At 67.1% G+C, this 51,566-nt stretch carries 40 protein-coding genes and 2 pseudogenes; 12 read left to right on the forward strand and 30 right to left on the reverse strand.

All coding sequences use genetic code 11. The annotated features are described in order from the left end of the window. Together IRX98_RS20030 and IRX98_RS20035 are read left to right on the forward strand one after the other, a co-directional pair. A partial coding sequence (locus tag IRX98_RS20030; protein WP_224279792.1) for a TA system antitoxin ParD family protein occupies positions 1–464 on the forward strand: 464 nt, incomplete at its 5' end. Beyond that, on the forward strand, positions 461–1,039 hold the full coding sequence (locus IRX98_RS20035; RefSeq protein ID WP_224279793.1) for an ATPase: 579 nt from the start codon (positions 461–463) through the stop codon (positions 1,037–1,039). The genes IRX98_RS20030 and IRX98_RS20035, both read left to right, overlap by 4 nt. Positions 1,040–1,121: 82 nt before the next feature. Here the strand turns inward: IRX98_RS20035 and IRX98_RS20040 are convergent, their stop codons facing one another. Both IRX98_RS20040 and IRX98_RS20045 read right to left on the reverse strand, forming a co-directional pair. After that, complete coding sequence (locus IRX98_RS20040) at positions 1,122–1,469, reverse strand: hypothetical protein (RefSeq protein ID WP_224279794.1); 348 nt, start codon at positions 1,467–1,469, stop codon at positions 1,122–1,124. A 276-nt stretch (positions 1,470–1,745) separates the two neighbouring features. Next, the gene (locus IRX98_RS20045; protein ID WP_224279795.1) at positions 1,746–2,045 is read right to left on the reverse strand and encodes a hypothetical protein; all 300 of its coding nucleotides are present in this window, start codon (positions 2,043–2,045) and stop codon (positions 1,746–1,748) included. 278 nt (positions 2,046–2,323) lie between these two features. On the opposite strand from IRX98_RS20045, the gene IRX98_RS20050 reads away from it, so the two are divergent. The 3 genes from IRX98_RS20050 (at position 2,324) to IRX98_RS20060 (ending at position 6,043) form a co-directional block, all read left to right on the forward strand. Beyond that, positions 2,324–3,604, forward strand: a complete 1,281-nt coding sequence (locus tag IRX98_RS20050) for a YqcI/YcgG family protein (protein ID WP_224279796.1) — start codon at positions 2,324–2,326, stop codon at positions 3,602–3,604. 121 nt (positions 3,605–3,725) lie between these two features. After that, the gene (locus tag IRX98_RS20055) at positions 3,726–5,186 is read left to right on the forward strand and encodes a hypothetical protein (protein ID WP_224279798.1); all 1,461 of its coding nucleotides are present in this window, start codon (positions 3,726–3,728) and stop codon (positions 5,184–5,186) included. 239 nt (positions 5,187–5,425) lie between these two features. Continuing rightward, positions 5,426–6,043: an HD domain-containing protein gene (locus tag IRX98_RS20060; RefSeq protein WP_224279800.1), complete on the forward strand. Its 618-nt coding sequence runs from the start codon at positions 5,426–5,428 to the stop codon at positions 6,041–6,043. A 676-nt stretch (positions 6,044–6,719) separates the two neighbouring features. Here IRX98_RS20060 and IRX98_RS23220 read toward each other — a convergent pair. From IRX98_RS23220 to IRX98_RS20075, 3 genes are read right to left on the reverse strand one after another with little or no spacing between them, the layout of a single operon-like run. Next, positions 6,720–8,807, reverse strand: a complete 2,088-nt coding sequence (locus tag IRX98_RS23220) for a CHAT domain-containing protein (protein ID WP_224279801.1) — start codon at positions 8,805–8,807, stop codon at positions 6,720–6,722. A gap of 2 nt (positions 8,808–8,809) precedes the next feature. Then, entirely contained in the window at positions 8,810–10,189 is a 1,380-nt protein-coding gene (locus tag IRX98_RS20070; RefSeq protein WP_224279802.1) for a hypothetical protein, read from the reverse strand. After that, the gene (locus IRX98_RS20075; RefSeq protein ID WP_224279803.1) at positions 10,186–10,917 is read right to left on the reverse strand and encodes a S1 family peptidase; all 732 of its coding nucleotides are present in this window, start codon (positions 10,915–10,917) and stop codon (positions 10,186–10,188) included. Before IRX98_RS20075 ends, IRX98_RS20070 begins: the two co-directional genes overlap by 4 nt. 588 nt (positions 10,918–11,505) lie before the next feature. Between IRX98_RS20075 and IRX98_RS20080 the strand changes: the two are divergent. Next, positions 11,506–12,665 (forward strand): annotated as a pseudogene (locus IRX98_RS20080) (IS3 family transposase). A gap of 122 nt (positions 12,666–12,787) precedes the next feature. On the opposite strand, the gene IRX98_RS20085 reads toward IRX98_RS20080, so the two are convergent. From IRX98_RS20085 to IRX98_RS20100, 4 genes are all read right to left on the reverse strand, one after another. Beyond that, entirely contained in the window at positions 12,788–13,441 is a 654-nt protein-coding gene (locus tag IRX98_RS20085; protein ID WP_224279804.1) for a hypothetical protein, read from the reverse strand. A 64-nt stretch (positions 13,442–13,505) separates the two neighbouring features. After that, positions 13,506–15,164, reverse strand: a complete 1,659-nt coding sequence (locus tag IRX98_RS20090) for an N-6 DNA methylase (protein WP_224279805.1) — start codon at positions 15,162–15,164, stop codon at positions 13,506–13,508. Next, positions 15,161–16,207, reverse strand: coding sequence for a hypothetical protein (locus tag IRX98_RS20095; protein ID WP_224279806.1), 1,047 nt, complete (start codon positions 16,205–16,207; stop codon positions 15,161–15,163). Before IRX98_RS20095 ends, IRX98_RS20090 begins: the two co-directional genes overlap by 4 nt. After that, positions 16,207–16,575, reverse strand: coding sequence for a hypothetical protein (locus IRX98_RS20100; protein WP_224279807.1), 369 nt, complete (start codon positions 16,573–16,575; stop codon positions 16,207–16,209). The genes IRX98_RS20095 and IRX98_RS20100 overlap by 1 nt, the downstream gene beginning before the upstream one ends. 254 nt (positions 16,576–16,829) lie before the next feature. Between IRX98_RS20100 and mobF the strand changes: the two genes are divergently transcribed. After that, positions 16,830–22,754 carry a MobF family relaxase gene (gene mobF, locus IRX98_RS20105; protein ID WP_224279809.1) on the forward strand — a complete coding sequence of 1,975 codons (5,925 nt, stop codon included), beginning with the start codon at positions 16,830–16,832 and terminating at the stop codon, positions 22,752–22,754. A gap of 437 nt (positions 22,755–23,191) precedes the next feature. Here mobF and IRX98_RS20110 read toward each other — a convergent pair whose 3' ends face one another. The 7 genes from IRX98_RS20110 to IRX98_RS20140 all read right to left on the reverse strand — a co-directional run bounded on the left by IRX98_RS20110 (position 23,192) and on the right by IRX98_RS20140 (position 29,514). Further along, positions 23,192–23,935, reverse strand: coding sequence for a hypothetical protein (locus IRX98_RS20110; RefSeq protein ID WP_224279811.1), 744 nt, complete (start codon positions 23,933–23,935; stop codon positions 23,192–23,194). 712 nt (positions 23,936–24,647) lie between these two features. Beyond that, positions 24,648–25,715 carry a YihY/virulence factor BrkB family protein gene (locus IRX98_RS20115; RefSeq protein WP_224279814.1) on the reverse strand — a complete coding sequence of 356 codons (1,068 nt, stop codon included), beginning with the start codon at positions 25,713–25,715 and terminating at the stop codon, positions 24,648–24,650. 106 nt (positions 25,716–25,821) lie between these two features. Continuing rightward, complete coding sequence (locus tag IRX98_RS20120; protein WP_224279815.1) at positions 25,822–26,070, reverse strand: hypothetical protein; 249 nt, start codon at positions 26,068–26,070, stop codon at positions 25,822–25,824. After that, on the reverse strand, positions 26,067–26,300 hold the full coding sequence (locus IRX98_RS20125; RefSeq protein WP_224279817.1) for a hypothetical protein: 234 nt from the start codon (positions 26,298–26,300) through the stop codon (positions 26,067–26,069). Before IRX98_RS20125 ends, IRX98_RS20120 begins: the two co-directional genes overlap by 4 nt. Before the next feature lie 151 nt (positions 26,301–26,451). Next, the gene (locus IRX98_RS20130) at positions 26,452–27,186 is read right to left on the reverse strand and encodes a TetR/AcrR family transcriptional regulator (protein ID WP_207208455.1); all 735 of its coding nucleotides are present in this window, start codon (positions 27,184–27,186) and stop codon (positions 26,452–26,454) included. 463 nt (positions 27,187–27,649) lie between these two features. Next, positions 27,650–28,501, reverse strand: a complete 852-nt coding sequence (locus IRX98_RS20135; protein WP_224279819.1) for a PRC and DUF2382 domain-containing protein — start codon at positions 28,499–28,501, stop codon at positions 27,650–27,652. Between the two features lie 179 nt (positions 28,502–28,680). Next, positions 28,681–29,514 carry a mechanosensitive ion channel family protein gene (locus tag IRX98_RS20140; RefSeq protein WP_211730878.1) on the reverse strand — a complete coding sequence of 278 codons (834 nt, stop codon included), beginning with the start codon at positions 29,512–29,514 and terminating at the stop codon, positions 28,681–28,683. A 715-nt stretch (positions 29,515–30,229) separates the two neighbouring features. Between IRX98_RS20140 and IRX98_RS23665 the strand changes: the two genes are divergently transcribed. Then, on the forward strand, positions 30,230–30,397 hold the full coding sequence (locus IRX98_RS23665) for a helix-turn-helix transcriptional regulator (protein WP_308045604.1): 168 nt from the start codon (positions 30,230–30,232) through the stop codon (positions 30,395–30,397). A 376-nt stretch (positions 30,398–30,773) separates the two neighbouring features. On the opposite strand, the gene IRX98_RS20150 is transcribed toward IRX98_RS23665, so the two are convergent. From IRX98_RS20150 to IRX98_RS20165, 4 genes are all read right to left on the reverse strand, one after another. Further along, a complete protein-coding gene (locus IRX98_RS20150) occupies positions 30,774–31,904 on the reverse strand; it encodes an NAD(P)/FAD-dependent oxidoreductase (RefSeq protein WP_224279823.1) in 1,131 nt (376 codons plus the stop codon). Positions 31,905–32,045: 141 nt separating this feature from the next. Next, positions 32,046–32,348, reverse strand: coding sequence for a putative quinol monooxygenase (locus IRX98_RS20155; RefSeq protein WP_091530037.1), 303 nt, complete (start codon positions 32,346–32,348; stop codon positions 32,046–32,048). Beyond that, positions 32,345–32,914 (reverse strand): type 1 glutamine amidotransferase domain-containing protein, encoded by a 570-nt coding sequence (locus tag IRX98_RS20160; protein ID WP_224279825.1) that lies wholly within the window; start codon positions 32,912–32,914, stop codon positions 32,345–32,347. Before IRX98_RS20160 ends, IRX98_RS20155 begins: the two co-directional genes overlap by 4 nt. Before the next feature lies 1 nt (position 32,915). Continuing rightward, complete coding sequence (locus IRX98_RS20165; RefSeq protein ID WP_224279827.1) at positions 32,916–34,082, reverse strand: glutathione-independent formaldehyde dehydrogenase; 1,167 nt, start codon at positions 34,080–34,082, stop codon at positions 32,916–32,918. 330 nt (positions 34,083–34,412) lie between these two features. On the opposite strand from IRX98_RS20165, the gene IRX98_RS20170 reads away from it, so the two are divergent. Beyond that, on the forward strand, positions 34,413–36,062 hold the full coding sequence (locus tag IRX98_RS20170) for a PucR family transcriptional regulator (RefSeq protein ID WP_224279829.1): 1,650 nt from the start codon (positions 34,413–34,415) through the stop codon (positions 36,060–36,062). A gap of 52 nt (positions 36,063–36,114) precedes the next feature. Here IRX98_RS20170 and IRX98_RS20175 read toward each other — a convergent pair whose 3' ends face one another. After that, positions 36,115–37,281 (reverse strand): low temperature requirement protein A, encoded by a 1,167-nt coding sequence (locus IRX98_RS20175; protein ID WP_224279831.1) that lies wholly within the window; start codon positions 37,279–37,281, stop codon positions 36,115–36,117. 233 nt (positions 37,282–37,514) lie between these two features. Between IRX98_RS20175 and IRX98_RS20180 the strand changes: the two genes are divergently transcribed. After that, entirely contained in the window at positions 37,515–39,809 is a 2,295-nt protein-coding gene (locus IRX98_RS20180) for an ATP-binding cassette domain-containing protein (RefSeq protein ID WP_224279833.1), read from the forward strand. Between the two features lie 711 nt (positions 39,810–40,520). Here the strand turns inward: IRX98_RS20180 and IRX98_RS20185 are convergent. The 6 genes from IRX98_RS20185 to IRX98_RS20210 form a co-directional block, all read right to left on the reverse strand. Beyond that, positions 40,521–41,174, reverse strand: coding sequence for an enoyl-CoA hydratase/isomerase family protein (locus IRX98_RS20185; RefSeq protein ID WP_224279835.1), 654 nt, complete (start codon positions 41,172–41,174; stop codon positions 40,521–40,523). Between the two features lie 48 nt (positions 41,175–41,222). Further along, on the reverse strand, positions 41,223–41,840 hold the full coding sequence (locus IRX98_RS20190) for a TetR/AcrR family transcriptional regulator (RefSeq protein WP_224279837.1): 618 nt from the start codon (positions 41,838–41,840) through the stop codon (positions 41,223–41,225). Positions 41,841–41,842: 2 nt separating this feature from the next. Next, entirely contained in the window at positions 41,843–43,219 is a 1,377-nt protein-coding gene (locus IRX98_RS20195) for an MFS transporter (protein WP_224279839.1), read from the reverse strand. Beyond that, a complete protein-coding gene (locus IRX98_RS20200; RefSeq protein WP_224279841.1) occupies positions 43,216–43,665 on the reverse strand; it encodes a PaaI family thioesterase in 450 nt (149 codons plus the stop codon). The genes IRX98_RS20195 and IRX98_RS20200 overlap by 4 nt, the downstream gene beginning before the upstream one ends. A 47-nt stretch (positions 43,666–43,712) precedes the next feature. Next, positions 43,713–44,927 (reverse strand): alkene reductase, encoded by a 1,215-nt coding sequence (locus IRX98_RS20205; RefSeq protein ID WP_224279843.1) that lies wholly within the window; start codon positions 44,925–44,927, stop codon positions 43,713–43,715. A gap of 202 nt (positions 44,928–45,129) precedes the next feature. Then, positions 45,130–45,909 (reverse strand): SDR family oxidoreductase, encoded by a 780-nt coding sequence (locus IRX98_RS20210; RefSeq protein WP_224279845.1) that lies wholly within the window; start codon positions 45,907–45,909, stop codon positions 45,130–45,132. Positions 45,910–46,128: 219 nt separating this feature from the next. On the opposite strand from IRX98_RS20210, the gene IRX98_RS20215 reads away from it, so the two are divergent. Continuing rightward, the gene (locus tag IRX98_RS20215; protein WP_224279847.1) at positions 46,129–46,428 is read left to right on the forward strand and encodes an SWIM zinc finger family protein; all 300 of its coding nucleotides are present in this window, start codon (positions 46,129–46,131) and stop codon (positions 46,426–46,428) included. A gap of 14 nt (positions 46,429–46,442) precedes the next feature. On the opposite strand, the pseudogene IRX98_RS23790 reads toward IRX98_RS20215, so the two are convergent. Beyond that, positions 46,443–46,646, reverse strand: a pseudogene (locus IRX98_RS23790) (VOC family protein); the annotation flags it as partial. A 234-nt stretch (positions 46,647–46,880) separates the two neighbouring features. Further along, positions 46,881–48,191, reverse strand: a complete 1,311-nt coding sequence (locus IRX98_RS22875) for a reverse transcriptase family protein (RefSeq protein WP_224279849.1) — start codon at positions 48,189–48,191, stop codon at positions 46,881–46,883. A 503-nt stretch (positions 48,192–48,694) separates the two neighbouring features. On the opposite strand from IRX98_RS22875, the gene IRX98_RS20230 reads away from it, so the two are divergent. After that, entirely contained in the window at positions 48,695–49,261 is a 567-nt protein-coding gene (locus IRX98_RS20230) for a hypothetical protein (protein WP_224279851.1), read from the forward strand. 248 nt (positions 49,262–49,509) lie between these two features. On the opposite strand, the gene IRX98_RS20235 is transcribed toward IRX98_RS20230, so the two are convergent. After that, positions 49,510–51,566 (reverse strand): cutinase family protein (locus IRX98_RS20235; protein WP_224279853.1); only part of this gene is annotated, 2,057 nt, incomplete at its 5' end.

A 51,566-nucleotide genomic window follows, 5' to 3' on the forward strand; every position in this document is an offset into this window, starting at 1 on the left:
CGATCGGCTTGTTGGTCTCTTCGACGATCCGGACAGCTCCCTCACGGAACTCCCGGTCGTACTTCTTCCGCTTCTCTGGCATCTCGATCCTCATTGTCGATGCCTCTACGGTCCGGGGGGAACCTCAAAGTGCCGCGCAGCAACTCGCACATTGGGCGCGTCTTGGGCGGGAGCTTGAGGCTTCGGCCGGCCTTTCCCAGCGTGACATAGACCGGGTGCTGGCTGGTCAGCTGTCCTACGACGAACTGGGCGATCCGGAGCAGGCCGCGCTTCGAACGGCTTGGCGCGAGGGTTTCGACGAGGACCTGGCAGCACTTGACCTGCGTGGGCGGTTTGCCGCAGAGGGACGCACGCGGTGGTCCGAGGCCGACAGCGACGGCGCCGTCACAGTGCACGAGACCGACGAGGCGAAGCGTGACTCGGGGCGCTTCGCGCCTCGCAGATCGCGCACCGCCCGCAGTTGAGCACACCAGTTCTGCACCTGCTCGCCGGCTCGAACGGGGCGGGCAAGTCCACGCTGGCGGAGTCGATCCTCATGCCGCGCACGCATCTGCCGTTCGTGAACGCAGACCTCATCGCCGAGGAGATGTGGCCCGGAGACAGGGACGAGCAGGCCAGACGGGCGCGCGAGGTGTCCATACTGGCGGCACAGGAGCGAACCGGACTCCTTGCGGGGCGACGGTCATTCATCACCGAGACGGTGTTCAGCCATCACAGCAAGCTGGAACTGATCCGCGACGCGCAACGTGAGGGCTACGGCATCTCGTTGCACGTGGTGATGATTCCAGAGGACCTGGCAGTCGAGCGTGTCTTCGACCGAGTCGTCGCTGGCGGGCACATGGTGCCGGAGGAGAAGGTGCGTGCCCGGTACCGCCGTCTGTGGGAGCTGGTGACCCAGGCGCGCAGCATGGTGGACCGGGCGGACTTCTACGACAACTCCACCCTGGATGCCCCCTTCACGCGCGTGGCCGTCTACGAATATGGACAACCGGTGGGCCGTCCGATCTGGCCGGCTTGGACTCCGGAGGCTCTGACCTAGGCTCGGTGACGGAGTGACCTGACCGCGAGGGCCGTCGCGCGGCGAGCCGGCCGCTGTTCAGCACCTGTGGTGCTGCGCCAGGTCAGTCCTTGTACTCGTAGGCAGCCCCGAGGAGCGCACTGAACGCCAACAGGCCCGCGTGGTCCTCGAACAGACTCGGCTTGGGATCCAAGAACTCGCAGGTGGCCAAGTTCCATGCCGGCGTCCATCCGTGAACTCGCATGCCGAGCCGGGTCGTGGCCCACGCCACTCCTCGGCGAGTCGGTTCCGACCAAGGCGCGTTCTCGAGCACGGCCACGGCCAGCGCCGCCTGGCGAAGCGGGTAGTTGCGCTCCTCGGACTCACCCCACCCGCGCATGACCTCTCGCTGGTGCAAGAAGTGTTCCTCGAGCCAGGGCTGGCTCACGGGGTGTGCGACGGCCTCAGCCACAGACCATTGGTGCGGCATCCGCACGGTCGCGACCAGAACGACGCTGGAGTCGAGACGACCAGCATCGTAGGAGTGGTCGCAGCACGGGCAGCCGTCGTCCTCGGATGACGCACACTGCCCGAGAACAATTGGCACGTTGCAGTCTCCGGGTGTTCGTGACTCAGGGTCCGAACCCTACAAGGTGATGTGGGAGCGTGCGCGCAGCTTGGGCAAGGCACTTTCAGGCCTTTGACTGGCGATACGCCCGGTCGAGCGCGCCGGGTTGTCGTGCGAGTTTTAGGTGGTCGCGAGGCTTGCGATGTCGCGCTCGAGCTCCTCGCGCGCGATACGAGCTCGTCGCTCCTCTTCCTCGAACTCGCGCTTCAGGATCTCCTGCTCGCGCTCGACCTCGGCCAGCACCAAGCGATCGAAGAACTCCTGCATGCTCTCGCCACGGCTGGCGGCCAGCCGCCGCGCCTGGTGAGCGCGGCGAACCTTGAAGCGCACGTTCAGCTGCTGACCGAAGACGTCGTTTTCGTCGCTGATGTCCTCGTCGTTGACATTTGGTCGTCCGGGCGCACTTTTCTGCAGTGGCATCAGAAGTGGTCTCCACGTTGAGGCTGCTGGTTGAGGGAGGTCCCCGGTGAGAGGTCGGGGACCGCGGGTGTCACGCCGGCAATCCGGGTGACCCCTACATGCTAGGTATCCGAGATGCGCTTAAGCATACCCATTGTCAAGCACTTTCATGCAACAACCGGGATCCCTTCGGTAAAGAAAATGACGCTTGCTCGATTTATAGCATCTAGGTGCTAGCATTTTGACGATGCCATCTCGGGGCGGCGCAGACCACTCAGTCCCAGCGGAAGGCGTGTGCGATGTCCACCTCGTTCAACACCCCAGCGGTGTCCCCGCCCCGACCACGACTCGAGCACGCTGAGCACGACGCTGACTTGGCCGCATCCCCTCCCTTCGCAAGGGGGCGCGGCTCAAGCCCCTACGAGGACTTCACGTTCGAGCAGCAGTACGTCGCCAACACCATCAACCGCCTAGGCGGCTACTGGCCGCCGGCGGCAGCGGTGATGCGTCTCCTGGAGGAGTTCGGCGAGGCGAGCCTGGCGCTCGAGGGGGTGGGTGACCTGGGCGAGGAACTTGCCGACATCAAGATCATCTCCACCTGTCTGGCCAACCAGTTCAAGATCGGGCTTCGCCAGCCGTCGACGCTGCGCGCCGTCGCAGCGGGACGCGCACCCAGTCTGGGCCAGCTCGTCCAGAACGCGGGACGCATCGCGCGGATCGTCAACTACTACGACGGTCCCAAGGCTCCACGCCCCACCCAGCAGCTCGAACACCTGGGCTCGCCGATCCTCGATCTGCACCGCGGCTTGCAGCTGCTCGCTGAGGAGCACGGGCTCGACCTCGCCGTGGAGGTCGCGCGGAAGCTGGAGCACACCCTCGCGCGCGACGGCCAGCGCTTCTCAGTCACCTTCGACCCGGCGACCTCGGACGTCCTGGCTGCCTTCGCCCCCACCATCGAGTCCACCGCGTGCACCTTCGCCCGCGCAGCCAAGCTGTGGGGCGGCCCACGATGGAACGCCGACCGCAACGTCGGCTACAACTGCGAGATCACGGTGCCCTACCTCACCCGGTTCGCACGCGCGGCCATCGCCGAGGGCCTCGACGGCTTCATCATCTCGCCCGTCGTGCGACGCAAGCCTCACACGGTGGCCGAGGTCGGTGACGTCCTTCGCGAGACCCTCCAAAGCCTGTCGACCCTGGACCCCGACGGCAACGGTGCACCGTCTCGTGTCTTCGCCACGCCCGGATGGCAGTTCACCTACGCGGGTCAGCGGCTGTTCGTCACCGTCTTCTCCGACGTCTACTCCCCCGACCACGTGCGCCACAGCCCGCGCGGCACCTACTTCATGCTGCAGCCCGAGGAGTCCTTCTCCCACCACGGCATCGGCGGCTCCCACAAGGACAGCGACAAAATCAAGACCAAGGTGCGTGAGAACTTCGCCAGCCGCGGCATGTCCTACCCCCACGACCTAATCGCGAGCCGGATCGAGGCACACCTGTACCTGCTCCCCGAGACGGGCGAGGAGCCCGTCGTCTGGTGGGACCCGACCCGCGACCCGGACCAGAGCACCCTCTGGTAGCCGCTCGCCGGTAGCTCACCGCGACCGTCGATCGTGCCGGGGACACAACCAGAACACAGCCAGCATCCAAGTCGTACTTCCGCCCACGCGAGCCACTCACCCCGGACAAGGAGGAGCCCACATGGCGACAGTCGCCCCGACCCTAGTACCGCTGCCGCGGCTGGGCACCTTGGCACGCATCGAGGTCGACATGCTCTCGGCGGACCCTCGAGTGGCCAAGGGCGGCATTCAGGCCGCCTGCGAGCACCTGGAGACACGGACGCCCAAGGCCAGCACTCGCAAGCGCATCTCATCCGCCCTCTCCTACCAGCTCACCGCGACCGACCCCCAGGTCCGTCGCTGGGGGTACAAGGCCATCGCCCTGCTCCAGTCCAACGAGCACCAGCCCTACCTGCGCAACCAACTCGCCGGCGGCGACCTCACACCGGAGAACAGGACCTGGGCGGTCGCCGCGCTTGCCGGGATGGTCGAGGACTACCGCGAGGTCGTCTACGCCGTCGGAGATCAGCAAACACTCGCCTACGACTTGTCATCCGGCATGTACGGGTCAACGCGGGACGTCGGCCGCGCAGTCGACCGCGCCATCGGCACTGACAACCCGCTGAGCCACCAGTGGCTGGGACTGCTGTACGGCGACGGCCGGATCGAGTTGCCAGCGTCGGTTCTCTACGAACTCACCGCATGCCCCTACCCCGAGGTGGTGGAGTACACGATCTGGGGCATCCGCAAGCGCCACATCCACGGCGCCAGCGTCGTCGCCTTCGACCCGGTGTCACTGGCGAACCAGCCAGCGAACGTCCGACGTTGGTACTGCCGCCTCGTCGCCCAGAGCCCGCCGGATCGCAACGCCTACGAAGCTCAGGTCATCGACTGGATCGAGTACGAGAAGGACCCGCTCGTGCTGGAGGGGCTAGCTCGTGGCCTTCACGAGTCCCCGAAGGACAAGCACTGGAGGTACGTCTGGCGTCAGTGGCGTAGCACCGCCACCGATCCCTTCGTTCGCCGAGCGCTGGGTTGCCGAGTGTCGGCCCAAGAGCTGGCGAGGGCCGAACGTGATCGTGCCGCTGGGCTGCGGCCCACCCACAACGTCACCACTCCCCTCGATGTCGACCGGTCTCTTCCGTTCCTTGAGTCAGACCCCATGCCGTTCCGCCCCGGGCGCATCGTCCCTGCCGCCATGACCATCCACCACCTCGAACGACTGGAGTACAACGTGAACACCACGCACAACAACTTCTACATCTCCGGCGGCTCGATCAACTCCCTCCAGGGATCCGGAAACCAGGTCAACACCGGCTCCACCCACAACTCCACTGCGGACGCTGCCGCGGCCCTCAACGCTCTGGCCGACCTGTTGCGCGCACAGAGCCGACTCTCCAGTGAGGCGGCCGAGGCGGAAGCGCTCGCCGCCGAAGCAGCGAACGATGGTGGCACGCCGGATGCAGCCAAGACGCCCTTCTGGGTGCGCGTGCGTGGTCTGACTCAGGCACTTCGCGCCGGCAACGCCGCCATCGACGTCTCACAGGACCTGATCGACAACCTCGACCAGATCGTCCACATGCTGCCGCCCCAGCTGCGCTGAGGCAGATCAGCCAGCGTGTCCGATGGCCGCATCACGCACGCCTCTCATGTATCCGCAATGAGTCGCCGCCACCGGGCAGCACCACCTGACTGCGACCCGCCTCGCCATCGCCTTTCCACCTCTCGTCCGGCCCCAACCCAGCAAGGAGTCTTGTGATGAACGACCGACCGACGCCCCACACACGTGATGAGCTCACTAACGGAACGCCCCCAGTCTCGCGGGAGAACGTGACTAGTCCGGTGACGATCGAGCGGGATGCCGATGCCGCAGCCACCGAGGACCGTGACCGTGACCTTTTCTTCGAGCTCGGCTCCCTGCGGCATGTCGATCGGACGTGGCGCCACTTCGGCGGCTTCCCCTTCGCGAACGTTGCCGAGCACTCCTTCCGAGTGGCGTGGCTGTCATGGGTCATTGCCGTGCGCGAAGGAGCTGACCCCTCCAGGGCAGTGCTGATGGCTTTGGTGCATGACACTCCCGAGACGCGAACAGGTGATGTGAACTACCTGTCCCGGATGTACACCGACCGTCACGAGCAGCTCGCCTTCGACGACCAGTTTGCAGGAACATCAGTGCACAGCGACGCTGCTGCGCTCTGGGTTGAGTACGGACAACGTCAGACGCTAGAGGCACGCATCGTGAAGGATGCAGACACCCTTGACTGCGACTTCGAGCTTCGTGAAGCGACGTCGTCGGGGTGCAACTTGGAGGATCGGCTCAGCTCGACCCGACAGGCCGCCTTTGCCAAGCTGCACACGGAATCCGCCCGACGAATGTTCATGTCCTTGGCGAACAGTGACCCTCACTCGTGGCACGTCAATGGCCGCAACCGCCACACCCACGGCGACTGGCGTGGGTAGAGGTTGCACCTCCACTCAGATCAAGAGGAGAGCAGCGGCACAGGGTGCGCAACAGCGGCACCTGCGAAACCAAGATGGAGCGGTTTGCCGCCAGCGTTCCTCACCCCGAAGGATCGTTTGGGCCCGGATCCGGCGTGTCACCGTCCCCGACCCTCGCCTCGGGTGAGGCGAAGACGGCATAAGCCAACGAGGTGGGATCGCCGGGTTTGCGGATCTCGAGTCGCGCTCGACGCACCGCAGCACCGATCGAAGCACGCGAATCGCCCTCGGTGAGAAGTGCGGCAAAGACCGCATCTGCGAATGCTTGCTCGTGTCGTCAAGGCTTTTGCACTTTTCCGATGAATGAAGAGGGGCCTTCTATCCGTGATCAGCGACACCTTGGCTGCGTCGGGTGCCGCCAGTCGCCAACGTGATCCGCCGATCCCCAACATCGGGAGGGTGCACGTCCCCGCTCAAAGCGGCCCTGTCGAGGTCGCCGCCCAACGTTCAAAGGGAGAGTGCAACCACCTTCGCCGCGCAGTGAGTGGTCAGCTCTTGGCCAGATCATGCAGCAGACGCCGCCGTCGCGGTTTTGACCGTGGCGGCGCCCGCCATCCCGTAAGTGCCGATCAGCCCTCGATGGCGATGACGAAGAGAAGGCGGCTGGGCGCAGATAAATCCGTCGCTGAATGCGGAGTCAAGCCCCAAAGTACGTGAACGAGGCCCAGTCGACCGGCTGGGCGAACGGTCTCGCGCTTCCACCTGATGGGAACAGCCCCGTCAGTGAGGAGGCCAGGTTGGTATCGGGGAGCCTCGGCGCCAACGTGGTAGCCCAGCTCACGAGGTCTGAGTAGGTGCTGTCACGCAGCCAGAGCTGTGCACAACGGAGGGCTTGCGCTGCTCCGTCTGCGGGAGCATCGAGCAGCAGCTCGTGGAACTTCAAGGAGAGCACCATGGACGCGCGGTCGCCGACAGCCCAGAGGGTGGCAGCCACGCCACTGACACCCGCGTGCAGGAGGCCTCCGGCCAGGCTGTGCATCTCCTCGGGTATGCCAACGTCTGCCATGGCCGTCTCGCAGGCGGACGCGACGAAGAGACTGACGCCGGACAGGTCGAGTGCGAGGATCCGAGTGAGGTCCAACTTGTCGTCGGAGAGTTGGATGTAGCTGGCCATCGCTTGGTTGGGGTCGAAGCGGGCGTGGGAGGCGACATGCACGAGGTTGTAGGTCGCCATCTCTCGGATTACGCGGGCCGCTGTCGCGTCTGGCCCGGCCGCGCATACCGCGTTGCCGCATAGCCTCGCGACCGCATGACTTTCCAAGGTGGCGTAAGGGAGGTGGGGCAGGCCGGGGGTGTCAGCGGTGTCGGAGGCGGCGACGGTGAGGGTTCGGACAGGGCGTGGCGGGGCGTGAGTGCGGGCGGCGGCGAGCATCCTGAGGTTCGGTGAGGACGAGACAGCGAACCGGTCGAGAAGTGGGGTGCCATCGACTGGCCCGGCGGCCAGAGGCAGCAGGCTGAGGTGTCCGTCGGTGACGAGCATCAACGCCGAGCAGTCGTCGTCGACGAGCGGGACCGCGAGTTCCAGGACCGCCGCACCCACCCAGTCCAGGATGCCGGTCAGCTCGGTGACCCACTCGCGTCGTCGTAAGGGAGAACGGTCCCTCAGCCACATCCCATAGGCGGTCACGTAGGGAAGCAGCCGCTCGGCCAGGGCCGAGCGAGATGCCTGCGGCAGCTCGACGGCGTCGAGCTGCCGCGCTGGTGATACGCGGAGTGCAGCGCCGCCATGCTGGTCGAAGGCGAGGAGTAGGAAGTTCTCTGCGGTCCGCGGTGCCGGCCTGGGCCTCACGGGGGTGCCCACCACCGTGGGGAGCTCGAGCCGGTCGCTCAGGTTGAGGGCCAACCCGGCATCGAGGACGTCGAGGGCCATGTCGAGCTCACCGGACCGCACGAAAGAGCAGAACGCTTGGGAGGGGATCGCTCCGGACTCACTGAGCCAGGCCCTGGCCGAGAGGTGGCTGTCTTGGGCGCCTCGCACACGGGTGCGGACAGACAGGGCCTGGGTGTAGGCCCGGCCCGCTTCGCCCCATGCCTGGCGTTGCTGGGCCCAGAAGCCGTGGAAGCGAGCGGCTTCGAAGGCGTCGCGTGGTGTTGAGACCGCGAAGGCGTCGGCAATGGCGGATAGGATCCACGCTGCTTCACCGCCGGTGTCCGGGGTGAGCGAGGCCAAGCCGGTCGCTAGTGCGAGCCAGGCTGACGCGTTCGTAGGGTCGGAGGCGACTGCTGCTCGCAGCACAGGAATCGCGTCTGCCATCATCCCGAGCTGGGAGTAGGTAGCGCCAAGCGCAGCCAGTCCCTCGGCGTGGCCAGGTTGGCCTGGCGGGTCAAGCCGACAGGCCCAGCGTGCCGCCACGATGGCCGTCCGGTTGAGCAGGCCGACCGCGTTCTGCGCTGCGGTCGATTCTTCGGGTGCTGCGCGGACTTGGAGTTGGATCCCTACCTGGAGCAGAACGTCTGCGTACTGTGCCAGCAGTTCCGCTGCCCCACCCTCACGTACGCGGATGGGATCGCGGATCAGGACCTGCAGCGCGCTCGTCAGCAGCGACAGGTCGTAGGTCGTTCGGTATTGCGCCGAGAGTGCCCGCGCAAGGTGAAGCCGCAGCTCAGGGCTGACCGCTCCTTGAGACCATTCGGCCAGTCCGAGCCGAATTCCGCTCTGGCGTTGCGAGAGGTTGCCGGAGGCCTCCGACCTGCGGAGGGTCGACAGGGCCTGCGTTGCGGACACTCCTAGTCAGTCGCGAAAGCGGTCCCGGGCCGCCATGGGGCTAAGAGACCGAGCACTGTAGCGGCGACTCCGGACGCGACGGCCGATGAGAACAGCTTGAAGCCGTCCTGCCAGGACCCGAAGGTGGGGTTTGCGTCGTATCCGGCGACGTACACCGTCACCGCGGCAAATGCGAGTGTCACGGCAATAGCGAGTGCGGTCAGGGCGGCAAGACCCAGGGCTGCGAACAGCCACGCCGCGGGCGGCAACGACGAGTCGACGTCCAGACCCGTCTCGGCGCTGCGCAATCCCTGCAGCCCCACCTTATCCATGTTCGAGTTGGCTCTGGCATCGTCAAGGGCCTCTCTCGCCTCGCCCAGTGCGTCCTTGAGCGCCTTCAGGTCATCTAGGGTACGGACCCGCGAGAGCACGAACCGCGCCACCTGCAGCTTTCGAGGGTGGGGATTCCCCGGGAGGCTTTGCGCTTCCTTTTCCAAATCATCGAGGTACTTGTAGTACTCCGCCAGGGTCTTGATTGCATCTGCCATCACTAATGCTGGATGGACGGCCTCCGTGCCGTCGACCGTGTAGAAGTCCGCCATCTGATGGTCGGTTCGCCTCGCCTCACGCTGGGCCGCGGTCACCAGTTCGACGTCTGGGAGCGCGCTCTCCGGCTCTTCCAGCAGCTGGGTCAGGTCGGCCCGAGCGTCAGCGGCCTTCTTGGGGCCGTTCTGCACGGCCTTGCTCACCGGGTCGACCAGCTCGGCCGCAGTGGCGGACTTAGCCCGTCGCTGCTGGACCCATGCAGCCACGCCGTCAACCCGTTCGGCCACGGGACGACTCGCGTTGAGCGCCACCAGAAGCCGCAGACGAGTGCCTGCGATACCCGTCCAGAGAAGGGCGAGCATTGAGGTCGAAAGCAGTGCGACGAGAAGCCCGCACACCAGCACCCAGAACGGCCACGTCCGGAATAAGGGTGTGAAGGCAGCGCGGCGCTGCACCTTGAGAGCCAGCTTGGTACGGTCCCCCTCCCCCGCGCCGGTCATCGTCCCGGCGACCGTCCCGTGCGACGGGAGGCTCGTGACGCTCAGGCACCACGACGTCGTGGCGACCTCGGTGGCGGAGAGGTATAGCTTCGTCACCTCAGCACAACTGGTTTCGGGCTCAGAGGTGACTATCGCCGTGTCCTTGCCGTCCTCGCTCGCTAGGAGCGACGTGGTCTCCTCCTCCGGCGCCGTCCCTGGGGCCTCCACCCGGATCCTGGTGGTGTCGGTGGACACCGAGACGGTGAGCGCACCAGGAGTCGGGTCCTTCGCCTCAGGCGCCGACGAGGTCAGCGCAAGCAGCGCGGGAATACCGACAAGTGCCGAGATCGAGCCGGCGATACCAAGTGACTTGTTCATGATTGCAACGACCCGATCCAATCGAGGTAGGGGTACACGAGGGTGTAGACGCCGCCGTCGCCGCACTCGCGTGAGGCGTATGTGCCAGGGGTTGCCCGGGAGGTGATCCCGGCAAGCGACCAGCCGCTGTCGTTCTGGATGTAGGCCGGGCCGCCGCTGTCACCGGGGCAGCTGTCCCTGTCGAGGTGAGGACGGCCAGCGACGAACTCGGTCTCGACATCGATGCCGTAGCGCGGGTCACGGTCGGCTAGCGGCAGATCTGCGTACCTCTTCTTGCCGAAGCCCGACTGTCCGTCGGTGGTGTCCGCACCGAAGCCGACTGCGCGTACGGCCACATTCTCTTGCTTGACCTCCGCGGCAACCGGGTCGGGGACGTGTCCACGGACCGCCTTCGCGAGCCTGAGCACTGCGAGGTCGTGTGCGGTGTGAGACAAGGAGTACGCCGGGTGGACCGTAGCGCTGCTGACCTGTACCACGAGCCCGTCTTGAGGGCGATGGAGGTCGTTGCCCACAAACACCTGTCTGTCGATCCCGCGCGCGACACAGTGGGCGGCAGTCAGCACCGTCCTGGCGTCGATGAGCACACCCGAGCACTTCCACTTGGTGCGCGAAGCGATCGCCACACAGTTGGGGAACGACTGAGTCAACTGACCCCCAGTGATCCTCGACTCGTCGTTGACCACCCACTGCGCGTTGTCCAGGTAGACCAGGTCTGCATCGACCGTCATACCGGCTGGCTGCACCACGACGTGTTGGGCAGGCCTCATCGCGCTGCCTGCCCGGCCACGGCGGCCGGGTCTCTCGCTCGAGTCACGACGTTCCCCGCTCGTTTCCACTCGTCCCGAGTCCGTGAGCGTCAATGACACCCCTACACCCCCACCGCGTCAATAGTCAGAGCGGACCGTACGTCGACCGGAAGCGAGGCGATCGGGGCGTGCACTGGGGCCGCGCCTGGTTCCCAATGTCGATCGGCAAAGCCAAGGTCGCACCCGGCCGACGGGGCACCACGGTCGTGCCGAGCAACGCCACGGAAATCTCGACTACGACTCGACGTGTGCGGTGGCTCTAGAGTTCGTAGACCTCGCCGCGGTGAGCGATTGCGACTCGCGGCATCAACGAGCGGGCGAACATGCTGGCCCACTCCCCTCCGACGGCAAAGTGCTGAACTGTGCGGCAATGAACGTTTCGACGACGGCCGTGCCGAGGCTGCTGTCGACGCGGTCTGCCGCGCCAAGATGTGACATCGTGACCTGCTCCACCGGAAAGGTTCCACTATCGGTGGCTAAGTGACTGCCTTCACCGGAAGGCTGAACACCGTGCCCCGTGCCTACCCGCCCGAGTTCCGCGCTCGAGCCATCGCGCTCGTCCGCGCGGGCAAACCGCAGAAGCAAACGGCCCACGAGCTCGACATCCATCCCGTCACGCTCTCCAAGTGGGTCAAGCAGGACCGCATCGACCGCGGTGAGATCCCTGGAGTCAGCACGACCGAGTCCGCCGAGCTTCGTGCGGCTCGTCGTCGCGTTCGCGAGCTTGAGACCGAGTTGGTGATCGTGCGCCAGGCTGCGAAGTTCCTCGGCGAGGACAAGCCTCGCCCAAAAGGCTCTACCCGGTGATCGACCGACTCGTCGACGCCGGGATCCCGGCCGATCGCTGCTGCCGGGTCCTCGGCGTAGCGAGACAGAACTACTACAAGCAGAAGCGGAAGCCAACCACCCCGACCCAGCTGCGCCGCCAGTGGCTCACCGGACTGATCCGCGAGATCCACGTCGCCTCGCGCGGCACCTACGGCTACCGGCGCGTGCACGCCGAACTCACCATGGGCATGGGGATCACTGTGTGCGAGCGCACCGTGTGGCTGCTGATGAACCAGGCCGGTGTCTATGGCCTACCGGGGCCGACCAGGGTCAAGCGTCTACGAGGCGTCGTCACCGCCGACGACCTGGTGAACCGGAAGTTCCATCGGCTCCGTCCCAACGAGCTGTGGGTCACCGACATCACCCAACACCGCACGCGGGAAGGGTGGATCTACTGTGCCGCGGTCCTCGATGCCTACAGCCGGCGGATCGTGGGATGGTCGATCGACTCCAAACAAGACGCCACCCTCGTGGTCAACGCCCTCGACATGGCCATCCGCAACCGACAACCCGAGCCGGGCGGGATCGTCCATGCCGACCACGGGACCCAGTTCACCTCCTGGGTCTTCGGCGAGAAGATCCGCTCCGCCGGCCTCCTGTCATCCTTCGGCACCGTCGGCGATGGCCTCGACAACGCCATGATGGAAAGCTTCTGGTCCTCGATGCAGATCGAACTTCTCAATCGCAAGAAGTGGAAGACCCGAGTCGAGCTCGCCAACGCGATCTTCGAGTACATCGAGATCTTCCACAACCGCCGTCGACGCCACTCCGCACTCGGCTACCGCACCCCCATCGAGTACGAACTACTCTCCGAGAACGACCCCATCACCGCAGTCAGTTAGCCACCTGAACTGGAACCCAAACGGTGGGGCAGGTCAAGTTGTCACCTATACCTGCATCACGCCCGTTCGGCGGCGAGCAGCGGTTGGTCCTGCTCCCTCTGTCCGGTTGTGATCGAGTCGGACTACGCCTTAACGACAGTTCCGTCGAGGCCCTCGTAGAGGTCGAAGTTGCGCTCCCCGATCAGGGCGACGAGGGTGTCAAAGGCCTCTGAGAGCGGCACTTCGTGGGTGAGGTTGTTCGCTTCGTAAGCGCGAATGGACGGTGCGGTGTCGTTGAGGTCAGCCAGGAGAACGTAGAACTTCTCGTACTGCTCGTCCCGCCCGGCAGGGTCTTGACGACCGGTAAAGAGTCGTAGCCGTGGCCCGGCGTTGAGAAAGGTCGACTTGCGCCTACCGGTGCCGTCGTGTTCTGCCGCGGCGTCGAAGATCAGCAGGGCGGCGAGCACGGCGTACGGGAATCGGCGGTGGAGTGTGACTGCTTCGTTGAGTAGGTCGGCGCGTCGGTTGGTCAGGTTCTTCTGGAAGTTCTGGGTGCGGCTGTCTTTGAACAGGATCGTCTTGACGCTGACGGCCAAGATCAGACCCGACTCCTCCGTTGCCCAGGTGACGTCGACCTTCTTGGCGCCGATGCCCCCTGCGAGGCGGCGTTCAGCGCCACTTACCCCGGCCTCACCCGGTCCGGTCGGGCGAGCTCCGTCCATCCCGCGGGCTCGGAGCTCGGCGGCGACCGCCAGTGCCACGGCTGCCGACAACTTCTCGTTGTAGTTCTTCTTCACGGCTTGAGCCGCGCTGTCCGGGGGCTTGGACCCGCAGGACCGGATAGCGGCGGTGAGTCGGTCGTCAATTGCGGCCACGTCGGCTCCTTGCCTCGCGTCGACTCGCCAGGGCGGTCCGTGCCGCGCGGATCTCGGCTACCTCTGGACGACGCATGCCCAGCCCCCGGACGAGGAGGACGTCGTCGACGAGCTTGGCGGCTTCCATCACCTTCCCGCTGCGGAGCTTGCCGGCAATCTGGGGCCGGACTGCGATGAGGTCGTCATGCGCGTCGGCCACAACATCGGGGGAGGGCACGGCCCACAAGTCAGCCTCGCCGGGTTCCATCTTCAGCATGCCTCCGCCGTAGGCGCGGCCGGTGAACTCGGCGCCCAGCATGGTGACCGAGTTCAGAGCCGCAACAGGTAGGAGGTCGCGGCCGAGGTCGCGATGCGGCGGTTCGAGGTAGACCCCGTGCACCGAATTGAGGTGAAGCGCGCCTGCGGAGTTGGTGGTTAGGCGAGGGGTGTCGGCGTTCATGTAGGTCAGCAGCAGGTCGGCCTTCGCAACGAGTGGCACGCGCCACCAGTCCCTGCGGACACGGCACTTGTACGCCTGGTTGACGGCGTCTTCCTCGCCCTGATCGATGTAGGCCTGGGCGGCCGGCGAGGGTTTGCCGGACGGGCGAAACAACATTGTTCGCTTCCCCGCCCGGCCGAGCTCAGCATGGGCATGCCCCGAGAACTCCAGCCCGCGAAGGTGGCTTGACCCAGGAGGAGAAAGCCTGATGGTGTCGCGGGGCTTGAGCCCGAGCTCGGCGACGCGCGCTGGAGAGAGTGCGAAGTAGTTGTTGTTGCCGGTGACCATGCCGAGGCTGGTCTTGCCCCACGTCTTCAGTGCCGTAAAGCTGCCATCGAGGACAAGCCTGGCGTAGAGGCCGGCGGCCGCGGGGCTGACTGTTGACCCGGACCACTTCGCAGACGGGTCCGACGGCGCCCACGTTGCTGCCGATGGCAGCTCCAGCTGTAAGGCGGCAGCGGTCGGGACCTGACGGATCCGCGCGTGATCGGTGGTGCCGCCGAAACCGTCGGCCAACAGGAGGACTGCCTCGGTCTCAGCTTCTTCGAACACGCGCTCTTCGAAGAGCACTAGGTCGACTTGGGCGAAGTTCTCGAACAAGAACCGACGGACCGGCGCGGCGTAGTTGGCGTGCAACAGCTCGGCCGGGAGCACGAACCCTAAGCGGCCGCCAGGCAGCAAATTCAGTGCACCGTGGACCGTGAACGCTGCCCAAGACGACGCCAACCCGGAAAGCGCTACGCCGCCCCGCAGGGCGGCTGAACGGGCCTTCGCGCGGGCATCGCCGGCGAAGTCTTGAAACCGGATGAAGGGAGGGTTTCCCACGACGGCCGTGTAGCGGGCGGTTGCCCCGGTGTCGAAGAAGTCGCCCACTGTCATCTCCGCCGTCGCGCCGGCGTCGGCGACCCGCCGGGAACCTAGCTCTGCGCTCCAGTGGTGAAGCTCGACTCCGTGAACATGAGGCCGATCGGCACCGAAGTCTCGCAACCGAGCGGCGGCGTGCACCAGGAACTCGGCGTCGCCAGCGGACGGCTCGAGGACCACTTCATCGACTGAACGGACAGCCCAGTCGACGATGAAGGAGGCGATGGCCGGTGGCGTGAAGAACGCGCCGCGCGCCTTACGAAGGGCGGCGGTGTCCCTGGGGTCGCGCGAGCCGGGTGTCACGGCCATATCCTGCCCTGCTGGCGACCGCTTATAGGGCAACTTGGCCGCGCCATGAGACTGCAATCACACCCGGCGGTCCGATCCACGACCAATTGTCGATCGACCGTGTCGCCGTCCACGACGTAGGCGACGACGCCGGATGTCCGCTGGCCGGTGGCCACGGAGTCGGCGCCCGCGCTCTGGAGCAGGTCGCTTCTGGACGCAATGCTGCCAACGATGCCGCGCACGCCGACGAGGACCACCAGTGCCACGATCGCCAGCGACAGGAGCCGGGCCGGCTTACTCACGATCATCGGCCCACTCCCCCCGGGGTTGGCGGAATCGGGCTCGACGATCCCGCTGACCGCGCCGCAGGGATGAAGCCGCGTGAGGGCGGTCGCAACGCCGGCCGATCCGTCGACGATGGCGGCCCGTCCGCGACCGCAGTGCCCAGCTTCTCCGCGCTCCCGTGGACCTTCTGGTCGTCCAGCAGCTCGAGGAGGTCGCCGGGCTCCGACTCGGCGTCCACGGGAGAGCGCCCGTGCGTGCAGGCCCAGCCGCTCCGCGTCGAGGACGGCCCGCTTCTGCTCCCAGGCCGACAGCACGCCGCTGGCCTCGAAGGCCTCGTGCTCGCGCACGTAGGCCTCCTGGCGTGGCGTGAGTGGCTGACCGGGAACGATCGGGCCACACCCGATCGCGTCCGCGCTCGCGACGAAGCGCGGGTAGGCGACCTGGTGGTCGCGCCACCTCGCCCGGAACTCCACCAACTGCTCACCGACCTCATCAGGCACCGCCCGCGCGATCGCTTCAACTTCTGTCCACGGGATCACCTCGACCGGGTTGTGCCAGCCGCCGTCGACACCAAACCCGAGCCCGCGAGCCGTGCCGACGATCCGCTCCCCCGTCTCCGGGTCGTGGTGATTGGTGCCCGACCAGCCGGCCTCCTGGGCGTGGGCGACTTCGGCAGGGTCGATCAAAATCGAGGTCAGCGCCCAGCCCGACCACGACCGCAGCAGCTCGTGCTGCCGCCGGCGGCCGGTCACGATGGTCGGCTGGCTCGCCATCACGCCACCTCGATGTCGGCACCCTCACCAGTGATGCCGGCGTGGTCGTCGGAGTCGGTCTCGAGCTGACGCAGTCGACGTACCGTCGCCTGGTCGAGTCCGGTCAGCTGCATGACGTCCTTGACCGCGAGCCGCTCCGCGACGAGCCGCTCGATCGCGGCTGCGGCCGCGATCTCCGCATCCGTGATCGCCTGCTCGGCCTGGGCCCGTGCCTCCCAGGCGACCTCGACGTCGACCGACGCCTCGTCGATGCGCCGCTCCCGCGCCAGCTGATCCGGATCCAGCTTCAGCCGGCGCTCCCGTGCCGCCTTCAGTCGGGCATCCCGAGCCCGGTCCCGACCTGCCTGTGCCTGTGCCGCCTTCCCCATCGGGGATCACCTCTTCCCTGATCGTCACGTCACGGAAATCCACCGCGACCCCTTCACAAGCGAGAAGCAACCTCGACCGACCCGGATCGGACACCTCGAGCTCACCGAGTTTTCCAAAGACCACGAACCCAGTACAGACACTCGATTGTTCACATTCCCGAACTCACCAGATCCCTCGCACCCCATGCACTGTCGGAAATTGGTGCCGGGCAGGTGTCCGAAACCGGGTCGCCGCGGTTGCTTCTCCAGGCGTGATGGGTGTGCACAAGCTCACGGCGGGAGACGGGTACACGTACCTGACCCGTCAGGTCGCCGTGCACGATGCCACCGACCGCGGCCACGCGGGACTGGCCGACTACTACGCCGAGAAGGGCGAGACGCCGGGCCGCTGGTTCGGCGCCGGGCTCGGTGCGCTCGACCTCGAGGTGGGCTCGCAGGTCACCGAGACCCACATGCGGAACCTGTTCGGCGAGGGGCGCCACCCGGACGCTGAGCGGCTGGAGAACGCCGCCCTGGACGCCGGCAAGAGCGTCGAGAATGCCAAGAAGGCCTCCCAGCTCGGCCGGGTGTTCGCCCGGTACCTGGGCAACCAACCGGAGTTCATCCAGGAGACCGCCAAGCGCTACGTCGCCTACAACCTGGCCCGCGGTGAGCACTGGAAGACCCCGGTGCCGGCCGACGTGCGGGCGAAGATCCGCACCGAGCTGGGCAACGAGCACTTCCTCCGCGAGCACGGGCGGGCACCGATCAACGACCGTGAGCGCGGCTCCTTCATGGCCAAGGCCACCCGCCAGCAGACCACCGCGGTAGCCGGATACGACCTCACCTTCGCCCCGGTGAAGTCCGTCTCGACGCTGTGGGCGCTGGCCGATCGCGACGTCGCCAAGGAGATCGAGGCCGCCCATCACTCGGCTGTGGAGGCCACGCTGTCGTGGCTGGAGAAGGAGGTGTTGTTCACGCGCCGCGGCCGCGGCGGCCTCCAGCAGGTCAAGGCGAAGGGCCTGATCGCGGGCATGTTCACCCACCGCGACGCACGCTCCTCCGACCCGCACCTGCACACCCACGTTGCGGTCAGCAACAAAGTCCAGGACGAGACCGGCCGCTGGCTCGCGGTCGACGGACGGGTGCTCTACAAGGCGAACGTCACCCTCGCGGAGATGTACAACACCCTCATCGAGTCCGAGCTCATCGCCCGGCTGGGAGTGCGTTTCGAGAACCGCAGGAGCGGTTTGGACAAGGGTGTCGACAAGCGGCCGGTGCGCGAGATCGTCGGCGTCGACGAGCGGCTGGCCAAGACCTGGTCCAAGCGGCACCGCGCCATCGAGGCCCGCCGCCGCGAGCTGGCGGCCGCCTTCCAGACCGAGCACGGTCGCCCGCCGACCGAAGGTGAGGCCGTCACCCTCGCGGAGAAGGCGTGGGACCAGACCCGCCAGGCCAAGCACGCACCCCGCGCCGAAGCCGACCAGCGGGCCGCGTGGCTGGCCGAGGCCGCCGCGATCATCGGTGGTGAGCAGGCCGTCCGAGACATGGTCGAGGACTGTCTCGGCCACCGCCCGGACGCCCAGGACGTCACCGACGAATGGGTCGCCGAGACCGCGCAGCGTGTCGTCGAGCGCGTCGCAGAGGACCGTGCGACCTGGCAGGTCTGGCACCTGCGCGCCGAGGCACAGCGCCAGGCACGCGCCCACGGCGTCCGGCTGCCCGACCTCGATACCGCCGTCGACCGCATCGTGGCCACCGCGATCGGCGAGCACTCCATCGCCTTCAACGACCCCGACCCGCTCACCCACGCGACCACTGCGGCCGAGCAGGACGTGATGATCCCCGCTCCCCTGCAGCGCACCGAACACGTGGGCGACGGTGAGGAGATCGTCAGCGTCTACAGCCTCGCCGGCGCCCGCCAGTACACCTCCCAGGCCGTGATCGACGCCGAACGGCGCATCGTCGAGTCCGCCCGACGCACCGGCGGCCGCACCATCAGCGAGGTACGCGTCGGCATCGCGATCGCCGAAGCCGCCGCCAACCAGCTCCAGCTCAACGCCGCCCAGCAGTCCCTGGTCCGCGAGATGGCCACCAGCGGGCGCGCCGTCCAGCTCGCCCTCGCGCCCGCCGGCACCGGCAAGACCACCGCCATGCAGGTCCTCACCCGCGCCTGGCAGGACTCCGGCGGCACCGTCATCGGCCTCGCCCCGTCCGCGGTCGCCGCCCAAGAACTCGGCGCCTCCATCAACCCCGAGACCGGCGACGCCGGTACCGCGGCGAAGGCCAAGGGACTCCTGAACGGGCCGTGGCGCCCGGGTCGGAAGAAGGTTCGCGCCGACACGCTGGCCAAGCTCGTGTGGCACGCCAACAACGGCGGAGCACCCACGTGGATGGAGAAGATCAACCCCAAGACCCTCGTCCTGATCGACGAGGCGGGCATGGCCGCGACCACCGATCTGGCGGCCGCGATCGACTACATCACCTCCCGCGGCGCCCAGGTGCGGCTCGTGGGCGACGACCGACAGCTCGCCTCGGTCGCCGCCGGCGGCGTCCTGCGCGACATCGCCCACCAGATCGGCGCCGTCACCCTCAGCGAAGTGCACCGCTTCCGCAACCGAGACGGCAGCCTCAATCACTCCGAAGCGGCCGCCACCCTTGCGCTGCGCGACGGCGACCCGTCGGCGATCGCGTTCTACGCCGACAGGGGCCGCATCCATGTCGGCGACCTCGGTGCCTGTGCCGACCAGGCCTACGCCGCGTGGTCCGCCGACCGTACCGACGGCACTGACTCAGTCCTGATCGCGCCCACCCGCGACATCGTGGCCGAGCTCAACACCCGCGCCCGCAACGACCGCCTCGCCGCCCTCGACGAGAAGGAGATCGGGCCCGTCTTGACGCTGGCCGACGGCACCAAGGTGTCCGAAGGTGACCGGATCATGACCCGCGAGAACGACCGCCGCCTACCCATCAGCCGCACCAACTGGGTCAAGAACGGCGACCGCTGGCACGTCAAGAAGGTCAACGACGACGGATCCCTGAGCGTGGTCCACGACCAACTCGGCACGACCATCACCCTGCCCGCCGACTACGTCTCCAGGACCGTCCAGCTCGGGTACGCCACCACCGTTCACTGCGCGCAGGGCATCACCACCGGCACCTGCCACGTCGTCCTCACCGGTGACGAAGACCGCAACCTGCTCTACGTCGCGCTGTCGCGTGGCAAGTTCGCCAACCACCTCTACCTCAACGTCGCCAGCGACGGCGACCCGCACAACCTGATCAGGCCTGAGGCACTGATCCCGCCGACCGCACTCGACCGGATCGCCGAGATGCTGCGCCGCGACGGCTCGCCGGTATCCGCGACCACCACGCTGCGCGAGCAGACCAACCCGCAACAGCTGCTCGGCGACATGGCGGCCCGCTATCACGACGCCGTCACTGCCGGCGCCGAGAACCTCATCGGTCCGGTCGGCATGGACAAGATCGACGCGCACGCCGAAACACTCCTCACGGGACTCACCGAGGCCCCAGCCTGGCCGACATTGCGCTCCCATCTTGCCCTCATCGCGCTCGACGAGCACAGCCCCTTGAAGCTGCTGACCACCGCCGTGGGTGTCGGGTCGCTGGCCGATGCACGCGACCCCGCGGCCGTGCTCGACGCCCGCATCGACGACCTCGTCGCCGAACTCACCGCTGCCCGGCCACACAATCCGGACGCTCCCCCGCCCACTGACGGGCCGCTGGCGTGGCTGCCCGGCATCCCCGCCCGGCTGGCCGAGGCCCACGACTGGGGGCCTTTCGCGGCCGCCTACCACCAGCTCGTGCGAGAGCAGATCGACGCCGTACGCGAAGCGGCTCGGGGGTGGACCGGCGCCACCGCACCCGTGTGGGCACAGCCCTTCCTCGAGGACGAGGACGCCGACCTGCGGGCCGATCTCGCCGTGTGGCGGGCAGCGGCCAGGACGGACGAGAACGACCTGCGCCCCACCGGCGACCGCACCATCGGCGCTCCGGGCGCCTACCAGGCCAAGCTCAACCGGGCCGTCCGCTCGGCACGTCCCAGCTACCCCTTCTCCCAGCGCACCTGGTACCAGGTGCTGCCCGAGATCGTCCGCGCCGACCCGTGGATCACGCCGCTGTGCCAGCGACTCGCCCGGCTCGAGCGCGCAGGGCTGCCCGTGACGGACTACATCAAGCAGGCACTCGCCACCGATCCCTCGCTCTCGGGCGGCCAGTCCGCCACCAACGCGGACACGTCCTCAGCCGCGCGCCCGCTGCCCGACGAGCAGCAGGCAGCCGCGCTGTGGTGGCGTCTCGTTCCGCACCTCGGGCCGGCTGCACTCGGCGCCGACGACCACTCCGCGAACCTGCTGCAGCCCACCTGGCGCAGCGCGCTGGCCGAACTCGTCGGCACCACCAAGGCCGAGTACCTGCAGAAGGCGCCCGCGTGGCCCGCGCTCGTGGCGGCGGTTGACGAGGCCTGCGAGCACCACGGCTGGAGTCCGACCGAAATCCTTGCCAGCGCACTGGCCGGCGTACCGCAAGACGGATCCGTGACCGGTGTCGAGGTCGCCGACGCGCTCATGCTGCGCATCGCCATGCTCACCGACCAGCCGACAGAACCGCCCGTCCATGGTGACGAACCAGCGCCATACAGCGACGCCGACGTTCCCCCGGACCCGGACCTGCTGCCGCCCGAGGACGCCGACGAGTTCTTGGCCGCCTTCTACCGAGACCAGGCCGACGACACCAACGTCCCCCTCGCCCACTCGCCCACTCCGGACGACTACGACACCCTCGCGGCCCAGCCGGTCGCCTGGGAGCCGTACCTCGCCGAGCAGGAGCCAGCGCCGTACGACGATGGCTCGGCCGCTCACCACCCGTACGTCGAGGACCCGTACGCGACCCCCCTGCCGTGGGCACAGGCCGCCGAGGTCACCGCCGAGCACGCCTTCCCAGATCCGAATCAGATCCCGGCCGGGCGGATCCACCAACTCAACCAGCAGGCACTGGCCTACTTCGAGTCCTGCTACCCGCGCTCGTGGGCACCGGCCTATGTCCGCGAGCGGCTGCGGACCGACCTCGCCGACCACCCCACCTACGCCGTCGGGTACGCACCCGGAGGTGGCCGCAGCTTGATGCGGCACCTCACCGAGCAGGGCGCCACCCTCGACGAACTCGTGCAGGCCGGCCTCGTCTCCCAGCGTGAACGCAACGACGGCACGACGTACTACCGCGACTTCTTCCGCGACCGACTCATCATGCCCATCCGCGACCCCCACGACCCGAGCGGGCAGGCGATCCTCGGCTTCGTCGGCCGCCGCAACCCAACCAAGGGCAACGACGACTACGCCGGACCGAAGTACCTCAACACCCGCACCACTCCGGTCTTCACCAAGGGCGAGGCACTCTTCGGGTACGCCGAAGCCCGCGAACCTCTCACCGACGGCGCGCTCCCGGTCATCGTCGAGGGCCCCATCGACGCGTTGGCCATCACCCTGGGCAGTAACGGCACCGCCGTCGGCATCGCCCCGATGGGAACCGCGCTCACCGTCAACCAGATCAGGCTGCTCCGCTCCCACATCAACATGATCGACGGGCGCGACCGCATCGCCGTGGCCACCGACTCCGACCCGGCCGGCTGGAGGTCGGCGCAGAAGGCCTTCTGGCACCTGACCGCCGCGGACCTCGACCCCACCCATCTCGACCTGCCCGACGGCCTGGACCCGGCCAAGCTGTTCGAAACCCAGGGTGCCGACGCGATCACCGCCGCCATCGAGAATCGGTCCCCGCTCGGAGACGCGATGATCGACCACCTGCTGCGCACCGCAGGGCACTGGACCGAGACCGATGTCCGCCAGAAGCTCATCCACCAGGCCGCGCGCATCCTCGGATCCCGCGGCTCCGAACACTGGCTCGACGGCTTCGAGCGTCTCCGCCAGAAGCTGCACCTCGCGCCCGGCATCCTCGAACACCAGACCGTCACCGAGAGCATGGAGCGCGACCACAACCGCCCGGCGTACGCCCAGGCCCGCATCCATGAGATCAACGCCGAAGAGCGCAAGAAGACAGCCAAGGCCGATCCTCAGTCCCGGCGCCGCGCAACCGAGCAGCGACTCGGAGCGACAACCACCTCGCTCCGGGCCGGTCACGACGTGCCGCCAACAGGCCCCGATCACGCGGGTCCCGCCCGGTGAGAGCACCTCGCTCAGAATCGCTCTGAACGAACTTAGGGCCAACGAATGGTCGCTCAGGGCCTGAATCTGCCATCGAACCTTCGCCAGGAAGCGTTCTGGGGGAACTGCGAGCGCATCTCAGCCACCGACTCACCAGCGACTGACTGACGGCTGGTCGAGGGGTGTCGAGATGCAGCCAAAATGAGGCGATCGAACTTTTCGCCTCAGGAACACTGGATCTGTGGACATTAGGATGGGCCGGAGCCTCCAGCAGCAGGAGACGCGGTGAGCACCGGTCGCTCGCGGCTTGTCTTGTACCAGTGCAGGTACCACGCGTCGCACGTCCCGTAAGCCGATCGGCTCGTGGAGCGTGCCAGTACGGGATCGGCTCGACCAGGTGGCGGTCACCGTCGACGTTGACGAGGACTGACGGCATCGCGCTCGTCGACAACCTTCACTTAAAGGTAGCGGGCTGGCCCGTCGGCCTCGCCGCGGCCTGACGTCAGCCAGCATTTCACCGCGTCAGGGCGGCGTCTCTCGAGCTCATCCAGTACGGCCTGGCGTAGGTCGACGATGGCCACCGTTCGCGCCGGCGAGCGCACGTCTCGCACCATCCAGAACGTGACGCGCCACAGTCGGCACAACTCGGACGTGTTCAGATCGAGGACCCGGACGTCGTGGCACCCCGATGTATCAGGCGCCTCCCTTCCCACGGTTGTCTGCGCATCAGTCGCTCTCCGATCCCCTAGCATTGGCCCGCCAGGCCCGCTGGACGCCGCGAGACGATGTGGGGCGCCGGTGAGTCCCACGAAGTGGAGCGACATCCGCAAAACCGGCGGCGTCGTGGCCACGAGCACGCCAGCCCACCCCAGCACCCAACTCGGCGAGACGAGCGACACTACTGCCGCGCACAGCACGACCGACGCGCACGCGGCGGCGATCAAACACCACCACGCACCCTGTTGAAAGTCGTAGGCCCGCTCACTCGCTCCGTCCTCTGTGGGTTCGGGGTGGGTGCGACCGTCGGTCAACGCTGACACGGCGCCCGTCATCGCTACTGCCAGCAGCAGCGGCGCGACCATCGCGATCACTCGCGTCATTCCCCACATAGGGATCGAGAGGAACAGCGCACCCACGCCGCACCACGCGACCCCGCGCAGCCATCTCGACCAGCTCAGCCGTGCGCCAGTGTCCTTGATCATCGTCAGTCCCAGGGGCGGACGCTTGCCATGCTGCGTACCGCCCTAGCCGTGATGGCTACAACGAGTACGCATCCGCCCGCAGCAAGCACCACCGCCCACCCTTCGCCGGCCTGACGCCAGGTGATGTGGCGGTGGGTGACCAGCACCCAGGCGCTGCGCGCCGCGCTCGGCGGAGCAGGTGCACTAGTTGTCAAGGCAGACCGTCCCTGGGAGAGAACTTACGTTGTAAACTATCGCGCGTCCTCGCGACTGACGCAAGGGGCGTTCGTCCAATTGTCTGATGGGACGAAGGACACCCCGGTGGGTAGTGGAGCCCGGTCGAGCCCACTACGCGCCCACACCCGCGACCCGCAACCGAGACCCGCAACCGAGACCCGCAACCGAGACCCGCAACCGAGGATGAGGGGCCACACCTTGGGCCTCGCCCACCCTCACGCCACACTGGCTCGTAAGGGCAGCTCATCGCAACCACTGTGCTGGTGCTGGTGCTGGTGCTGGTGCTGGTGCTCGTGCCTAGGCTCGCCGAGACGACTGGCTTCTTCTCGACCGGGCGTTCTTCCATACCCTCGACATCTGCTTGAGCAGCGCGAGAGCGGCGATGCCTGCCACGATGCTGCTGAGGATCGCGCCGGGCTGGGAGTGGCTCGGTTTGCCGCTCCGTTCGCGGCTCCGTTCGTGCGGGGATGGGCGCATGTGCTGGGTCCGGGCCACGTCAATCGTCCTCCTCGGGATCGTCGTGCTCGCCCCGACTTCGGCGCAGGGCGCGCCCACGCTCGATGTCTTGGCGTTCCTTCTGCCGGGCTTTCTCGGTTTGTCTGGTGTCGCGTGGCGGTAGTTGGACCGTCCGTTCCGCAGCGATACCGGCTTGAAGTTCCCGGCCTCGTTCGAGTTCGGAGTCCAGCTCTGCGCCGAAGAGCAGGGCGAGGTTGGTGAGCCACAGCCAGAGCAGGAACACGATCACCCCGGCCAGGGAGCCGTAGGTTTTGTTGTAGTTGGAGAACGTGGAGATGTAGAAGCCGAACGCCACGGACGCAATGATCCATGCCACGATCGCGACCAGCGCTCCGACGCTGATCCAGCGGAACTTGGGCTGCTGGATGTTCGGGGTGGCGTAGTAGAGCAACGCCACGATAAGGACCACGACCGCCAAGATTGCGGGCCATTTGGCGATGTTCCACGCCAGCACCGCGGCGGAACCGAGCCCGATCGCATCCCCAACTGCTTGGGCGAGCGGGCCGCTGACGACCAGCGCCAGTGCGACCAGCGCGACCAGCACCACCGTGATCAGCGTGACGAGCAGCAGCAATGGCCGGAGCTTCCAGATCGGGCGGCCTTCACCGATCTCGTACATCCGGTTCATGGCACGCCCGAACGCTCCGACGTACCCTGAGGCTGACCACAACGCGGAGGCCAGCCCGAGGACCAGTGCCAGGCCGGCCCGGGGGGCCTGACTGACCGATGACAGCGGGCCGCTGAGGGTGTCGGCGATCGACGCGCCCGCTATTTGGCTCACGATGGCGAGCAGGGTTTGGACTGTCTTGGGGCCGTCGCTGACCAGGCCGACGATCGAGACCAGCGCGATCACGGCCGGGAACAGCGCCAGCACGGAGTAGTAGGTCAGCGCCGCGGCGATGTCGGTGCACTGGTCCTTGGAGAACTCGCGGATCGTCTTGCGCAGGATATAGCCCCAGGACGCCTTCTTGACGTCGGTGATCGAGTCCGGTTTCACCTCGGCGTCAGGATCTGGCGCGGACGCACGCGCAACGGTCGTCTCGCTCATCGACGCCCGCCCCGCCCCACCTGCAGCCCGAGGACGCACACGAACCCCACTGGTAGCACCGCTGCTCCCACGATCGGCGACGCGCGCAGGTTTCCGTGACCGTCGCTCACGGTGTTGTGGGGACGCTGCTCTCGTCGGCCTGCGCGCCGAGCCGAGGCTTCACGTCGGCCTTCGCGGCCAGAGCCCTGACGGTCTCGCCGGTGTGGCCGGTGTGGCCGATAGCCTGGCGGGGCGTCTCGGTCTCGGCCTGCAGTTCGTAGCGGACGAACGACGCGAACTGCTCCGAGCGCTTGCTGATCAGATCCCCCGGTCGAGTACTCGCTGGTTGGGCGGGTCGTGATGCCGTCGGGTTCAATCATCGAGCTCATCCTCCGCGCTGCTCGGCGGAGAAGGGCGTTGGTCAACTTCGCCAAGTCTCGTCTGCACATCGGGGTGCTGCCACAGGCGCTCGGCCTGGTGTTTGACCTGCTCGTAGCGTCGGCGGCCGTCACGGGTGCCCAGCACGTATCCGATGGCTCCACCGATCAGCAGAACGAGTTTGAATTTCACGCGCATCTCCTCGAACGGGCGGGCGATCGACTCCACTGGTACGCCGAATGCGCCGCGGGGGCCCGCCAAGTTTACGTAGTAAGCATGCAGGTTGTGTCGAGACAGCACAAGACGATCACCTCGCCCCCCTCGCGGGCGTGGGTGCCGGTTAGGACCAACCGGCACCTGGGGCCCCCTGCTGGATGGGCTAGTTCCCGCCGCGTAGCAAAGCCATACGCTCGAGAAGGTTCTCCAGCGCTTCCTCGAACTCCACAGCCGCGTGGTCCTCCGACAGCGCCGCGCGTAGGCGTTTCACGGTGGGAGCTTCGCTGAGATCCGCGTAGTTGGGTGAGCCATCGTCGATGACGTCAAGCGGCCCGACGTCGGCGCCGTGGCTGGCGACCTCGAGGAGCAGATGTCCTAGCAGGAAGCTGGAGAAGGCCCGATAGCCGGCGACGGCCGCGTCGTCGCTGAAGCCCTCCGAGATCAGCCCGTCAAGGAACAGCTCCACCCAGTCGATGCTGCGCAACGGCGGGCGCAGCCACGGGGCTTCGGGCGGCCTAGACGCGATCAGCGGAAACACCTTCGGATGCTGCAACGCGACACGGCGTACCCCGTGGGCCAGACGCTGGAGGAAGTCCTGCCACCCGCCCGAGGGTTCAGAGAGGACGTCCTCATCATCAGCCATGGACATCACCAGCGACTCCACGACCGCGTCGAGCAGGTCCTCCTTGCCCGGCACGTAGCGATACAGCGCCATGGCCTCCACCCCCAGCCGCTCACCGAGGCGGCGCATCGTGAGGTTCGGCAACCCCTCAGCATCGATGAAGTCGATGGCCGCGGCGACGATGCGATCACGGTCCAACCGCACCCGCGCCGACGGCGGCGCCTCACCGTCGACAAGCGCAGCGTCCGCATCCGGAACCTGATCAGTCGGTGGCACTGGGCGTCCTCTCGTCGCAAGGAGACTATCGTCCGCTGACCACCGGCGCCCAGCCATCAATCCGAGGGCAGAAAAGACCCGAACCCACGCACGTCGAGCCCGCACACCCCCTACCCGCATTCACAGTGCCCAACCGCAGTGCCCCGACCACAGTGCCCCGACCGCAGTGCCCCGACCGCGGCGCCCGGCCCGCTGTGGTGCGCGGTCACCGTGCACGTGGGGGCGCGGCGGGCAGGCATGGGCACCTACCCGCCGCTGTCCACTGGCCCGCAGTTCGGATGCGGGCCCACCGCCGTCGCGAGCGCCGAGCAGGGAGACACGGTTTGGGTGGGAACCGGTGCCCAATCCCGCATGACCCAAGCTGGGGCCGGGTGCCGCATCCGGGGCGGCCGGAGCGACAGGCCGCTCAAGGATTCCGCCGCCCGCCCCCATCCGCTCCTCGGATACGGATGTCGGGTGCAGCTCAGCCCCGCGACTCGTGGGCGTCCTGGTCGTCGTGGTCGTCGATGTCGTCGCGGGCGTCGAGGTCCGTCGAGGAGTCCTCGTCGAGCTCGATCTGCTCCTTGCGGACCTCCTCGCTGACCTGCTCTTGCTCGGTGACGGTCTGCTTGTCGACGCGGACGCGCTCCACGGGCACGGTCTCCTTCGAGATCACCACCCGCTCCTCAGTGAGCACCACGTCATGGTCCTCGGACGACAGCTCTCCGTCGGTGACGGCGTCGCCTGCTTCGGCGTCGGTGATCGGCTCACGCTCAAGGCGGACCTCTTCGTGACTGACCGGGACGGTCGTGGTGACGTTCTCGGTCACGATGAACTTCCGCAGTCGGGCGCGGCCAGTCTGGTGGGTCTCGGTGGATACGTTGAGCTGCTCCTCCGAGCGCGTCATCTCCGCCTCCGCCTCCGTCTCCGCCGAAGTCGGCCGGTCCGAATCATCGTCGCCTGAGTCGCCTGCGATGCGTGCGTCGACGTCGCTAGACGACTGGCAGGAGTCGGAGTCCCCGAGGCCGTAGTAGGTGTACAGCTCGTCCTCTTCCTCCTCGCTGAGGTGGGAGTCGGCTCCCTCGATGCGAGGGGCGTCCTTGACCTTGTCCTTGTCGTACGGCACCTCGATATCGTCCCCGACCACCTCGGCACCGCGCAGCGGCACGAACGACTCGCCACCACCGAACATGCCGGTCTTGGTCGTGACCCACTCGGGCTGGCCGCTCTGATCGTCGAGGAAGATCTGGTCGATCGATCCGATTTTCTTGCCATCGGCATCCACGACGTTGCCGCCGTTGCTGAGCAGCTGCTGGGCTTGGTCCGTGGTGAGCATGAGCTTTCTCCTTCACGAGAACTGACTGAAATGATGTGGGCAGCGGTACCGGATGGTGTCGCCGGAAGCGGTCCGGGTCGCGGCGAACGCCGGACGACTGGTTATAGAACTGTCGGGGGTTCGAGCCCGGGCCGCGCCGTTCGCCGTATATGGCGGGCCCGGACTCGAACCAGTCCGGTTCAGTACTGCGAGGTGCCCCGGGGGTTCGGGTCGCTGTACTGGGTGTCGTAGCTGGTGGCACCGGTCGTGGAGCCGGTGGAGTCGGTGGACTGCAGCTTCTGCTGCGCCTGGTCCTTGGCCTGTCGGGCCTGGTCCCTGACGCTCGGAGCGTTGGCTGCCTCCTGCTTGATCCGCGGTGCCTCCTCCTCGGCCTTGGTCAGGTAGCCCTCCCAGCGCTGCTGCATGGGCTTGATGAGTCCCCCGCCGACACCAACGACGATCACGCCGACGACGGCGGCCAGGATGGCGATCAGGACCGGGAGCGTGACGGTGGTGGCCACGCCGATCTGGTTCAGGGCCGCGACGACACCGAGGAACAGGATGAAGATCGAGGCGATGTTGGCCAAGACCGTGCCGTACGACAGGCCTCCCAGGGTGCCTTCGATGAGTACCTTGACCGCGGCGGCGATCGCGGAGGCGACCACGATGATGATGATGGCCACGATCAAACTCGGCAGGAACGTGATGACCTGCGTGATCAAGTCGCTGATCGGGTTGGGCCCGAAGACACCGAACGCGAGCTGCAGCACGAACAGCATCAGCGTGTAGTAGATGAGCTTGGCGACGACGTCGCTGGCATCCATCTTGGAGTTCGCCAGCGCCTTCTTCACACCACCGCGCTCCACAGCCTTGTCGAAGCCCACCTTCTCCAGCAGCGCGCTGAGCGCCTTGGCGATGCTCTTGGCGATGATGATCCCGACAATCAGAATGATCAGGAACAACAACAGCTTCGGCAAGAACTCCGTGATCGTGCTCAGGCCGTCTTTCAGGCCGTCCTTCAGTGTCTCTCCCATGAGTTTTCCCTTCCAGAAGTGCACGAAGCGATCAGCAGTCGCGACCGGTTCGGGTAAGGCCACACCCGTGGCTTACGTCGTAAACAAACCACGGCCGGTGGACGTGTGGCTACACCCTTTAGGTCGAGCATCGACAACAGACTGGAGGTCCACGTCGATGCCCGAATCCTTGACCTGCCGATCGACGAGTGCATGGACGTGCTGAGCACCGACGACTGCATTGCGTTTGAATCCGGTCCGTTGACTGAGCCCAAGCCTTTTCGTCATGCAGCCAGCGCCCCTCCATGGCGCCTGAGGCGTGCGTCGGAAGGGGAAACCGTCACCGGGCACCGGTCAAGAGAGTGGACCATCCCGGCTTGACTACCTTCCCTTTCACCGGGTGGGGATCGGCTTCCGGGATGCCCAACGCGTGAGTGTTTGGCCGTGAGCGGGGCCGTTGGAGTGCCTGGGCGACCTTCAGCCAGCTCCGGGCTCCGGGAGCGTGTCTGCCGCGCCTGGCTCCTGGTCACCGTCCTCGTCCAGCGACATCAGCGTCTTGGACGACGGTCCCTGGTGTTGGCCGAACGCTGTCTGCACACCTGTCCCCCGACGACCCCTGTCAGGAGGATCGGGGATGCGTGCACAGGCCCGGGACCTCGCGGCTCGCGAGGCTGGGCATCAGCCAGTAGCGCCTCGCCCAGGCCACCGGTCCCCCCAGACACGGATCAGTCAGATCGTGCGGGGCAAGCGCGCCATCACCACCGACACCGCACTGCGCCTGTCAAAGGCGCTCGGGGTCGACGACCGGTTCTGGATCAACATCCAGACCGACTACGACCTGGAGGTCGAGCGCGACCTGCACGCCGACGACCTGGCCAAGGTCACCGCCCTGGTCCCGAGCTGAACTCGCCAACGTGCGGCCTCACGGACGCCCCAGCGCCAGCCGAACTCGCGTTTGCGCAGTTCAGCATGGGTGAGTCGACCACTACTACGACCTGTAGTCACTTGTGCACGTAGAGCTCGAGCTCAACAGATTCGAGTACGAGGGCTCCGGCGTCGCCGGAGCCCTCGTCGCATCCCGGGCACGGCGAGAGCTACAGGCGCCGGCACTCCCCCGCGGCCGCTTCCCTTGTGCACGCTCATGCCGATGAGCGGGCGGGGTGTGCACTGGGTGAACAGGGAGGGTCTTGTTGATCCCTACCTCAATCTACGCTTGCCCTTGCCAGTCGGCTGCCGCGCACAGAAGGACCCGTGGATGCTACGTCGAATGGATCGGGAGCCTATTGCTGTGGTTCACCCAGGCGCGCCCCCTGCTCAAGCTCGGCGGCGAGACCTTCACCTGTCGCGGCTCGGGCTAGAGCGCGCCCCAGCGCAGGTGCCTGCTTGAACAGATTGTGACCGGCCACGAACAGGACAGAGCCTGCCTCCCACACGGCGACGCCGTCCTCGCTCCATGGGAGGTCGGTCACCCAGCAGTGAAGGAAGTCGCGCGGCTCTGGGTGGAGACCGGGCAGCGCCCGTGTCACGTATTCGCGTGCGCGTTCGTCCAGCGATCGAATCGCCGCAGGGTCGATGAACGTTCCGTCGTCGCGGACGCCGACGGTTTCGCTGAGTCCGACCGAATAGCTGTTGTTGCCCGGTAGCGGCGTCGCGTACACGCCGACTTCGCCGAAGACGCCGCTGCTGTCCAGCAGGCACGCGACTCGTGCCGGGGCGGCGGCTTTCACGTCGAAGGTCAGCCGGACGTGTGCGGCAAGGCGAACCGGCAGCGACAGGCCGACGCTGCGGGCCAGGCGGGCGGTTTCGCGGCCGGCGCACACGACCACCTTGGAGTAGACAGCCCGGTCGGTGACGCTGCGCACCTCGACCGTCCCATCGGCGCGGGGATCGATGGAGATGACCTCTGCGGTGGTGACGGCATCTGCGAGGGCAGCCGCGAGTGCCGTGATCGCGGTGCGGGTGCGGATCGCGCCGCCCGACTCGTCGAGCACCGCTGGCCCCGAGTACCCAGCGAGCAGCGGCATCCGTTGGGCGAGCTCGGCTGCGTCGATCTCGTACGCTTTCACGCCGCCGACCTGGTTGAGCACCCGCAGCCGCGCCAGGGCGCTGTCGCCGATCGCCACGACACCGTCTGATGAGACCAGCTCGACGTCGAAGTGTTCGGCCCACTCATCCCATACGCCGCGGCTTTCGCGCGCGAAAGCGACGAGTCGCGGGTCGTCGTGGGCATGCCGGAAGATCCGCGACTCGCCTGCGGACTGACCCGTTCCGGGCAGACCGGCCTCGTACAAGCGCACCGGCACGCCCTGCTCTCGCAGCGCGTACGCCGTCGACAGACCGACGATCCCGCCCCCGATCACTGCTACCTCGGGTGAACGCGTCGTGGCAACGTCGTCGTCAGTTCCTGTCATCGCGGTTCCTCGATCTGTTAGGGATGTGCGATGGGCCGCAAGACAAGGGGCCGCTGCCACGACGTCAGCGGGCTGTGTCAGCCCGAAGTCACCGCGTGCAGCGACCCCTCATGTCTGGGTCAGTACTCCCGGTCTGTGGTGTCAGGCGGGGAGTTTGGAGCCCAACACGTCGAGCTTCTCGATCGTCGGTTCGGAGAACAACGTGCCGGTCTGCTCGCCGAGAGCTACCGCAACAGGGCCGGACAGGTGGGCGTCACGTCCGGCGTCGTCGGGGAACACGTCGAAGATCCCGAAGGAGGAGGGCCCGAGGCGGATCGCGAACCACGCGGTGGTCGCCTGCTCGTCCTCGACAAGCGCACGGCCGCTGTCAAGGAACTCCTTCACGTCGTCCTCCTTGCCGGGCAACGCGTCAAACCTGACCAGCAATCCCTTGGTCACACTCATGACTTCTCCTCTTCCTTTGTCGTGGTGCCCGCGAGTTGGGACACGATCGCCTCGGAGAACGCCGGCAGGTCCTCGGGCGAGCGGCTGGTGATGAGATTCTTGTCGATCACCACGTCCTGGTCGACGACGTCGGCGCCGGCGTTGCGCAGGTCGGTGCGGATGCTCGGGTACGACGTCAGGGTGCGACCGGTGGCCACGCCGGCCTCGATCAACGTCCACGGCCCGTGACAGATCGCCGCCACTGGCTTGCCGCTCTCGACGAAGTCGCGGACGAAGGAAACGGCGCCCTCGTCGACCCGGAGCTGGTCGGGGTTCACCGTGCCGCCGGGAAGCAGCAGGGCGTCGTAGTCGGCCACCGAGGCGTCGGCGACCAGCCCGTCGACGGTGAACGTGCCCGCTTCATCCAGGTCGTTCTTACGGGCCTTGATCTCGCCGTCGTGGATCGAGAGGACCTCGGTCTGAGCGCCCGCGCGGTCCAGTACTTCGCGGGGTTGCTCGAGCTCAACGCGTTCGACGCCGTCGGCGGCGAGGATCGCGACCCTCTTGCCCTGAAGATCTGCTGCCATGTCAGTTTGCCTTCGTTCCGTTTGACATGCCGGGCTTGATGACGACCTTGGTCCAGCCCTCGGACCTGGAGTCGAAGTTCCTGTAGGCGTCGGCGGCCTGGTCCAGCGAGATCTCGTGGGAGACGATCCAGGACGGCTTCGCCTTGTCAGCCGCGATGAGGTCTCGCAGCCGGCGGTTGTACTTCTTGACTGGGCACTGACCGTTGCCCATGGTCTGTCCCTTGAACCAGTGGGTGCCGAAGTCGATGGCCGCCTTGCCCTGCTTGGCCAATTCGCCCTTGGCCCCCGGGTCCTCGGGGACGAACACGCCGACGGTGCCGATCCCGCCGGTGAAACGCACCGAGTTGATGAGCATGTTCAAGGTGGCAGCCGGGTCTTCGTTCCCCTGCGGGTCGTGGGCCTGGTAGCCGACACACTCGCAGCCACGGTCGGCTCCGAGCCCCATGGTCTCGTCCAGCACAGCCTGCACGGGGTCGACCTTGGAGTCGTCGATGGCGATCGCTCCGATCTGCTCGGCCAGCGCGAGCCGGTCGGGGTGGCGATCGACCACCATGACCTTCGCGGCGCCCTTGATCGTCGCGGACAGCGCAGCCATCAGTCCCACGGGGCCGGCCCCGGCGATCACGACGCTGTCGCCCGGGATCACGCCGGCCATCTCGGTGGCGTGGTAGCCGGTGGGGAAGATGTCGGAGAGCATGACGTAGTCGTTCTCCTTGTCCTGCGCGTCTTCACCCAGGCGCAGCGCGTTGTGGTCGCCGAAGGGCACCCGGAGCAGTTCTGCCTGCCCGCCGCCGTACGGGCCCATTTCGGCGAAGCCGTAGGCCGCGCCGGCGGCCGAAGGGTCAGGTTGCGTCGTCAGGCAGTAGTTCGTGAGCCCGCGCTCGCAGTTCTTGCAGAACCCGCACGAGATGTTGAAGGGCAGCACGACCCGGTCGCCCACCTTGATCTTCTCCACTCCCTTGCCGATCTCCACCACCTCTCCCATGTTTTCGTGGCCGAACGTCCGGCCCTTCTCGAAGGAGGTCCGCCCCTCGTACATGTGCAGGTCCGAGCCGCAGATGTTGGTCGTTGTGATCTTGACCAGCACATCGGTGGGCCGTTCGATCTCGGCGTCCGGAACGTCCGTGACCGCGACATCCTTGGGTCCCTGATAGACGACAGCCTTCATGGCGAATCTCCAATCGTTGTGTCGGTGCCTCCGAGCAGTCCACGCTCGTCGCCGACCACCAAGAAGTCATGGGCGCACCAGGCCAAAGTCCCGGGGCATGATTTGGTTCGAGTGCACAACTCCCCGCGGGTGGGTGCGCTGGGCAAGGGGTACGGTGAGCGCGACGCTGCCCCCGAGAGTTTGATGAGGACCGATGAGCTCTCACGGACTCGGACTGGATCCCGGGATACATCCGTGCTGCATGTACCGAGGCGTCGCCGCTCAGCGCGACGACCTGTGGGGTCCCTGCGGCACAGGGGCATCCCGGGCGGGCCGGCCAGGGATCAAGAGATGACCGTCTGCGAGCCCGCCACAACCGGAACCGTGGTGCCAACCGGCGAGCTGGATCTGCGGCGTGCCCTCACCGGCCTCGATGGGCTGCTGGTGATGTTCATGGCGATGATGCAACGTCACGACGTGGACGAGGTCATCAACGTCCTGAAGCGTGAGGTCGAGTCGGTGACCGGCTGCCAGTTGGTTCACGTCACCTTCCAGCGGGACCGGGAGTGGATCACCCTCCCCCCCGGGGAGCCAACGAAGCCGGCGGAACCGAGCCCCTCAACCGGTGAACGGGTATTCGTGCAGGACAACGGCGACTCCTGGACGTCGACGACGGCTGTGGCGGTCTTGAACGGCGCCCCGGGCCAACTGGTCCTTCGCAGCTTCGCCCGGCCCGACCCCGAACAACTGTTCGTCATCGAACGGTTGGGCGATCTCCTCGGGACGGCGCTCGCGGACGCGCAGGTGCACGAGCGCCACCGCCGACGCGCCCACGAACTCGATGCAGCCAATAACGAGATGGCGCGCACCGTCGCGGCGCTGCAGCACCGTGAGGGGGTGCTTGAGGAGTTCGCCCGACTATCCACGACCGGGACTGAGCTCGACGTGGCCACCTCACTCAGCCGGCTCACTGGCTCCGCTGTCGTGCTGCGGGACAGATTCGGGCACGAGACGACCCGGATCACGGTTGCCGGCCGGTACCAACCGGTCCTCGAGCGAACCTCGCTCGAGGAGGTCATCGGCGGACGCCCCGAACTGGGCACGATCGAACTGGAGGTGCCACCGGACAAAGACCGAGACGACGCATCATTCGCTCTGCGGTACGCGGGCGTCGCACTGGGGCTGCTGAGGGCTAAGGCCGTAGCGATGAATGAACTGGAGAACCGACTGAGTCGAGACCTCCTCGACGACCTTCTTGAAGGGCTCCCGGCCGACGTTGCCGTGGACCGGGCATCCGCTCAGGGCCACGACCTTGGCGTTCCGCACGACCTGATCGTGTGCGCATGGTCCTCCGAGCGGGGTCACCGCGGGCACGACCGCGACGTCGATCACCTCCGGATGGCCATGGCTCGTCAGCGACTGGCCTGCTTGGTCGTCCGGAACCGGGGACTGGTCGTCGCCCTCGCCCATCGAGGTGTCGACATGGGCCGCTTGTTCAACGACTTGTCGCGCGCCTACGGCGACACCAACGGTGTGATCGCCAAGGGGGAGCCGGCCAACTCGCCGGAACAGATCCCACGTGCGTATGAGCAAGCCCGACGAGCACTCAGGGCTCGTCAGCAGTCCCACAATCCGTATGGCTTCATCGCCTACGCCGACTTGGGAGTAGACCGGCTGCTCGCCCTCGACGGCAACGCTGAGGAGGTCGAGCGCCTCATCAGGGACTGGCTCGGCGACCTATTGAGCTACGACCGTCGCCACGGCACCGAGCTCGTCCCCACGCTAGCGGCCTACCTTGACCACGGGGGCAAGTACGCCGACACGTCAACGACGCTCACCATCCACCGCAACACACTGCGCTACCGAATCAGCCGCATCACCGAGATCTCGGGCCACGACCTCAACGACGTCGAGGCACAACTCAACCTCCACCTGGCGACACGCGCGTGGCGACTGCGCCGTGCCTCCGTCGGCGAGCCCCTGCGAAACGCCGTCCGGTGAGGTAGTCCCAAGCCGTAGTTGCGAGAGTCTGCGCGGCGATGGCACTGGACGATCAGGAGTCGTCGACCGGGCCGATCGCCGGGTGGTGCCAGAGTTCCCAGCTGGTGTGCAGCAAGCAGACGAGGGTTAGCCCGGCGAGCGCCGCCAAAGCAGGCGCCACCACCGCGACCGGGATCAGCGAAGCAGCCCCCACTGCGGCCACCAGGCGACCGGTGGCGAGCTGGTGGTGGTCGCGCCATCGGTAGGCGACGTCGCCGACGTAGAACATCGCGACGCCACCGGCCAGAGCGACGGCCGGCAACAAGGGGAGTGGTTCCCCCGGTGCCGCGACTGCTTCGTGCACCCCGAGAGCGAAGAACACCACCCCGGCCACGAGCGGCAGATGAAGGTAGCTGTAGGAGTCGCGCGCGAGCCTTGACCGCTCCCGATCAGTGGTGCCGCGCAGCCGTCGTTCGGCACCGCCGCGCAGACAACCGAAGTAGGACCACCACAGACCGGCCGCGATCAGCACGGCGAGGAGGACGGCCGTCACAACACTCGGGCGCGGAAAGGCGGCTTCGGCGCCAGCGCCTACCCCGACGATCGCCTCACCCAGCGCGATGATGATGATCAGCCCGTGCCGCTCCACGAAGTAGGCAGGTGTCACGCTCCAACCGGTGGTCCCGACCAGGACCGGCCCCGACAGATCCATCACCGCGGCCACGATCCACAGCAACTCTCGTTCTGGCGTGTCGAAGAACGCCGCGGCCACCAGCACTGCCGGGCCCGCGAGCAGGGTGGGGACTAGTCGCAGCGCGGCCGAACCCACGTCCGCCTCGCCCCGCACGTCAAGAGCCAGCAGCACGACGTGGATCAGTCGGACCGCCAGGAATGCAAGCGCAAAGACCAGCGCCCGCGCGCCGAACGCCTGCGGCAGCGCGACCGCGGCCATCAGCATGGCCGCCATCGCGAGAAAGAGCAGCAGGCGAGGGCCGGGTCCGTCGTGGTCGGAGGTGTTCGTCAGCCAGGCGTAGCAGGCCCACGCCCACCACACAGCAGCGAGCGCCAGAATCCCGCGGCCGAACCCCGCCCAGGAGATGTCCGCGAGCATCAGGACAGTGACCTGCGACATCGCGTAGACGAAGACCAGGTCGAAGAACAACTCCAGCGTTCCGACCGACCGATCTGCTGTGTCTTCGGCTGCTTGCTCATCCGCATTGCCGAGATCATCGTCACGCATACGGTGCTCCTCACCCACTCGCCGACCTTGATGCTTGCGTACACCAACTCACAGTGGGCTTCGGAGGGCGGGCCCGTTTCGCCGTGGGAGTCTCAAGCACTCTTCGGGGAACGCGATACTTTGCTCTAGAGCAAACCGAGAGCGACCGACGGGGGCAGCACGTGACCACCGAGGCGACCGATGGCTTTGTGCGTGTCCGCGGTGCCAATGAGAACAACCTCCGCAACATTGACGTGGACATTCCTCGCAACGTGATGGTGGCGTTCACCGGGATCTCTGGGTCGGGGAAGTCGTCGCTGGCCTTCGGAACGCTGTACGCCGAGGCGCAGCGCCGCTACTTCGAGTCGGTCGCGCCGTACGCGCGCCGGCTGCTGCAGCAGGTCGGTGCCCCGCACGTCCAGGAGATCACCGGCCTGCCGCCTGCGGTCGCGCTTCAGCAGCGCCGGGGCGCGGCCACGTCCCGCTCGTCGGTCGGCACCATCACCACGCTGTCCAACCTGCTGCGGATCCTCTACTCGCGGGCCGGCGATTACCCGGCTGGTGCCGATCACCTCGCGGCCGAGGCGTTCTCGCCCAACACCAGCGCGGGCGCGTGCCCGCGCTGCCACGGCCTGGGCGTCGTCCACGACGTCACCGAGGAGCTGCTTGTCCCGGACCCGTCACTGAGCATCCGTGAAGGGGCGATCGCCGCCTGGCCGGGCGCGTGGCAGGGCGCCAACCTGCGCAGCATCGTGATGGGGCTCGGCATCGACGTCGACAAGCCGTGGCGCCGGCTCGCGAAGAAGGACCGCGACTGGCTGCTGTTCACCGACGACCAACCCTCCGTGCTGGTCGAGCCGGAGCCGGGACGCATCGACCACGGCTACTACGGCAAGTTCTGGAGCGCGCGCAGCCACGTCATGCACGTCCTGTCCGACTCCAAGAGCGAGCGCATGCGCGAGCGGGCCATGCGGTTCGTGGAGGAAGCGCCCTGCCCGGATTGCCAGGGCAGTGGACTACGGCCCGAGGCCCTCGCGGTGACCTTTCTCGGGCGTTCGATCGCCGAGGTCAACGACCTGCCCTTCACAGCGCTGGTGGCTCTGCTGCGTCCGGTCGCTGAGCGGCCCGCGGGTGCCGAAGAGGTCGCGGCGCGGATCTGCACTGACCTGATCGCGCGCGTCGAGGTGCTCCTCGATCTGGGCCTGGGTTATCTCAGCCTGGGACGGAGCTCGACGACGCTGTCGCCCGGAGAGGCGCAGCGCCTGCGGATCGCCACCCAGCTGCGTTCGGGTCTGTTCGGCGTCGTCTACGTCCTGGACGAGCCCTTCGCCGGCCTGCACCCGGCCGACGCGGAGCCGCTGCTGGATGTCCTGGACCGCCTCAAGGCGTCCGGCAACACACTGTTCGTCGTGGAGCACGACCTCGACGTCGTACGACGAGCAGATTGGGTCGTCGATATCGGCCCGGGTGCGGGCGAGGCCGGAGGTCGAGTGCTTCACAGCGGCCCTGTCGCGGGCCTGGAGGACGTGACTGAGTCGGTCACCAGCGCCTACCTGTTCGGTCGCGCTGAGCGGCTCGTGCACGATGCGCGGGCCCCGCAGGGCTGGCTGCACCTGGCAGACGTGAGCCGCCACAACCTGCGCGACCTGTCCGTCGATATCCCGCTCTGCGTGCTGACAGCCGTCACCGGGGTGTCCGGCTCCGGCAAGTCCACCCTGGTCACCCAGGTCCTGGCCGAGGACCCGACTGCTCGTGAGTCGTTCGACCGACTGGTATTGGCCGACCAGCGCCCGATCGGCCGGACGCCGCGGTCAAACCTCGCGACCTACACGGGGATGTTCGACGCCGTCCGGAAGCTGTACGCCGCCACGGACGCGGCCCGGGCCCGCGGCTACGGCGCCGGCCGCTTCTCCTTCAACGTCGCCGGGGGCCGCTGCGAGACCTGCCAGGGCGAGGGCTTCGTCTCCGTCGAGCTACTGTTTCTGCCTGGCACCTACGCTCCCTGCCCGACGTGCCACGGCGATCGCTACAACCCCGAGACGCTCCAGATCACCTACCGCGGCAAGAGCATCGCGGAGGTCCTCGCCATGTCCGTCGACGACGCCGCCACGTTCCTGGCCGACGTACCGGCCGCTGCACGCAGCCTCCAGACGCTTCGCGAGGTGGGTCTGGGCTACCTGCGAGTTGGACAGCCGGCGACCGAGCTCAGCGGCGGGGAGGCACAGCGCATCAAGCTCGCCACCGAGCTCCAGCGCGCTCACCGCGGCCAGGCCCTCTACCTGCTCGACGAGCCGACCTCCGGACTCCACCCCGCAGACATCGCTCTGCTGCTGCGCCAGCTGCACCGGCTCGTCGACGCCGGCAACACGGTGGTCCTCGTCGAGCACGACCTCGACGCGATCGCCACCGCGGACTGGGTCATCGATCTCGGTCCGGGCGGAGGAGATGCCGGCGGTCGGGTTGTCGCGACCGGCACGCCGGCCGACATCGCGAGGGCCGAGGGCAGCGCGACCGCGCCCTACCTCTCGCGGCGGCTCGAGCGGACATGAGCTGGGTGCGGGCGGCCGGTGTGCCGTCAGGCTGCCGCGCGGGCGCGGAGGCATCACGCCAAGAAGAATCCGTACATGTCATGAAAGATGAAGGCATGACTGTGTATCTCGCTTGGACCTCGGAGGACCTGCCTGACCTGGAGGGGCCGTGGCACGAGGCTCGGCTTGTGGCGCCCGGGCTGGTCGCCGTGGACAGCACCGAATCGCTGTCAGCGGTCTATCACGCCATCAAGTGGTCTCTGGAGGGTGAGGCTTCGCTGATCGTGGTCCCCGTGCACCAGACGCCCAAGTCGCGGGGCATGGCTGCTGGCACCACTAGGTGGTTGCGTGAGCGGACTGCAAGGCAACCGTCCGGTGCGAATATCCGGGGCCTCACGTCATCCGATTGAGCTGTCCGGGCTCCCAGACCACGAGGGCTGCCAGGTTGGTTCTCCCACCTCAGGGAACGAGGATTCACGTAGGTGGGTGATGGACACGGGAAGATTGAGACCGGGGAGCGGCGCCCGCAACCGGGAAGGCCCCGCGCGGACTCCCCTGCCCCGGGGACGCCGCCCGATTAGCGAACCTCAAGCGGCTCGCACAGCAACTCAAAGCTGCGCGAGGTCGTCTCTGTCTCGCTAACCGGATGGGGATCGGCTTGCGGGACGAGGCACTTCCAAACCGGCGGTGGTCCAGGTCGAGACACTCCTTGCAAGATCGGGAGCCAAAGGTCTACTCACGCAGTGCCGTGAGGGGTGTTGCGTACATGGTCTCCTTGATGGCGGCCAGCGTGGCGGGATCTTTGTCTGCGAGTGGGGCGGCGATGGCTTTGGCGGCGTCGATCAGGTCGTTGGGTGCGACGGCGGTGTCGACGAGGCCGCGGTCCACGGCGTCAGGGCCGTTGTAGCGGCGGCCGGTCGTCATGGCCTCGTTGGCGGTGGCGGGGGTTGTCTTGGCCTGGATGAGGGCTGCCATGCCGGTTGAGAAGGGGATCTTGATGTCGATCTCGGGGAAGCAGAAGAATCCCTTCTCGGTGTTCATCAGCCGGAAGTCGTGGGCGATGGCGAGCATTGCGCCGGCACCGAAGGCGTGACCGTTGACGGCGGCGACGGTGGGGACGGGCAGTGCCATGACGGTTGCGAACAGTTTCTCGACGCGGTTGGCGTAGGTGGTTCCGCCGATTTCGGGGTCGAGGAGTGTCTCGAGGTGGAGGCCATTGGAGTAGAACCGGCCGTCGCCGACGGTGACCAGAGCGCCGGGCGCGGCGTCGGCGACCTGAGCGATGGCGGCCTCGACCTGGTCTAGCCACTCCAGCGTGAAGCGGTTCTCGTCGTCGCCGAGGTGGAGGATCGAGACCCCATCGATCTGGTCGAGGTGAACGGGCATTGGTGTTTCCTTCCGGTCGGGAGTGCGTCGCTGGCGGACGTGGGCTGTTCAGGTGAGGACGACGTCGAAGGTGACGGTGAGGAAGTCGCTCAGTGGTGCGTTGCTCTGTTCGGCGCGCATGCGCAGGAGGGCGCCTTCCCATGAGTTGAGGACGAAGCCTGCGAGGACGTGGGCAGGGACCGTGGTCGTGATGTCGCCGTCGGTCTGGGCTTGGCGGATGCAGTTCTCGATGAGTCCGGCCCAGGTGCTGAAGTGGGCTGACAGGCGGCTGCGGATCAGGTCGCTGTGATCGGCGACCTCGAGGCTGAGGTTGCCGAGCAGGCAGCCGCGTGCGTAACCGCTCTTGGTGAACCCGGTGGCGAGGTGGGTGAAGTGGTTGCGGAGTCGATGGACCGGGTTGACCGCGGGGTCGGTCAGAGTGGCACGGATCTGGTTCAGGCTCGCTTCGAAGTAGTGGTCGGCGATCTCGGCGCCGAATGCTTCCTTGCTGGGGAAGTGGTTGTAGAAGGAGCCCTTAGGCACGTCGGCGGCCTCGACGATGTCCTTCACGCCGGTGGCGGCGAAGCCGCGGCGGTGCACGGCGCGGGTGCCGGCGCGGAGCAGGTTGTCGCGGGTGTTCGGGTTGGGTTTGGGCCCCCGCTTTCCGGGGGTCGTTGGTGCGTCCATGGTCATGCCTCCCTGCTGGCTGGTGCGGTGCCACGTTCGAGGGTCAGCACCATCGCGGCGGCGGCCAGCGATAGTGCTGCGCCGGTGACGGCGATTCTCGTCCACCCGGTGTCGGGGCCGGCGGTGGCGGCGGTGATGCTCGCGGCGCTGACGCCGATGGCGGCTCCGATGTAACGGGCGGTGTTGGTAGCCGCTGTTCCGGTGGCCGCGAAGGCTGCGGGAACCGAGGCCACGGCCTGTCGCGCAAGACCCCCGTTAAGGAGGCCTGAGGCGACGCCGGCCACCAGGAGTCCGACGACGAAGCGGGTGTGGCCGAGCGCCGATTCGGGGGCCACGAGCAGCGCCATGCCCAGGGCAACGCCAATCAGGCCGAGGATTAGTTGGGTGGTGCCTGTCATTCGGGCGGCGTGGCGAGCGAGGACCAGTGCCGCGACGGCGCTGGTGCCCGACCACAGCGTCATCAGCAGGCCGGCTTGCAGGGTCGACAGCCCCAGGTCGCCGGCGAGGTAGCTGGGGGCGAACGCCATGACGGCGATGACGCCCAGGCCGGTGCCGAGTCCCGCGATGGTGGCGGCGATGAATGGGCGGTGAGCCAGGACGGTGAGGGGGATCAGTTGTCGCGGGCCGAACCGTTGGCTGGCCCCGAACGCGGCTGCCAGCACGACGGCTGTGACGAACAGGGCGAGGGTGGAGCCGGTCAGGCCGTTGCGGACCTCCACGATCGCGCTGACTGCGGCACCCAAGGTTGCGGTGAGCAGGACGAAGCCGACGCCGTCGAAGGGGTGTGGTGTCTTTGGCGCGTCGGTGGTGGGCGCGAGGGTGCGGGTGCCGGCCCAGGTGGCGGCGCCGCCCAGGGCCAGGAGTGCGTAGAACCATCGCCATCCGTCGAGCTCGTCGAACAACCCCGCCAGCACCGGGCCGACGGCGATGCCCGCCCCCATCGAGGCACTCCACGCCGTGCTGGTCCTCGCTTGGTGCTTGTGGGACCCGGGGGTGCTGGCGACGAGCCCCAGGCCGGTGGCGATCATGCCCGTCGCGCCGACGCCGGCGACGATCCGTGCCGCGATGAAGACCCCCGCCGACGGTGCTGCCGCGCACAGCAGGTTCGCGACGACGAAGAACGCGGCGCCGAGCTCGAAGACCTTCCGTCGCCCGATCCGGTCGGCGATCACGCCGGCTGCGAGGAGGGTGACGGCCAGGCCCACGCTGATCGATGCCAGGATCCAGGTCCGTCCGGCCGCCCCTGCGTCGAGCACGGCGGTGAGGGTGACGGCGTTTCCGAGCGGGCCGGTGTAGGCGACCATCGACAGCAGCGTGCTGACGACGACCAGCGTCAGAACGGCGGCGTAGGCATCGCGACGGGTGGCGAGCATCGTCATGGCAGGATCAGGCAGGTTGTCGTTGCGTGGCCGACGAGCTTGCCCTGCGCGTCGGTGATGCTGCCTTCGGCGGTGGCGGTACGACGGCCCACGTGCACGGTGCGTCCCTCGCCGGTCAGCAGCTGGCCATCGAGTCCTGCGGCACGGATGTAGTTCACCTTCAGTTCGAGGGTCGTGTAGCCGACACCTGCGGGCAGCGTCGAGTGCACTGCACAGCCCATCACGGAGTCGAGCAGCGTCGCGGTGACGCCGCCGTGGACGGTGCCGTGGGGGTTGGAGAAGTCTGGCTGGGTGGTCAAGGCCATCACGACACGGCCCGGGTCGACCTCGGTGAACCGCATGCCCAGCAGGCGACGGATGGACGGTACGTCGGCGCTGTCGTTGGCCATGATCCAGCGCAGCTGCTCGAGGCCGGTCATAGTGGTGAAGTCGGGGAGGGTCATCATGGTGGTGCTCCGTTCGCGAAGGTGGTCTGCCGTGGGTGCAGGCGAGGTCAGGCGCTGGCCTCGAGTGCCGGGTAGTCGACATACCCCTGCGCGCCGCCGCCGTAGAAGGTCGACCGGTCGTACGGCGTGAGGTCGGCTCCCGTCCGGAGCCGCTCGACGAGGTCGGGGTTGGCAATGAAATGCCGGCCGAACGCGACCGCGTCCGCGGCGCCGGATGCGACGGCCCGCTCCGCGGTGTCGGCAGAGAAGCCGCCCGCCACGATCAGCGCCCCAGGCCAACGAGCGCGCAGGTCGGCATCAACCTGGGGAGTCTCGATGTCCATCCCTACGTCCGTCCGGGCCTGGATCAGGGACAGGTAGGCCACCCCGATCTCGGCGACCTGGTCGAACACGTAGCCGTAGAGGCGCTGGGGGTCGTTGTCGCTCACGTCGTTGAACGACCCGTGGGGCGAGAGCCGGACCCCGACTCGGTCCGGACCGCATACGTCGACCACGGCCCGGGTGATCTCGAGGAGGAGTCGGGCCCGGTTCGCGACCGTACCGCCGTAGAGGTCGTCGCGGTGGTTGGAGGAGGACCGGAGGAACTGCTCGATCAGGTAACCGTTCGCGCCGTGGACCTCCACGCCGTCGAATCCTGCGGCCAGGGCGTTGCGTGCTGCTGCACCGAACTCGCCGACGATCCCCGCGATCTCGTTGATCTCCAGGGCGCGCGGGGTTTCGTACGGCACGCACTGCCCGTCCGCGGTGATCGCTACCCCGTCAATCGCGATCGCCGACGGGGCGACAGGGAGCCCACCGTCTGGTCGGAAGCTGGAGTGAGAAGCCCGTCCGGTGTGCCACAGTTGCAGGAAGATAACCCCGCCCTGCGCGTGGACCGCGTCGGTCACGGCCCGCCAGCCCTCGACCTGCTCGGCCGAGTGGATTCCCGGCGTCCTGGGATTGCCCTGCCCACCGTCACCGGCCTGAGTGGCCTCCGCGATCACCAGACCACCCGGGGTCGCCCGTTGCCCGTAGTAGGCGGCAGCGAACTCCGATGGAACATTGCCCACACCGGCCCGCATCCGGGTCAGGGGAGGCATCACGACCCGATGGGCCAACTCGTACCGCCCCACCCGCAGCGGCTGGAACAACGGCGACTCGTTCAACATCAACAACACTCCACGCTCGATCAGCGACGCCGGACCAACCAGCCCGACCACGCCATAATACACTGACCGGTCGTCTTGTATTAATTTGGGGAGCCTGTTCTGCGTCAGCGTCACTTGAGCACGGTCTCGGTCGAGCTGTCGTGTCTCTATTGTGGGCGCTGCGGTGTTGACCGAGGGTCGTGCCGATTGCCGAACCTCAAGCGGCTCGCACAGCAACTCAAAGCTGCGCTAGGTCGTCTCTGTCTCGCTAACCGGATGGGGATCGCCGAACGAGACCGCCCGGCCCGCACCGAGGAGCGGACGTCCGAAGCGGCGCTCAGACACGTGCACCTAGCCCGCCCGCGACGTCGACCGCCGATGCGGTGATGTAGGCAGCGAGTGGGGAGAGCAAGAGGGCGACGACTGGTGCGACCTCGTCAGGTCGTCCCATGCGGCCCAGCGGAATGCCGCGCCTCACGGCCTCTTGCACGCACCAGTCCTCGAACACCTGGTCCGCGGCGTCGGCGGTGTGTCGCTCCCGCTGGCGATCTGTCACCACCGCGCCAACGTTGACGGCATTCACCCGAATCCCTTCTACGGCCAAGCGTCGCGCAAGCAGCGCCACCAGTGCGGCCACCGCTGCTCGGGCGGTGCTGACCGCTGCCATCTCCAGGTCGGGTGCGTGCGCAGTCACCCCGTTCATTACCACTACCGACGGGTGCGGCGAGTCGCGAAGGTGGGGCATCGCCGCCCGGACCATTGTCAGGACCGGGTGAGTCTTGACGGCGAACTGCATGTCGAGAGTCTCCAGATCAACGTCCAGCACGTCGCCCCGCGCGCCAGTGCCCGCATTCGCGACCACTCCGTCGAGTCGGCCGAACCGGGCAACAGTGCGCTCGATTCCGGCACGGAGCGCTTCAGGGTCGGTCACGTCACATGTGTCGAGTAGGACACGTCCGGGCCCTACGTCGGCGTACGCCGCTCGTAGACGCTCACCGTCCCGAGCGCAGGTAGCAACAGTCGCACCCTCATGCAGCAACCGGTCGACGACGGATCGCCCGATCCCCGCGCTTCCCCCGGAGACGAAGACAACCGAACCCTCAAGACCAAGATCCATGCCTCATTGTCCACATCTGCGACTCCGGCCGCTCGACACGAGAAGACGTCCGGATCTAATGGCTTGCCCCATTGAGTGCGTTCCGGTGGCGGATGGGCTCGCGGAGCGACCCGGTGCGGGATCCCGCACTGGCACGCTCCGCAAGCCGATCAGGAAACGGGAAGCCGGCGCCGCATCTGTTAGTGGCTGATCACAAAGGGTCGTGGCAGGCTCGTCATCGTGATCCCGATCGCGAAACTTGTAGGCCCCGAAGTCATTGCTGATGTTGCGACTCCCGCCAACGTCCGTCTGGGCACGGCGCTAGCAGATGACCGCGCGGTAAAGCTGGACGCCACTGATTCTGGTGGCGTCGAGGGCTGGGTCGGCGGTGGCGACAGCGCCACCCAGCGGCGTCGCGTCGCCCTGTGGGTCGACAAGCAAGTGCTCAAATGGTCGTGTACATGCACCAACGAACCCAAACTGTTTTGCAAGCACTTGGTCGCCGCCGCCATCACCGTGCGCGACAGCGCTACGAAGTAGGTGCCAGCCCTCGTCACGCGAACGTCCGTCAGCGCGCGAGCACCCGCCTTCTCAACCGCGAGGCTTGCGGCGTGTAGATCGTCGACGAGAAGGTCGAAATGCGCATGCTGCTCTCCCGTCCGCCCTGGCCACGCGGGTGGTTGGTAGTCGGCCACACGGTGAAAGGAGAAACGGCCGACGGGCTCCCATCGGAGAGTCAGCCAGTCAGAACCCGGCCAGTCCCTCGGCGTCGCCGCACTCCAGGATCAGTTGGGTCAGCCTCCCGACGGTCATTCCTCCAACCCGTGCGCCACCGCCCTTCCGCGCTGCACACATCAGCTAAGCCGGCCGCTCCGTAAGACGAACCTCAAGCGGCTCATGCCGGGCGCCGATCGTGATGATTCTCCGGACGGGGCAGGGGTCAGTGACGCTTGGGGCGCAGGCTGTCCGTTCGCTGGGGCTGGTGAGGGAGGTCACCGGCTCCAGTCGATGGCGTCATGATCGGCCAGGAGACGAGCGCCGCGGGTGGAGTCGTGTTGGGCGACCCAGGCGATCCGGCCGCGGAGGTGTTCTGCGAAAGCTGGGTGGTCGTCTCGGTTCTGGGTGCTGGGTCCATGCTGGCGGCAGTTGTGCAGGATGGCACGCAATTTGTCGACCTCGGTGCGGGCGACGCGCGGGCTCTGGTTGACGACCAGACCGCCTAGGGTCTGACGTCCCGCGCGAGGCATGACGCCGGTCTTGCGGGGGTTGAGGCGGAAGCCTTCGTCTCGAACGATTTCGTCGACGGCGTCAAGAAGCCGCGATGTGCCGGTTGCCCATCCGCGGCCGCCGGAGAGGGCGAGGTCGTCGGCGTAGCGGGTGTATCGACCACCCCACGAGCTGGCCAGCGCGGTCAGGCGGATGTCGAGGCGGAAGGCGGCGAGGTTGGCGAGGGCCGGGGAGGTGGGGGCACCCTGCGGAAGGTGCGGCGCGGCCAGCCGTCGGCCCAGGCGCCAGTGGGCGTCGAGGAGTGCGCTGTTGGCGGGTCGAGGAACGGTGCGCCACTGCGACCGCGGCAATACGCTGGTCATCAGTCCGGCCAGGCAGTGCGCGACGGGTTCGGGGTAGCCGGCAGCACGCCAGATGCCGTAGACGCGAGCGACGGTGACGCTGGAGAAGAACGCCTCCAGGTCGAGGCGGATCACCACCGGCCTGCCCGCATGGGGGGCGGCGTAGGACCTCACCGAGCCGCCGGGTCTGAAGCCTCGCGCCGCAGAGTGGGGAGGGACCAGGGACACTATGTCGTCCAAGAGGCGGCGCTGCATGCGCTTGAGTTCGAGTTTGGGTGCCTCCAGGACCCGGATCGCCCCGCTGGGGGCAACGCGATGGCTCACCCGGTAGTGCTGCAGGCGTACATCGCTGGCCTGGCGGGCCAGGTGTCGTGGGTCGGCGAACCACTCCAGTTCCGGCGGGGTGAGAGCCAGGAAGTGTGCGAGGTCGGCCAGATCGTCCAGAGCGGGCAGTGCCCACCTGTTGGTGAGCATGCGGGTAGCGACGACGGGGTGCGCCATCGGTCGGTCGTCGGCCGCCTTCTCGGCGGCGGGCAGGGTCGCGATGATCGTCGCGAGTTCTCGTGGACGATCGAACGGTGGCCGGGGATAGAGCTCAAGCGTCTGACGGACAAGGGGCAACAACCAACGGCGGCGGCGACTCAGAACCAACGCACCGCTGTCCACCAACCCCGCCTGGGTCCACTGCCCGGCGAGGAAACCAGCGGCCAGCGCACGCGCCAGATCCCGCCTCACGGATGCCCAGGCCCGGGCAACGACCTGGGCGCGGCGTACCGGGGGTGCGGCAGCGCTGCTCGACCTGTCCCGTCGTGCGCGCGATCACCTGCAGCGAAGCGCAGCGCCTCGCGCGCGGTGCGAAGCCTGAACGTACCAGTGGCCCCCGGGGTAACCCCGGGGAGGCGAACTGACGACACGCGCCAGTACACCGTCTCGAGATTGCGCTGCCGCACGGGCCAACCATAGCCGCCCCTCTGGAGCGCGCCTCGAGCATGCACGACACCAAGGCAGAGGCGCAGGTCGAACATCCTGGTGGTTGAGTTTGGCGGATCCCGTACCGGGTCGCTCCGCGAGCCCATCCCCCTGTGGTCACCCGGCCCGAGGCCGACGGCCGCCCCGGGGGCCGTGCCGATGATCCGTACCTGCCACTCGGAGTCGGCCGCCACCCCAAATCCGTTGGTGCGCAGGGCCATGCCGTAGCACCATGACGGGCGATGAACAGACCTACGACATACCAAGAGTTGCTGACGCGCACCCGTGCCCTTATCGAGACCAGCCATCGCGTGCCTGTCATTGGGATCAGCGGCCATGGAGGCTCCGGAAAATCAACCTTGTCCGAACGGATCGCGGCCGACCTGGAACTCACCGCCGATCAAGTCGTCCCCACCGACTGCTTCTACGCCACTTCCTGTGGCCCGGACGCTGGCATGTGGGAGCAGCACGACTGGTCGATGCTCGAGGCGCTCGTGAAGGATGTCCGGCGCATTCCTGCGCCCGACCGACTCCGGTACGAGTACCGCTGGTGGAGCGGCGAAACCGGGGTCGAGGAACAACCGATGCCTCCGGTCCTGATCATCGAGGGGATTCGGCTGTTCCAGGAGCGCACCCGCGACTGGTTCGATCTCGCGGTTTGGATCGACATGAATCCGCTAGCCGCGGGGGCCCGGGCAAGGGCGCGCAACGTCCTGCAAGGCGACGATCAGAGCGAGCTGGACCTCTGGAACACGAAGTGGATCCCGGAGGGTCACCAGTACGAAGCGGAGGTCGACCCCGCCCGCTTGGCAGACTTGGTTCTGCCAGCGGAGTGATGGCGCAGGCCCGTTACTACCGTGGTGTATTGAGCTAGCTTCACTGGACGCTTCGTGACACAGCGCCGCCAGAACTTCCTCTAGCGCGCTGGAAGGGTTCGCTACTGGGAGCGTCGCGCCCTGTGACGACCCTGGTCCGCATGACGATGGGCTCGCGGAGCGACCCGGTAGGGGATCCCGCACCATAGCGACCCGCTGCAAGCATCCCAAAGACCTTGGTCTTCGATGGTCGCGGTGGGGTGCGGCCGCTACTGCGGTAGAGCGTTTCCGACTCGTGTTCCAACCCATAGCGCCATGGAGATGTCCTCGGCAGAGGTGTAATTGGTGTGTTGCGAGAAGTTGTACAGGGCCATGTTCACACCGGTGGAGACCGCGCTGGGAATGGTAGCGGCGCATATCGGGTCGCCGCGATGACACATCGAGATGGTCCGTGAGGCAAGCGTCGCTAGCACGGGCTCGTCGTCGCCAGTAAGGAGTCTTGCGAAGACGCCGGCCTTGTCGGCGACCCCAGCTGCGGCTGCTGTGTAGTCGGTTTCCCAGACGGTCTCAGCGGGGTTTGACACCTTGCCGGGGTCAGCCAGGAGGGCAACGCCAAGGATCTGGCTGGCGTATGTATTCGGGTCCGCGATCTCGATGTGGATCGCTAAGGCGCCTTGCGAGTACCCGACGAGCATGAACTTGGTCGACGAGCCGCACTGCTCTGTCAGTGAGTGCATCGTGTCCCAGAGCATCATGGAACCCTCATAGATGCTGTTGATGTACTGCTCGGTAGTGACATCACTGCCGCCAACCCCGGGCACGGGTAGTGCCGCGTAGGGAATACCGAAGAACTGTACGTCTGCGTTCGGCCTAAGCTCCAGAATCCGTTGCTTGGCCTTCGCCGCGATCAGACTCGAGTCAGTCCCGAACAACTCGGTGCCGGAAACATAGGATCGATCCCCGTACTGCTCGAGGCTCGAACCTTGCGGAGACTCCCCGGATCCACGCAGCCCGATGACGGCCACCTGGGGGCAGTCTGTGGTGACAATCGGGGCGTCGTAGCTTGGTGGCGTCGGTTCGGGGGGTGCGACAAAACCTGCCCACGGCAGCACCAAAACGCCGCCGCCGCTCACAGACGGCCCCGTCCCGTAGGGCGCGGGCCCAGACGGCGTACCCCAGTCCACATTCCGCGCATCGACGGTCGAATCGCCTGCAACGATCCCGTGCGGGGAGAACACGATTCGCCCAGACACCGAACTCGCATACGAGCCTGCGTCCATAGTGAAAGCCGTCGACGCGTACCGAAGATCCACCCCCTCCGCCAGGACCTGCCCGCCCGCACCGACGTTGATGCCGTTCCAGTCGCCGGGGGCGGGGTTGGTGGTGCCGCCGTCGCCGTTGGTGTCACCGCCGATGCTGTCGTCCTTGAGGCTGGTGAGCACCACGGGCTGGGCGCTGGTGCCGTTCGCGTTGAGGGTGCCAGCGACGGTGAGGGCCGGGCTGTCTGAGTCGAACCTTGTAGCGGACCTGAACTTCAGGATGGTGCCTGAGTTGAGGGTGAGGGTGACCCCGGATGGGACGGTGAAGCCTCGGTTGGGGCCGGGGCCGATGCTGATGGGCAGCCCGGTCGCGGGGAGGGTCCAGTTGCCTCGCAGGGTTCCGCTGAGTTCGAGGGTGTTGGTGGTGTTGTCTGTTCCGGTGTTTCCGGTCAGCTTGCTGGGGAGCAGGTTGTTGGCGTTCACCTGCATCGCAATGCCTGGTAGCCATGAGCGGCCATCGTTTCCGTAGCTGCCGGTCACGCCGGTCACGGTGTTGCCGGTCACGGTCGGGGCAGGACTGTTGCTGTAGGGCGGGGAGGGTGCAAAGCCGCCGGGTGCTGCGTTGACGATGATGCCCGCGCCGCCGTAGTAGTCAGTGACGTCGGAGACGTTGTTGTTGGTCACGGTGGTCGTCGATCGGCTGATGTCGGCCGCGTGACCGGTTTGGGTCACGAGGATTCCGATGCCGGCGGTGTGGGCGATGGTGTTCCCAGTGACGACGATCTCTTTGCTGCTGCTCAACTCGAGTGCGTAGTCGGAAGTGTGCTCGATGCGTGAGTTGGTCACAGACAACGGCGATGTGGACTCGCCAGTGACGTGGCCGTACCGGACCAGGGCACGGTCCAAGTTCAGGATTCCGGCTTCACGCATGTTGATGCCGTTCCAGTCGCCGGGGGCGGGGTTGGTGGTGCCGCCGTCGCCGTTGGTGTCACCGCCGATGCTGTCGTCCTTGAGGCTGGTGAGCACCACGGGCTGGGCGCTGGTGCCGTTCGCGTTGAGGGTGCCAG

It is taken from the genome of Nocardioides lacusdianchii, from assembly GCF_020102855.1.
Lineage (GTDB): Bacteria > Actinomycetota > Actinomycetes > Propionibacteriales > Nocardioidaceae > Nocardioides > Nocardioides lacusdianchii.

Coding starts and splice junctions, on each gene's coding strand:
- IRX98_RS20195 (WP_224279839.1), bottom strand. CDS start 43,219: ATGACGATGCTCGCCACCCGTCGCGATGCCTACGCCGCCGTTCTGACG.
- IRX98_RS20175 (WP_224279831.1), bottom strand. CDS start 37,281: ATGCGTGACGATGATCTCGGCAATGCGGATGAGCAAGCAGCCGAAGAC.
- IRX98_RS20135 (WP_224279819.1), bottom strand. CDS start 28,501: ATGCTCACCACGGACCAAGCCCAGCAGCTGCTCAGCAACGGCGGCAAC.
- IRX98_RS20210 (WP_224279845.1), bottom strand. CDS start 45,909: ATGGATCTTGGTCTTGAGGGTTCGGTTGTCTTCGTCTCCGGGGGAAGC.
- IRX98_RS20095 (WP_224279806.1), bottom strand. CDS start 16,207: ATGGCGAGCCAGCCGACCATCGTGACCGGCCGCCGGCGGCAGCACGAG.
- IRX98_RS20170 (WP_224279829.1), top strand. CDS start 34,413: ATGACCGTCTGCGAGCCCGCCACAACCGGAACCGTGGTGCCAACCGGC.
- IRX98_RS20185 (WP_224279835.1), bottom strand. CDS start 41,174: ATGCCCGTTCACCTCGACCAGATCGATGGGGTCTCGATCCTCCACCTC.
- IRX98_RS20075 (WP_224279803.1), bottom strand. CDS start 10,917: ATGACGGTCGATGCAGACCTGGTCTACCTGGACAACGCGCAGTGGGTG.
- IRX98_RS20045 (WP_224279795.1), bottom strand. CDS start 2,045: ATGCCACTGCAGAAAAGTGCGCCCGGACGACCAAATGTCAACGACGAG.
- IRX98_RS20200 (WP_224279841.1), bottom strand. CDS start 43,665: ATGATGACCCTCCCCGACTTCACCACTATGACCGGCCTCGAGCAGCTG.
- IRX98_RS20140 (WP_211730878.1), bottom strand. CDS start 29,514: ATGGGAGAGACACTGAAGGACGGCCTGAAAGACGGCCTGAGCACGATC.
- IRX98_RS20050 (WP_224279796.1), top strand. CDS start 2,324: ATGTCCACCTCGTTCAACACCCCAGCGGTGTCCCCGCCCCGACCACGA.
- IRX98_RS20100 (WP_224279807.1), bottom strand. CDS start 16,575: ATGGGGAAGGCGGCACAGGCACAGGCAGGTCGGGACCGGGCTCGGGAT.
- IRX98_RS20055 (WP_224279798.1), top strand. CDS start 3,726: ATGGCGACAGTCGCCCCGACCCTAGTACCGCTGCCGCGGCTGGGCACC.
- IRX98_RS20165 (WP_224279827.1), bottom strand. CDS start 34,082: ATGAAGGCTGTCGTCTATCAGGGACCCAAGGATGTCGCGGTCACGGAC.
- IRX98_RS20115 (WP_224279814.1), bottom strand. CDS start 25,715: ATGAGCGAGACGACCGTTGCGCGTGCGTCCGCGCCAGATCCTGACGCC.
- mobF (WP_224279809.1), top strand. CDS start 16,830: ATGGGTGTGCACAAGCTCACGGCGGGAGACGGGTACACGTACCTGACC.
- IRX98_RS20155 (WP_091530037.1), bottom strand. CDS start 32,348: ATGAGTGTGACCAAGGGATTGCTGGTCAGGTTTGACGCGTTGCCCGGC.
- IRX98_RS20110 (WP_224279811.1), bottom strand. CDS start 23,935: ATGATCAAGGACACTGGCGCACGGCTGAGCTGGTCGAGATGGCTGCGC.
- IRX98_RS20150 (WP_224279823.1), bottom strand. CDS start 31,904: ATGACAGGAACTGACGACGACGTTGCCACGACGCGTTCACCCGAGGTA.
- IRX98_RS20070 (WP_224279802.1), bottom strand. CDS start 10,189: ATGAACAAGTCACTTGGTATCGCCGGCTCGATCTCGGCACTTGTCGGT.
- IRX98_RS20190 (WP_224279837.1), bottom strand. CDS start 41,840: ATGGACGCACCAACGACCCCCGGAAAGCGGGGGCCCAAACCCAACCCG.
- IRX98_RS20160 (WP_224279825.1), bottom strand. CDS start 32,914: ATGGCAGCAGATCTTCAGGGCAAGAGGGTCGCGATCCTCGCCGCCGAC.